Origin of the sequence: Stenotrophomonas sp. A3_2 (assembly GCF_036624925.1) — a bacterium.
In the GTDB taxonomy this organism is placed as follows: domain Bacteria; phylum Pseudomonadota; class Gammaproteobacteria; order Xanthomonadales; family Xanthomonadaceae; genus Stenotrophomonas; species Stenotrophomonas hibiscicola.
This window is the reverse complement of record NZ_JAZKVY010000370.1, coordinates 1-48,057: the sequence shown is the minus strand read 5'-3', so window position 1 is coordinate 48,057 and position 48,057 is coordinate 1. Positions and strand designations below refer to the sequence as shown.

45 protein-coding genes and 1 pseudogene are annotated in these 48,057 nt (G+C 64.7%); 27 read left to right on the top strand and 19 right to left on the bottom strand.

Annotation, left to right across the window (positions count from 1 at the left end):
- Positions 1-253: 253 nt before the first annotated feature.
- Together R5H29_RS22140 and R5H29_RS22135 are read right to left on the bottom strand one after the other, a co-directional pair.
- The gene (locus R5H29_RS22140; protein ID WP_332329863.1) at positions 254-1,051 is read right to left on the bottom strand and encodes a siderophore-interacting protein; all 798 of its coding nucleotides are present in this window, start codon (positions 1,049-1,051) and stop codon (positions 254-256) included.
- Between the two features lie 60 nt (positions 1,052-1,111).
- Positions 1,112-1,672, bottom strand: a complete 561-nt coding sequence (locus R5H29_RS22135; RefSeq protein WP_155028864.1) for a PadR family transcriptional regulator — start codon at positions 1,670-1,672, stop codon at positions 1,112-1,114.
- A 566-nt stretch (positions 1,673-2,238) separates the two neighbouring features.
- Between R5H29_RS22135 and aceE the strand changes: the two genes are divergently transcribed.
- From aceE to R5H29_RS22115, 4 genes are all read left to right on the top strand, one after another.
- Positions 2,239-4,926 (top strand): pyruvate dehydrogenase (acetyl-transferring), homodimeric type, encoded by a 2,688-nt coding sequence (gene aceE, locus R5H29_RS22130; RefSeq protein WP_012478970.1) that lies wholly within the window; start codon positions 2,239-2,241, stop codon positions 4,924-4,926.
- A 122-nt stretch (positions 4,927-5,048) separates the two neighbouring features.
- Positions 5,049-5,891 (top strand): AAA family ATPase, encoded by an 843-nt coding sequence (locus R5H29_RS22125; protein WP_332329862.1) that lies wholly within the window; start codon positions 5,049-5,051, stop codon positions 5,889-5,891.
- Positions 5,878-6,396, top strand: coding sequence for a hypothetical protein (locus R5H29_RS22120; protein ID WP_332329861.1), 519 nt, complete (start codon positions 5,878-5,880; stop codon positions 6,394-6,396). The genes R5H29_RS22125 and R5H29_RS22120 overlap by 14 nt, the downstream gene beginning before the upstream one ends.
- Complete coding sequence (locus tag R5H29_RS22115; RefSeq protein WP_332329860.1) at positions 6,393-7,121, top strand: hypothetical protein; 729 nt, start codon at positions 6,393-6,395, stop codon at positions 7,119-7,121. Before R5H29_RS22120 ends, R5H29_RS22115 begins: the two co-directional genes overlap by 4 nt.
- A gap of 172 nt (positions 7,122-7,293) precedes the next feature.
- On the opposite strand, the gene R5H29_RS22110 is transcribed toward R5H29_RS22115, so the two are convergent.
- Positions 7,294-8,613 (bottom strand): DNA cytosine methyltransferase, encoded by a 1,320-nt coding sequence (locus R5H29_RS22110; protein ID WP_332329859.1) that lies wholly within the window; start codon positions 8,611-8,613, stop codon positions 7,294-7,296.
- A 168-nt stretch (positions 8,614-8,781) separates the two neighbouring features.
- On the opposite strand from R5H29_RS22110, the gene R5H29_RS22105 reads away from it, so the two are divergent.
- Entirely contained in the window at positions 8,782-9,681 is a 900-nt protein-coding gene (locus R5H29_RS22105; RefSeq protein WP_332329858.1) for an endonuclease, read from the top strand.
- A 152-nt stretch (positions 9,682-9,833) separates the two neighbouring features.
- Here R5H29_RS22105 and R5H29_RS22100 read toward each other — a convergent pair whose 3' ends face one another.
- The 3 genes from R5H29_RS22100 to R5H29_RS22090 all read right to left on the bottom strand — a co-directional run bounded on the left by R5H29_RS22100 (position 9,834) and on the right by R5H29_RS22090 (position 11,485).
- Positions 9,834-10,316 (bottom strand): hypothetical protein, encoded by a 483-nt coding sequence (locus tag R5H29_RS22100; protein WP_332329857.1) that lies wholly within the window; start codon positions 10,314-10,316, stop codon positions 9,834-9,836.
- Positions 10,317-10,416: 100 nt separating this feature from the next.
- The gene (locus R5H29_RS22095) at positions 10,417-10,782 is read right to left on the bottom strand and encodes a hypothetical protein (RefSeq protein ID WP_332329856.1); all 366 of its coding nucleotides are present in this window, start codon (positions 10,780-10,782) and stop codon (positions 10,417-10,419) included.
- A gap of 487 nt (positions 10,783-11,269) precedes the next feature.
- Positions 11,270-11,485 (bottom strand): hypothetical protein, encoded by a 216-nt coding sequence (locus tag R5H29_RS22090; RefSeq protein WP_186008963.1) that lies wholly within the window; start codon positions 11,483-11,485, stop codon positions 11,270-11,272.
- A 167-nt stretch (positions 11,486-11,652) separates the two neighbouring features.
- On the opposite strand from R5H29_RS22090, the gene R5H29_RS22085 reads away from it, so the two are divergent.
- The 10 genes from R5H29_RS22085 to R5H29_RS22040 all read left to right on the top strand — a co-directional run bounded on the left by R5H29_RS22085 (position 11,653) and on the right by R5H29_RS22040 (position 22,803).
- A complete protein-coding gene (locus R5H29_RS22085; protein WP_111177640.1) occupies positions 11,653-12,030 on the top strand; it encodes a hypothetical protein in 378 nt (125 codons plus the stop codon).
- A 188-nt stretch (positions 12,031-12,218) separates the two neighbouring features.
- The gene (locus R5H29_RS22080) at positions 12,219-12,863 is read left to right on the top strand and encodes a DUF1629 domain-containing protein (RefSeq protein WP_081284160.1); all 645 of its coding nucleotides are present in this window, start codon (positions 12,219-12,221) and stop codon (positions 12,861-12,863) included.
- 34 nt (positions 12,864-12,897) lie between these two features.
- A complete protein-coding gene (locus R5H29_RS22075) occupies positions 12,898-16,245 on the top strand; it encodes an XVIPCD domain-containing protein (protein WP_332329855.1) in 3,348 nt (1,115 codons plus the stop codon).
- 44 nt (positions 16,246-16,289) lie between these two features.
- Positions 16,290-16,928 carry a hypothetical protein gene (locus R5H29_RS22070; RefSeq protein ID WP_332329854.1) on the top strand — a complete coding sequence of 213 codons (639 nt, stop codon included), beginning with the start codon at positions 16,290-16,292 and terminating at the stop codon, positions 16,926-16,928.
- 144 nt (positions 16,929-17,072) lie between these two features.
- Entirely contained in the window at positions 17,073-17,999 is a 927-nt protein-coding gene (locus tag R5H29_RS22065) for an XVIPCD domain-containing protein (protein ID WP_332329853.1), read from the top strand.
- The gene (locus R5H29_RS22060; protein WP_332329852.1) at positions 17,996-18,631 is read left to right on the top strand and encodes a hypothetical protein; all 636 of its coding nucleotides are present in this window, start codon (positions 17,996-17,998) and stop codon (positions 18,629-18,631) included. The genes R5H29_RS22065 and R5H29_RS22060 overlap by 4 nt, the downstream gene beginning before the upstream one ends.
- 180 nt (positions 18,632-18,811) lie before the next feature.
- Complete coding sequence (locus tag R5H29_RS22055) at positions 18,812-19,645, top strand: XVIPCD domain-containing protein (RefSeq protein WP_332329851.1); 834 nt, start codon at positions 18,812-18,814, stop codon at positions 19,643-19,645.
- A gap of 185 nt (positions 19,646-19,830) precedes the next feature.
- Positions 19,831-20,979 (top strand): YncE family protein, encoded by a 1,149-nt coding sequence (locus tag R5H29_RS22050; protein ID WP_332329850.1) that lies wholly within the window; start codon positions 19,831-19,833, stop codon positions 20,977-20,979.
- Positions 20,980-21,122: 143 nt separating this feature from the next.
- Positions 21,123-21,698, top strand: coding sequence for a hypothetical protein (locus R5H29_RS22045; protein WP_332329849.1), 576 nt, complete (start codon positions 21,123-21,125; stop codon positions 21,696-21,698).
- Between the two features lie 40 nt (positions 21,699-21,738).
- The gene (locus R5H29_RS22040) at positions 21,739-22,803 is read left to right on the top strand and encodes an XVIPCD domain-containing protein (RefSeq protein WP_332329848.1); all 1,065 of its coding nucleotides are present in this window, start codon (positions 21,739-21,741) and stop codon (positions 22,801-22,803) included.
- Between the two features lie 63 nt (positions 22,804-22,866).
- Here the strand turns inward: R5H29_RS22040 and R5H29_RS22035 are convergent, their stop codons facing one another.
- Positions 22,867-23,283, bottom strand: a complete 417-nt coding sequence (locus tag R5H29_RS22035; protein ID WP_332329847.1) for an XVIPCD domain-containing protein — start codon at positions 23,281-23,283, stop codon at positions 22,867-22,869.
- A 75-nt stretch (positions 23,284-23,358) separates the two neighbouring features.
- The gene (locus tag R5H29_RS22030) at positions 23,359-23,838 is read right to left on the bottom strand and encodes a nuclear transport factor 2 family protein (protein WP_019660875.1); all 480 of its coding nucleotides are present in this window, start codon (positions 23,836-23,838) and stop codon (positions 23,359-23,361) included.
- A 226-nt stretch (positions 23,839-24,064) separates the two neighbouring features.
- On the opposite strand from R5H29_RS22030, the gene R5H29_RS22025 reads away from it, so the two are divergent.
- Positions 24,065-24,877 carry an alpha/beta hydrolase gene (locus R5H29_RS22025; protein ID WP_308305878.1) on the top strand — a complete coding sequence of 271 codons (813 nt, stop codon included), beginning with the start codon at positions 24,065-24,067 and terminating at the stop codon, positions 24,875-24,877.
- 9 nt (positions 24,878-24,886) lie between these two features.
- The gene (locus R5H29_RS22020) at positions 24,887-25,060 is read left to right on the top strand and encodes a hypothetical protein (protein WP_332329846.1); all 174 of its coding nucleotides are present in this window, start codon (positions 24,887-24,889) and stop codon (positions 25,058-25,060) included.
- A 90-nt stretch (positions 25,061-25,150) separates the two neighbouring features.
- On the opposite strand, the pseudogene R5H29_RS22015 reads toward R5H29_RS22020, so the two are convergent.
- Positions 25,151-25,830, bottom strand: a pseudogene (locus R5H29_RS22015) (hypothetical protein).
- 133 nt (positions 25,831-25,963) lie between these two features.
- Here R5H29_RS22015 and R5H29_RS22010 point away from each other — a divergent pair.
- Together R5H29_RS22010 and R5H29_RS22005 are read left to right on the top strand one after the other, a co-directional pair.
- Positions 25,964-26,623, top strand: coding sequence for a hypothetical protein (locus R5H29_RS22010; protein ID WP_180832595.1), 660 nt, complete (start codon positions 25,964-25,966; stop codon positions 26,621-26,623).
- A 70-nt stretch (positions 26,624-26,693) separates the two neighbouring features.
- Positions 26,694-27,662: a polysaccharide deacetylase family protein gene (locus R5H29_RS22005; protein WP_332329845.1), complete on the top strand. Its 969-nt coding sequence runs from the start codon at positions 26,694-26,696 to the stop codon at positions 27,660-27,662.
- A gap of 3 nt (positions 27,663-27,665) precedes the next feature.
- On the opposite strand, the gene R5H29_RS22000 is transcribed toward R5H29_RS22005, so the two are convergent.
- The 3 genes from R5H29_RS22000 to R5H29_RS21990 form a co-directional block, all read right to left on the bottom strand.
- Positions 27,666-28,508: a class I SAM-dependent methyltransferase gene (locus R5H29_RS22000; protein WP_407073567.1), complete on the bottom strand. Its 843-nt coding sequence runs from the start codon at positions 28,506-28,508 to the stop codon at positions 27,666-27,668.
- Between the two features lie 185 nt (positions 28,509-28,693).
- The gene (locus tag R5H29_RS21995) at positions 28,694-29,368 is read right to left on the bottom strand and encodes a hypothetical protein (RefSeq protein WP_143994735.1); all 675 of its coding nucleotides are present in this window, start codon (positions 29,366-29,368) and stop codon (positions 28,694-28,696) included.
- A 127-nt stretch (positions 29,369-29,495) separates the two neighbouring features.
- A complete protein-coding gene (locus tag R5H29_RS21990) occupies positions 29,496-29,912 on the bottom strand; it encodes a hypothetical protein (RefSeq protein WP_188239856.1) in 417 nt (138 codons plus the stop codon).
- A 90-nt stretch (positions 29,913-30,002) separates the two neighbouring features.
- Here R5H29_RS21990 and R5H29_RS21985 point away from each other — a divergent pair, with 90 nt between their 5' ends.
- Positions 30,003-30,287 (top strand): hypothetical protein, encoded by a 285-nt coding sequence (locus tag R5H29_RS21985; RefSeq protein WP_332329843.1) that lies wholly within the window; start codon positions 30,003-30,005, stop codon positions 30,285-30,287.
- A gap of 87 nt (positions 30,288-30,374) precedes the next feature.
- On the opposite strand, the gene dmeF is transcribed toward R5H29_RS21985, so the two are convergent.
- Complete coding sequence (gene dmeF / locus R5H29_RS21980) at positions 30,375-31,349, bottom strand: CDF family Co(II)/Ni(II) efflux transporter DmeF (protein ID WP_188250002.1); 975 nt, start codon at positions 31,347-31,349, stop codon at positions 30,375-30,377.
- Positions 31,350-31,397: 48 nt separating this feature from the next.
- Between dmeF and R5H29_RS21975 the strand changes: the two genes are divergently transcribed.
- On the top strand, positions 31,398-31,682 hold the full coding sequence (locus tag R5H29_RS21975; RefSeq protein ID WP_111098371.1) for a metal/formaldehyde-sensitive transcriptional repressor: 285 nt from the start codon (positions 31,398-31,400) through the stop codon (positions 31,680-31,682).
- 95 nt (positions 31,683-31,777) lie between these two features.
- On the opposite strand, the gene R5H29_RS21970 is transcribed toward R5H29_RS21975, so the two are convergent.
- Positions 31,778-32,152 (bottom strand): MerC domain-containing protein, encoded by a 375-nt coding sequence (locus R5H29_RS21970; protein WP_021204442.1) that lies wholly within the window; start codon positions 32,150-32,152, stop codon positions 31,778-31,780.
- 69 nt (positions 32,153-32,221) lie between these two features.
- On the opposite strand from R5H29_RS21970, the gene R5H29_RS21965 reads away from it, so the two are divergent.
- Positions 32,222-33,547, top strand: coding sequence for a GTP-binding protein (locus R5H29_RS21965; protein ID WP_332329842.1), 1,326 nt, complete (start codon positions 32,222-32,224; stop codon positions 33,545-33,547).
- 175 nt (positions 33,548-33,722) lie between these two features.
- On the opposite strand, the gene R5H29_RS21960 is transcribed toward R5H29_RS21965, so the two are convergent.
- The gene (locus R5H29_RS21960) at positions 33,723-35,330 is read right to left on the bottom strand and encodes an ATP-binding cassette domain-containing protein (protein ID WP_332329841.1); all 1,608 of its coding nucleotides are present in this window, start codon (positions 35,328-35,330) and stop codon (positions 33,723-33,725) included.
- Between the two features lie 264 nt (positions 35,331-35,594).
- The gene (locus tag R5H29_RS21955) at positions 35,595-36,494 is read right to left on the bottom strand and encodes a LysR family transcriptional regulator (RefSeq protein ID WP_111098368.1); all 900 of its coding nucleotides are present in this window, start codon (positions 36,492-36,494) and stop codon (positions 35,595-35,597) included.
- A 227-nt stretch (positions 36,495-36,721) separates the two neighbouring features.
- On the opposite strand from R5H29_RS21955, the gene R5H29_RS21950 reads away from it, so the two are divergent.
- Positions 36,722-37,900 (top strand): serine hydrolase domain-containing protein, encoded by a 1,179-nt coding sequence (locus tag R5H29_RS21950; RefSeq protein ID WP_332329840.1) that lies wholly within the window; start codon positions 36,722-36,724, stop codon positions 37,898-37,900.
- Positions 37,897-39,081 carry an MFS transporter gene (locus R5H29_RS21945; protein ID WP_332329839.1) on the top strand — a complete coding sequence of 395 codons (1,185 nt, stop codon included), beginning with the start codon at positions 37,897-37,899 and terminating at the stop codon, positions 39,079-39,081. The genes R5H29_RS21950 and R5H29_RS21945 overlap by 4 nt, the downstream gene beginning before the upstream one ends.
- Positions 39,082-39,254: 173 nt before the next feature.
- Here the strand turns inward: R5H29_RS21945 and R5H29_RS21940 are convergent, their stop codons facing one another.
- Positions 39,255-40,871 carry an EAL domain-containing protein gene (locus R5H29_RS21940; RefSeq protein WP_019660889.1) on the bottom strand — a complete coding sequence of 539 codons (1,617 nt, stop codon included), beginning with the start codon at positions 40,869-40,871 and terminating at the stop codon, positions 39,255-39,257.
- 229 nt (positions 40,872-41,100) lie between these two features.
- Here R5H29_RS21940 and cycA point away from each other — a divergent pair, with 229 nt between their 5' ends.
- A complete protein-coding gene (cycA, locus tag R5H29_RS21935; protein WP_332329838.1) occupies positions 41,101-42,474 on the top strand; it encodes a D-serine/D-alanine/glycine transporter in 1,374 nt (457 codons plus the stop codon).
- Between the two features lie 229 nt (positions 42,475-42,703).
- Positions 42,704-43,480, top strand: a complete 777-nt coding sequence (locus R5H29_RS21930) for a lytic transglycosylase domain-containing protein (RefSeq protein WP_332329837.1) — start codon at positions 42,704-42,706, stop codon at positions 43,478-43,480.
- 48 nt (positions 43,481-43,528) lie between these two features.
- On the opposite strand, the gene R5H29_RS21925 is transcribed toward R5H29_RS21930, so the two are convergent.
- Positions 43,529-45,049: a hypothetical protein gene (locus tag R5H29_RS21925; protein WP_332329836.1), complete on the bottom strand. Its 1,521-nt coding sequence runs from the start codon at positions 45,047-45,049 to the stop codon at positions 43,529-43,531.
- Positions 45,050-45,214: 165 nt separating this feature from the next.
- Between R5H29_RS21925 and R5H29_RS21920 the strand changes: the two genes are divergently transcribed.
- On the top strand, positions 45,215-47,296 hold the full coding sequence (locus tag R5H29_RS21920) for a gluconolaconase (protein WP_332329835.1): 2,082 nt from the start codon (positions 45,215-45,217) through the stop codon (positions 47,294-47,296).
- Here R5H29_RS21920 and R5H29_RS21915 read toward each other — a convergent pair.
- The gene (locus R5H29_RS21915) at positions 47,274-47,687 is read right to left on the bottom strand and encodes a YciI family protein (protein ID WP_049403440.1); all 414 of its coding nucleotides are present in this window, start codon (positions 47,685-47,687) and stop codon (positions 47,274-47,276) included. The genes R5H29_RS21920 and R5H29_RS21915 overlap by 23 nt on opposite strands.
- Positions 47,688-48,057 lie beyond the last annotated feature (370 nt).

The window sequence follows — 48,057 nt, the reverse complement described above, 5'->3', positions numbered from 1 at the left end:
GGAACGAAGAGCAGCTGAGCATGGGCTCGGCTCTACACAGTCAAAGGCGTGCGGACCAACGGTCCACACCCACCAGGGAATGTGCATGGCCGCCGATGACCCCTGTAGAGCCGCGCCCATGCTCGGCTCATCGCGCGTAACGCGAGGGTGGAGCGAAAAGCAGCCGAGCGTGGGCTCGGCTCTACATGGTCAAGGGCGTGCGGGCCAACGGTCCGCACCCACCAAGCAGGGCCCGCACCCACCGGCCGCCCGGTCAATCGCCGTCGGTTTCGTCCGGGTGCGCCTTCCAGTAGCCGGTGGAACGAATCCAGTCGCGCGGCACGCCCAGGTGGCCTTCGATGAACTTGCGCATCATCCGTGCGCGGCGCGATTCGGTGGCGATCCAGTAGAAGACATCGCCGTCCGGGGCCTCGAAGTCGGTCAGCATGTCTTCCAGCAGCGTACTGCTGGCCGCCGGGAAGCCGTTGCGCTCCAGCCAGTGGATGCGCACGTTCTCGTACTGCGGCAGGTCCTGGCGCTCGGCCTCGTCGTGCACTTCGATGAAGGCCTGCACCTCGGCGCCGTTCGGCAGCACGTCCAGCCAACGGGCGATGGCCGGCAGTGCGGTCTCGTCGCCGATCAGCACGTAGGCGTCGTAGGTGTCGGCCACCACGAACGAGCCGCGCGGACCGCCGATCACCAGCGTGTCGCCCGGCTGTGCGCGTTCGGCCCATGGTCCGGCCACGCCCTGGTCGTGCAGCACGAAGTCGATGGCCAGCTCGCCGGCTTCATGGTCCCACCAGCGCGGGGTGTAGTCACGCGACGGCGAAGGCACCTTGCCGTCCGGGTAGCTGCGGCCTTCGGCGGTCAGCACCGGCAGCACCATCTCGCCCGCAGCGTTGGGGAAGAACAGCTTGATGTGGTCGTCGGCGCCGGGCGAATCGAAACCGGCCAGCTCTGCGCCACCCAGCACGATGCGGCGCATGCGCGGGGTGACCTCTTCAGTGCGCAGCACGGTCAATTCACGGAAGCGCACATCCAGGCGCAGGCGCGTGTTGTTGTGTTCGGTCATGGGGGTTACCTGTAAAGGTGTCGCGCGGGGGCGCGCGGCATGGGGAAGACCTGGCTGGAGTCAGTCTGGCTGGGTCATTGAAATCGGTGATTGCTCGCTACCGGCGGCACCGTTGAGCAGGGCCGAGGCCCGCGTCAGCAGCGCCGCCACTTCGTCCGCCTCGCCCTCGGCCCAGCGGCCGTGGTGATGCACCAGCGCCCGCTTGAACTCGCGCAGGGCAGTGGCCAGCGGCGGCGGCAGCGAAGCCTTGGTGATCTCGCGGGCACGGTCGAAGGCACGCCGCTGCGCCAGGCGTACCTGGGTGCGCTGCACCTTCAGCTCGAACTCGCCAGCAGCGGTGATGCGGAAGATCCGCTTGCCGTCCACTTCCTCGGCCTCGATCCAGCCGGCCTGCTCGAAGCTGGCCAGCAGCGGGTACATGGTGCCGGCGCTGGGCGTATAGGCCTGCATGAACTGGTTGCTGATCAGCTGCATCAGCTCGTAGCCATGGCGCGGCTGCTCGCCGATCAGGGCCAGCACCAGCAGGCGCAGGTCGCCGCGGCTGAGGACGCGCGGCTGGCCGTTGCGGCGTGGCACATCCGGATCGGTGGAACGGGCTCTGGCAGAAGCGGTACGGCTCATTTCGATATATCGGTAAACGAGTGTGCAAACGATATATCGATATGTCGAAAGCGACAACACTCGATCCGGCCACAAGCGGGTCTGTTTTGGGCCACGGCGGGCGGCGCGCGCAGAAACGGGGCGCCCTTTGCAGGGCGCCCCGGCAGCAACTGTGGAAGGGAGCGGGGCCTTGGGGCCAGCACTCGGTCTCTACCCTGCGGCCGCCAGCGGCGCACTTCCAGTGCCGGATGCGGCATGTTTCCGCCGGTTCAGTGCCCGGCGCCGGAAGCGGCCGACCCCGACACCAAACCTGCCCCACAACCGTCATCGGCCGCAGTAACACTGCGTCCTGCACATGGACGCAGCGGTCCTGATGCGACAGCGGGGCACCGGCCGCAGGAGGCCGTAGCGGCCGGAAACAGGGGCCTGTCCTGCTGCTGGACAGGGCGGGACATGCCTTGCGGACACTGGCCGCATGCATCCATACGCCTGCGTAGCCAAGTGACGAAAGCCCTTGGTGCGCTACACTTTGCGGTCTAGAAATCTATACAACAGTCGCGCGCGTGCGTGCGGTTATGGGAGCGCTAATGAACTGGTTGAACGAGGTGCTGAACAACGACCCGAATCCTGTGGAAACCCAGGAGTGGATCGAGTCGTTGAAGGCCGTTATTGATGTCGAGGGCTCCGAGCGCGCGCATCAGCTGCTGGAAGGCATGGTGGAACTGACCCGTCGTTCGGGCGCCTACCTGCCGTTCTCTCCCACCACCGAATACGTCAATACCATCGAGCCGCAGTTCGAGGCCAAGAGCCCGGGCAACGCCGAGCTGGAATGGCGCATCCGTTCGATCATCCGCTGGAACGCGATGGCCACCGTGGTCCGCGCCAACCGCAAGCCGGGTGACCTGGGCGGCCACATCGCCTCGTTCGCCTCCGGCGCCACCCTGTACGACGTGGGCTTCAACCACTTCTGGCGCGCCCCGAGCGAGAACCACCCGGGCGACCTGCTGTTCATCCAGGGCCACAGCGCCCCGGGCATCTACGCGCGTTCCTTCCTGGAAGGCCGCATCAGCGAGGAGCAGCTGGACAAGTTCCGCATGGAAGTGGACGGCGGTGGCCTGTCCTCGTACCCGCACCCGTGGCTGATGCCGGACTATTGGCAGACCCCGACCGTGTCGATGGGCCTGGGCCCGCTGGCCGCCATCTACCAGGCGCAGTTCATGCGCTACCTGGAAAACCGTGGCCTGATCGAGAAGTCCGACCGCAAGGTCTGGTGCTTCATCGGCGACGGCGAGAGCGACGAGCCGGAAACCCTGGGTGCCATCGCCCTGGCCGGCCGTGAAGGCCTGGACAACCTGATCTTCGTGGTGAACTGCAACCTGCAGCGCCTGGACGGACCGGTGCGCGGCAACGGCAAGATCATCCAGGAACTGGAAGGCGTGTTCCGTGGCGGCGGCTGGAACGTGATCAAGCTGCTGTGGGGCGGTTACTGGGATGCCCTGCTGGCCAAGGACACCAATGGCGTCCTGAAGAAGCTGATGATGGAAACCGTCGACGGCGAATACCAGAACTGCAAGGCCTTCGGCGGCGCGTATACCCGCGAGCATTTCTTCGGCAAGTACCCGGAAACCGCTGCGATGGTCGCCGGCCTGAGCGACGACGACATCTGGCGCCTGAACCGTGGTGGCCACGACCCGCACAAGGTGTACGCCGCCTACCACCAGGCCGTGAACACCAAGGGCATGCCGACCGTCATCCTGGCCAAGACCGTGAAGGGTTACGGCATGGGCAGCGCCGGTGAGGCACTGAACCCGACCCACCAGACCAAGAAGCTGGACGACGAAGCGGTGCGCCACTTCCGCGACCGCTTCAACATTCCGGTGACCGACGCGCAGCTGGCCGACGGCCAGGTGCCGTTCTACCACCCGGGCCCGGATTCGCCGGAAGTGCAGTACCTGCAGGAACGCCGTGCCGCGCTGGGCGGTTACCTGCCGCAGCGCCGCCGCAAGGCTGACAAGACCTTCGTGGCACCGAAGCTGGAAGCCTACGAGCGCCTGCTGAAGAGCAGCGGCGAGCGCAGCTACTCCACCACCATGGCCTTCGTGCAGAGCCTGAACATCACCCTGCGTGACAAGGAACTGGGCCCGCACATCGTGCCGATCGTGGCCGACGAAGCCCGTACCTTCGGTATGGAAGGCCTGTTCCGCCAGATCGGCATCTACGCGCCGTTCGGCCAGAAGTACAAGCCGGTGGACGCGGACCAGCTGATGTTCTACCGCGAAGACCAGAGCGGCCAGGTGCTGCAGCAGGGCATCAGCGAGCCGGGCGCGATCAGCTCGTGGATGGCCGCCGGTACCAGCTACTCGGTCAGCAACGTGCCGATGCTGCCGTTCTACATCTACTACTCGATGTTCGGCTTCCAGCGCGTGGGCGACATCGCCTGGCAGGCCGCCGACATGCGTACCCGCGGCTTCCTGCTGGGTGGCACCGCCGGCCGCACCACGCTGAACGGTGAAGGCCTGCAGCACGAGGATGGCTTCAGCCATCTGGTGGCCGGTGGCATCCCGAACGTGCGCAGCTACGACCCGACCTTCGGCTTCGAAGTGACGGTGATCCTGCAGCACGGCACCAAGCGCATGATGGAAGACCAGGTGGACGAGTACTACTACGTCACCCTGATGAACGAGAACTACACCCACCCGGAAATGCCGGAAGGCGCGGCCGAAGGCATCGTCAAGGGCATGTACCTGCTGACCGACGCCGGCAAGCCGAAGAAGGGCGAGCTGCGCGTGCAGCTGCTGGGTTCGGGCACCATCCTGCGCGAAGCCATTGCCGCGGCCGAGCTGCTGGACAAGGACTTCGGCGTGACCGCCGATATCTGGAGCTGCCCGAGCTTCAACGAACTGCGTCGCGATGGTTTCGACGTGGAACGTGCCAACCGCCTGCATCCGGAAGGTGAGCAGCGCAAGGCGTACGTGACCGAGCTGCTGGAAGGCCGCCAGGGCCCGGCGATTGCCGCCACCGACTACGTGCGTGCGTATGCGGACCAGATCCGTGCGTTCGTGCCGATGTCTTATACGGTGCTGGGTACGGATGGGTTTGGTCGCTCGGATACGCGTGCGAACCTGCGCCGGTTCTTTGAGGTTGACCGCTACTACATCGCGCATGCCGCGATTGCGGCGCTGGCGAAGGAAGGGAAGATGACCGCGAAGGATGTGGCCCGGGCGATCAAGCAGTACAAGATTGATCCGGAGAAGGCTAATCCTGTTGGGGTTTGATTAAATTAGTGTGAGAGACTAGCAGCGGGGGGTGATCTAAGTGATCGCCCCCTTTTGCTATAAGTGGAATCCAGTTCGTTGATCGGCTAGTTCAATAATGGAATGTAGATTAAGGTGAATGGATGAAAGTCATAAGTTTTGTAAATATGAAAGGCGGAGTCGGAAAGACCACTGTCGCGCTGAACGTTGCGGACTGCCTGGCTAGGATTCACGATAAGAAGGTGGCGGTGCTTGACGTTGACCCCCAGTTCAATATGACCCAGTGCTTGTTCTCGGGTCCGGACTACGTGGAAATTATTAGGGACGGGCGAGACACAGTTCTCGATGTATTCGATTCTGAAGTGAAGACAGTCGCAAGTGTGGTCACTGGAGCCGCGGACAGCGTCCCAAAAGAGCTGAAAGATCTTGACTTGATTAAGCGAGATCTGCTTTGGACTCTCCCGGGCAATATTGAGCTTTACAGGCTTGAGATGGTTGCAGGGGAGGGGCGTGAATTTTCTTTGAAGAGATTCATCGATAAGAATCTTCGTCCAAAAGAGTTTGATTATGTGATTGTGGATACACCTCCCACACCATCAATTTGGATGACGAGCGCCCTAATTGCATCGGACTACTATGTAATACCCGTTAAGCCGGATCCTTTGTCGATGATTGGGATTGACCTTCTTCGTTCGATAATTGAGCGAAGAAAGAAGACTTACGACCTATCAATCATCTGTCTTGGTGTCGTTTTTACTGCGGTTGATCGGCCCGATAGCGTAATATTCTCAACCGCTAAGCAAAACCTCAATGGGAACGCCCTTTGGAAGGGGAAGCTTTTTAGTTCGCATATACCGAAACGTACTGAGCTGGCAAGGAATCAATTGACTCAGCCTTACATCTTGAAAATGGATGATTACGATCTTAGGCAAAAATTGCAGCAAGTGGTTAAGCAGATAATGGAGAGAATCAATGAAGAGGCTTAAGTCGCGGGGGGATTCAATTTCTCCAGAACGCCTCAAGCGCGCTGCTATGGCACTTGAGGACCTCATCTTTCTACTTAAGCACAATCGCGCCGAGAATTTCCTGGCCGTATTGGATGTTGTAAATGAACTTGTTGAGGATTCTGACTCAAGGAAAGACTCGGTAGTTGCCAGCTACAGGTCTAGTGATCCAAACAAGCATTTTTTGATCGGAGCCCTTCCTCGGCTATTTCTTGATCGCGACTTGTTTCCCTCAAACGACGACATCGTGGATTTCTCGAATGTTGCGTTGAAGATCGAGATAAAAGCTGAAAAGCGAGCTCGATTTGAGATAATTGGCAAAATAGTATGTGAGACGGATCTTCTTGATGAAAAGCAGTTAACGGATCTTGTTCGGGCGCTGGAAAAGCTGGTCGGCAATAAGGAAACGCGGAACTCTATGCTGGAGAAGCGCAAGGCGGGCTCCTTCTCTTGGAATGAAACAATTCAGGAGCTTCTCCGGGGATGAGTCGATTTGCTCAGGCTGACTATGCGAGACTCAGGGCCTATTTCGAAAAGTATCGCTTCTCAGACGGTTTGCTAACAGAAAACGAGGCTGTCGCGAAGAATGTTCATAAGAACACGCTTTGTGCGATTCAGGTATGGGCGTCCGCTAGGCGTGCTGTAGACAAGAATATGATGGTCATGGGGGACAGGCCGCTTCAGCCGGAGAGCATGCAGAGGATGCTTCTCGACGAATTTTTTTCAGACATTGTCACGTCAGCGTTTTCGGCATACCACGGCCTCTATAAGCCTGCTCACGTGACTCTTCGGAGTGCAGTGGAGGTCTTCGTGCGCGCGGGCGCTGGGAACGTCAACTCGGAAGCTTTAGAGACTACAAGCGTATTCAGGCTTTTTGAGATTGCGGCTGACTGTAACGTCTATGAAGGTGCGAGAAAGAAATACTTCGATGATCTCAAAGCTTGTTACGGTGAGCTCTGTGGGTATGCTCATACTGCCACGCCTGGCCACATGGGGAGAATATATGCGTTCGCTGACTTCCCAGTCTATAATGCGGAGAAGCTCTCATCGTTTGCAAAATATCACAAGAAGATCGTGGGATCGGCATTATCAATTTTGATTGATAATAATGCGATTATTTACAACTCGGCCCCTCCACGTGCCAGGGATCTTCTGGATGATGCTTTACCAGCAGGTCCTCGTCTTAGCGCGCTTGGTAGCATTGATTCGTAGATGGCGCCGGGCGCACTCCGTCAAGGGCATGGTCGGAGCGTGCGCTTTCAGAAAGTGGGGAGTGCTAGCGGCCTTCCATATCTCGGGCATGCTTAGGTTGCAGGCTAATCACCAGCTAGTCCGCTGATTGGTCCGCATTGAAGAAAAGATATGGGTAAGTCTTTTGTCCGGCCTAGACTTGGATGGTCAGCTGATCAGGATCGGGTACGCTCTGCTTCGTCTTTCGCGCTCCGCTCTTCCTATCACGCTGGCCAATCGGGCTGACGATACCCCAATAGGTGGCCGCTTGAGCAAGGGTCATGCGCAGCAACTCCCTACTGCCAAGCTCCACCAACTTTTTCGGCCGAATGGGGCGCAGTCCAGCAGCCTTCATAATTTCCGAAGCCACGGCACGCGCCAACGGCGGCGGGACTGAGTTGCCAATCTGGCGAGCGCCATGCCACTTAGTCTCATGGAAACGGAACCAGTCCGGGAAGCCGTGCAGACGCGCCATCTCACGGACGGTGACGCACCGGTTCCACTTGTAGTGGATAGGCCGTGGGCTCGTGAATGCGCCACGTGCCGAGTCCGTGCCCGCGCGTAACGTATTACTGACCCCTTTTGGCGGCAGCTTGAGAAAACGAGAGATTGGCTCAACCTGGCCTGGAACGGTTTCTGCAAAGCGCCCGCGAGAAATATCGCTGTGGTTGGAGCGCATGCTGGACGTCATCACGGCCGGATCCCAGGCTCGGCGATATCCGAACGCCCAGCCATCCATCCCGTCGCATCGCATCAGCGACGCATACGCACTGGGTTTGCCTGTCTTCCTGATCCGAACTTCGTCAGTGACATTCAACTCCTGGAACCGCTCGGCATCCGGAAGATCGTCCAGGGCGTCCTTGCAGGTGGGGCCTGAAGGAAGGCTCGAATCCTTCAGCCCGGGTTTCGCCGTGAGTGCGACTGGATAGCTGGGCACCGTCAGCCCGCGCTTGGCACCCATCAAGAACAGTCGCTGCCTATCTTGCGGAACACCGTAGGAATAGGCGTTCAGCACTTTCCACTCAGTGACCACGTCATAGCCCGCAGCCTCAAATTCCTCAATGAGCTCCTCTAGGAAGCGGCGGTGCTTGCCCAGCGTCAGCCCCTTCACGTTCTCAAAGACGAAGTAGTCCGAATCGAGCTCGCGGACGATGCGAACGAAGTCCTTCACCAGGGAGTTGCGCGGATCGTCGAGCGCACGCTGGCCCATCAGGGAGAACCCTTGGCAGGGCGCGCCGCCGAACACGACGTCGATCTTGCGGTCCCCAACCTTAGCTGCGGCACGAATCTGATCACCTGTCAGATCCGTCACCGAGCGGGGAATCACCGCACAATTCGGGAAATTGAACGCGTGGATCGCAGCATGGACGGGGTCAATCTCCACAGCAGCCACCACATCGAAGCCGGCTTGCTCGAAGCCAAGGCTGAGGCCGCCGGCTCCGGCGAAGAGATCAATTCCGATGGGTCTAGTCATGGTGCCAATTATAGAGCGGACGCGGTCCGATGTCGATCGGAAAAGCGTCAACCCAGTAGTAGGGGCTGAGGGACGCAGAGCGATCCTAGGTTTGCGCCGTCTCATAGCCTGAGAACGACAAGATGAACAGTTGGCCTCAGGGCAAGTGCTTGGGCTAGAGTAGCTAGCATGGCCAGGTCGGCGGTTGCTACTGCCGCAAACTGCCTGAGCCACCTGAGCCCGACGCTGAACGGATCTACAAAGGAAGAGACTGTGAGTCCACCCAGGAAAGCCTCAAAGCCAAATCTCTACGCTGAGCTCATTGAAGAGATCTTCTTGAGAAGGTACAAGGCGGGTGTTACGCGAGTACCCTTCGAGCGGGAAGACCTCGACAAGGCGGCGATCAAGCGAGGAGTGCGCCTCCCGAAGAACCTTGGCGACACCATCTACTCGTTCAAGTACCGGAACAGTCTTCCGGATCTCATTCTGCAAACGGCACCCGCTGGACTGCAGTGGGCAATCTACAGCGTGGGTCGTGCAAAGTACGAGTTCCGTCTAGAGCGCCCGCTTTCCATCGAGCCAAGGGTGAATCAGCTTGTTGTGAAGATTCCTGACGCAACGCCAGAGATCATTCAGGCGCACGCGCTTGGCGATGAACAGGCCCTGCTTGCAAAGGTTCGCTACAACCGGTTGGTGGATGTCTTCCTGGGAATCACAGCATCATCGCTTCAGAATCACCTCCGTACGACGGTAAAGGACATCGGCCAGATTGAAATTGATGAGCTTTATGTAGGACTGGATCGCCATGGTTGCCAGTATGTAATCCCGGTTCAAGCAAAGGGTGGCAAAGATAAGCATGGGAGGCAGCAGACAGAGCAGGATATCGCGTGCTGTCGTGAGAAGTTCCCTGGTCTTGTCTGTAGGCCTGTCTCTGCACAGTTCATCAATGCAAACAAGATTGCGATGTTTGAGCTTGCCGTGCAGGATGAAGAAATCAAGGTGGTATCCGAGGAGCACTATGAGCTGGTTTCCTCGGCAAGTATCACGGCAGATGATTTGGCAATCTACGCGGGCAGGCGAAAGATCTGAACAGTGGATGGTTTGACCGATGTTCTCCCTCTACTCTGTGTTGCCAGCTACCACACACAATACGGTCGGATCCCAATTCGATGATGGCTGACCTCGACATCCGGCGTCGCCGGGGTTGAATATCGGTCGCCGCAGCAGAATGCTGCCCTGGCCTAGTCATTGTGTAGCGCCATCGCCCTTGGCGCGCTGACGAGCAATGTAGCCCGGAAAGCAGGCGGGCCGGATCGGTCCGCTTGCGAAGTCCCGGGCACGTCAGAGGCTTTGTAGAGCCTTGGCGCCAGTACCTTGGCCTCGATCCCAGGCACGATCCGCTCACTCCAATGCGGAGTTATCGGAATATCGCAAGGGGCATCAATCTCCCCACCTGCATACAGCACAATCACAAGCTTCTCCAACGAATTATCCACCAGGAGAGCAGGTTCGCCACGACAGCTAAGCTCAAAGTAGCTATTCCCAAAGCGTCCGACACCCAGCGCCGTATCTTCAGCGACCAGACGCAAAGCGTCCTCGCGCATCACTGCGAACTCAGCGGCAGAGACCTTGGGGTAGGTCCTCAGCTTCAGCTCATCATTGGGCAGATGGAGGTGGGCAAGCGCAGTACCTAAAAGCACTGCCAAGTACACAGCGGCGTACATCAGAGACTTCATTGGAAGTCCTGCAGATCGAAGGCGAATAGAGAATGGGCCGCGACGGCAGCCCGCAGGCTAGTACATGAGGTTCAAGCCTTCGGCTCTACTACCGCACGTGCAACCGCTCAGTCACCTGCGCAGTCAACGCCACACACGCCAACTTCAACCCCTCCATTACCCGATCCCCCAGGTACTCCTCGGGCGCACCGTTCTGCCGGGTCCGCTCTGCGGCCAGCATCAGCTCCGCCACCACACGCAGGCCCGCCAGCGCGCAATCCGCGTCCGCCAACTGAAGGCACCTCCCAGGCAGTTGATGCCGTTCCGGCCAAGGCTGGCCATCCGCAGCTGCACCGGTTCCGATGCGGTGCAGCGTGGCGACGAAGGCGTTGGGATCGACGGACGGTCCGCGCTCGGGTTCGGCGTTGTCCGGATCGTACTGCGCGTGCAGGGAACGGAAGTCCGATGTGTTCATGGCAATGCTCCGTACAGGACAGATAGCAACGCCGCCGATAAAGGCGGCGGACGGTGCGTGTCTCGAAAACCGGTGAATACCCAATCCGGCGGGTCCGAGGACCCCCACGCACCGCCCGCCATGGATCGCGAACGGATTGCCAGTCGGCGCCATCCGAGGATGACGCCGACTGGCAAGCGCAAAGCACTGGGTATTCAGACGGGTTTTCGAGTCCCGCGCCACCTAGTGCGAGGTGGCACGCCAAGGTGTACTCGCATGACTGCGAGATGCCAAGAAACCGTAGGCCGCAGAGGCCGCAAATGCTGACGCTTACGGCATTGTTGCATGGCGAGCGTGTGGCAGAACCCTTGCGGTGCAGTGGTTTCGGCCGGTGTTAAGTTATCGCCCGGATGCGCTTCAAAAAGTACGGTTTGTAGCCGTATAGGATCCCAAAAGCGACACCTAGCCCGCTGGGCTGATACGCGCAGCGTGCCGATTGCGACACAACTTAACTTTGCAGCGCCACGCCCGGCCGTGGCCAGAGCGCATCGTCGCGCTCCAGGTCGTAGTCGCTGCCGAACGCCAGTGCTGCTTCGCGAGGCGGAAGGTCTGCGTAGCAGCCCAGCAGGAACTCATCCATGCCGGCATCGCGATGGTCGATGGCGAACAGGTGGAGGAGCTCCTTGTCGAAGGCTTCAAGCCAGGTGGGGTCGATTCTGATCATGGGCATCCTCCAGTGAGAAGAGGAGCGTGGCTGCGATGTGTCTCACACGGCAGGACGCGCCGTCGGCCGTCCCCACAATTTCATTGTGGTCCGATTGCGTACCAATGCATGCCAGAGTAAAAGAGTACCGTAGTTACCCATCGCAACATCCATAGGAAAGGAGACCCATGGCTGCCATCGAAGACAATGACGCGCTGTTCGATTCTCAGTTGATCATCGGTCCCACAATCGTTGCGGGAAGCAACCTGCTTCGCCATCTGCAGGCGGCGGGCGAGTTCGACATCAACTCTGCACCCAATTGGCTGTACCTGCCCATTGAGCAGGCGTTCGCAGATGAGCTGGGATGCGCGCGCTATGTGCAGGAGCCGATTGATGCCTACACACAGGGCATGTTGCAGCAGTTGGCTGCCATCGAGGCATCGCCAGACGGGCAGGGGGCGCTTGAAGGCGATCTAGGCTCTACCGTTCGGGCAGTGGAGGCCGTGAGGATGCTGCAGGACACGGTGAAGGTGGCGCTGATCAATGGGGATCTGGTGTTGGCCTAGCGGAGCTGAAGTTGGGGAGTGCCAGCTCTTGGAGCTTCGGTGCGTTGGGAATGTACGACCGCCAGGTTACACCGGGGTAAAGTGCGGTAGGCGTGGTGCCAGCTTTCACGTAAATGAAAGGAGGTCGCCTCCCTCTCTTTCAGGTTGGCCTTAGGCTAGCAATTAGGACTTTGTAAGGGATGAATATCATGGAGCAAATGGAGTCAACTCAGCCCAGACGCGGAGAATTCTTCCTCTTGATGCCGGACACCACTCGAGGGGGAAAGGGTCACGGGGTAGTGTTCGAGAATGTGAAGAAACTTCGCACGCCTCCACGGCTTATCCTACGTCCTGAAGGGGGTGGATTTCCACCTTTGGCAGAGAAACCACTGTTGGTTCACTCACCCAAGAAGGGGGGGCTTCCTGAAGATCTTGAAGGAGGGATGAGCGGTTACTGGCTCGTCTCGGAGCGCTTGCGCAACGCGTTCGTCTCTGTCGATCCCAACGGATTCGAGTTTGCGGAGAGCGAATACCGCCTCGCCAATGGATCTGAAGGGCCGCGCTACTTCCTCTGCGATGTGACCCGAGTGATCGATGCGGTCGATGAAGCTGCGTCAAAGCTCCGCGTTGTCCGCGACGAGGGCTATCCCGGAGGCAAGTTTTACGACCTCAGGGGTGGAAGTTCCCTGGCGTTCCGAAAGGATGTCATCAACCAGGCGCACATATTCCGAACGCCGTACTCAGGGAACCTGGTTTTCTGTGACAGCGCTTTGCGCGATGCGGTTCTGGCCGCCGGCATCGGTGGTAGGGGCGAGTCGCGAGGACTATCGTTTACGGACGCAGCTGATATCTGAGTCCGCTGATTGAACTCAAGGAAGAGGTCGCTCTATGCCGCGTAACAGTCCAATTCTTCAGAAGCACCATGTGCTTGAGCAACAAACCTTCAATAACAACGACTTTCTGCAGGCATTGGTGGATGCAGAGCTCGTTGAGAAGGATGTGTTCGAGAACCTGCTCTACATGCCGGCAGACAAGAGGCTCGCTGCTGCCATGGGTGTTTCCCCTCATGGCGGGGGGCCGATCAAGGACTATCAAAACGGAATCACCTTTTCTCTGGAGATGATCGAGGCATCACCAGACGGCCAAGCTGCGCTTCGCGGTGACGTGGCTGCGATGCAGCGCGTGGCAGCTCAGGTCAACGGCCTTCGCGACACGATGACGATTGGCCTAGTCAACGGTGATCTTTACACGAACGCCCCTCTTGGCATGGATTCAGATGCCATCAGGCCGCGAACGCAGGCATTCTTCGGGAATGTCGATCGCTACGCGCAGGTCCACTCTTCGCAGTACGGCGCGTTGACTGGCATGCGTCCAGACGAGCGAATGCATCTTCTAGTCACCAGAACTGAATCGCGCATTGTGGCCTTGCTGGATGTCCATGATCAGTTCGGCACCAAGCTGACTAAAGGAAGTGATCTTGAGCTTCAGAGGAACAGCTTGTCGGCGGCAATCTCCGATGCGCAACAATCTGGTCGGATTGTCATGTCGGAGCCGGGCATCCTGAAAGTGGAGCGAGTGCTAGGTGAGGAGGCTGCCTATCGCATTCGTGCGCCTCGCTTGCAGCAAGGCGGCATCACTATGGATCTCCTCCTCGGCGAGGCCTCCACGAGCCAACTGATCCGCTCCGGCGGCCTGCTCGCCTCCGGCGCCGACGCCGTCATCACCGCCCGCCGAACCTCGCAGCTGCTGGAAGAAGGCAATGGCACCGCCGCCCAGTCCGAGCTCACCCATGCCTTGGCGCGCAACGGCGGTGGCTGGGTCGGTGGCATGGCCACGGCATCGGTGATCGGCACGTCCAGCTTCGTCCCTGCGGCCATCGTCGCGGGTGATGCGCTGCTGATGAGCAAGGCGTTCGACAAGGGCGCCGATCTGCTCGACAACCGCGCCATCTACCAGCAGACCGACAAGGCCGATGTCACATGGCAGTTCGATGGCCGCAACTGGCAGCGTCAGGCGGTCATGGACAGCGCGGGCGACGGCTTGGGCAATCCGGCTGAGCGTAGTGTGGGCGCCAGTTACGAGAAGGCCCGCGAGCTGGGCGCATATGCCCATGTAAAAGCGGTAGAGCTGGCGCTGGGCAAGGCGCCGCCGCCGCAGGATCCTTTCAGCATCCCGGCGAAGGACGGCGAGGGCCGTCTGGACAATCCCAACTGGCACCGCGATGCGCAGACCGAACAGTGGACGCGGCAGGTCAAGATCGGCGTGTCCGGTGCCAACGACCGGGGTGTGTATGAGACGCAGACCGCCAGCCCCGAACGCGCCAACGAGTTGAATCGTGAGGCGGTGCAACGCATCGAGAACAACATCGCCAACGGCAAGGCCGCGATTGCCGCCAGCTACCTGGAGACCTACGCCGCTACCCGCGCCAGCGACTTCGTGCCGCTGGTGCCGGAAGCGGTGGAGCAGGCGCGTGCCAGGCCCGACGCCATCCAGGGCTCGGACAACCAGCTCTACCAGCGCGATGAAGCAGGGCAGTGGAGCCATGCTGGCCAGAACGCACAGGGGAACATGGCGCTGGAGCTGGAGCTGACCCGCACCATCCAGCAGCCGTCGCTCGATCAGTTCAACCAGACCATTGCCGCATTGGACGCGCGACCGTTGCCATCTGCGGCGGAGGTGAACCAGAACGAGCTGCGCCACAGCTACTACGCTGCGGGCGTCGCGCTGTCACCGGCATGGGAGCAGGCCATTGCCCTGGCCACGGCACGCACGCGCGAGCAGCACGGCATTACGGGTCCCACGCTGCAGGAACTGGGGCCTGTCGCCGAGGGCAACGCGGGCGCGTCCCGGCCCATCACCCATTACCAAGTGGGTCAGGATGGCGTGGCGCGCGCCGTCGCGACCACCAGCACGCAGGAGCTGCAGGCCGCATGGAATGAGGTGCGCGCGCGTGCCAATGAGCAGGCGCCGTTGCCCGACTCGCCCGAGCTGCGCATTGCTGCGCTGTCGGCGGGTGAGCAGGAGGCGTACCGGCAGGCACTGCAGGAGGCCAATCGGCTGGGTGCTGCGCAGGTGGATGCAGGGCAGGCTGCACGAGCAGCCGCGCAGGTGGCACATGGCGACAAGCCATCCGAGCAGGATGGTAACGTGGAAGTGCGGCCTGAAGAGCCGGCGACTGCGCAACCCATCGCGCCTGCGACGGTTGTGGCGGCGCCGCCCGCGGTAGCGGTCACGCCACCGCCTACGCCTGCGGCACAGGACAAGCCCGCGCCTCAGCGGCACGCCGAGCAGCGCGATCCGCCGCGGCGTGAGGCGGAGCCCCAACCTCAGCCCCATCCAAACAGCGAGGCGCCCACCGAAAACCGTACCGCCTCACAGACGCCGGAGCCCGCTGGGCCGATGCAGGCGCACCCGGTCGAATCCGAGCGTGCGACGCCACACTCTGCCGCGCCTCTGGCAGCGGCAACGCAGACGGTGCCCACGCAGCGCACAGAGCAGGCAGCGGAACCGGAGAAGATGGCCCCGATGCCTGCGGTTGCGCCCACTCCAAAGCAGGACATGGCAGGGCAGGAGGTCGAGCCGGTGCCGTTCAAGGAGCCGCTGCCTGCTGAGCCTGCGCGCGATCCATGGCCTTTGGAGCAGGAAGCGGCACAACACGTGCCAGAGCCCGAACCGGCTCCATCGGATGACTTCCGGCCCGTCACTGCGGCTGTCACGGTTCCTGCCGCGCCCACGATAGTGCCAAGCCCCGAGCCAGCCGCGCCCGCACCGGATGAGGCATCGGGCTCGAACCGGGCGCTGCAGGACCCCACGCAGCCCGGCCACCCCGATCACGCGCTGTATCAGCAGATCCGCGAGGGCGTGGAAGCGCTGGACGCCAAGCACGGCCGCAGCTTCGATGAAGTCAGCGAACGCATGACGGCCAGCCTTCTGGTACTGGCCAAGGACAACGACCTGGAGCGGGTGGACCATGTGCTGGTGAGCAACGCTACGTGCGAACACCCGGCTGGGCACACGCTGTTCGTGGTGCAGGGCGAGCCAAGCAATCCGGCGCATCAGCGCGCTGCGATGCCGACGGAGCTGGCGGCGCAGACATCAGTTGAAGAGTCACTGCAACAGTTCGACTCTGTCAGCCGTGAAGCGCATCAGCGTGCGCTTGCGAATCAGATGGATCAGCAGCTGGAAGATCAGCGGGTGCAGCACGACATCCAGATTCGTGCGGCCAGCGGGGGATGATCAACGTGTGAGCTGCACTGGGCGAACTGCGAAAAGGACCGAAGATGAAGCCACAAGGAAAGCGCCGGATCTGCATGCTCGCTGGACTGCTCGTTCTTCTGGCTACGGGGTGCCGACCCGAGGCGGCTCGCGACGCAGGCTCGATAGCAGCGGCCCATCGTCCGGATCTGGTGCCGCTTGTGCGAGCCATGCCCACCTCGTCAATGGATGCACCATTGACGGTCGAGTTCGATGTGGCTGCTCCCAGCAAAAATTCCTCTCCAACGCTCATGATCGGCATTCGCGTTGACCGCACGGATAACACCGCGGCGTTTTGGGCACTGGCCGATGTTCGGGCGTCCGAGTTACAGGCGAAGGTTTCCATGCAGCGCCTGGAATCGAGTGGATGGAAGGACGTGCCCTTGCACCGGCTGGAATGGGTCATTGGGGAACCTGCCAGAACAATTCCCATCCCCGCCGATGGTCGAGTGACAAATGCGTGGCTGGACGATGTTGACGTGCTGGCGCTGCAGAATGCTGGGCTGGAACGACCCGATGATAACTATGCACAGCTGGCCTTCGCATGGGCACGCAATCCATCGCCGGGCCGATACCGGGTTGAAGTGCAACTGCACGCCCCTCTGCCACAGCTTGAGCCGTACCAGCCGGAACTGCTGGTTGCTTACCTGCGCAGGCCCAAGTAGCGAAGCAGTCAGCTTCTTGGATTGCTGGCTGGTTCACACATTCAGCATGCCAGTCGTGGCCTCAACTTTGTCCTCCACCTGCCCCCCATCCCACCTATGCCATCATCCGCCCAGGACCGCAGCACCCATCAAGGCTGAACAGGCATGGAGCAGGCAACACGCTACACCGCAACGCTGTACCTGGCCGCGCCCGGCACCCCGCTGAAAAGTGGGGGCATCTCGCCGCGCGGCCATATGTACCTGCAGGTGGCCGCGGGCGACGAGGCCCACACCTACGGCTTCGCCCCGCCGTGCCACGCGCCGGGCGAAGCCCGCTCCGGCGTGCAGTACGCGCAGGTGCGCCACGATGATGCCGACGAGCATCTGGACCCGTACTACAGCCGCACCCTGGAAATCACCGAGGAGCATTACGGCTGCCTGCGCGACTTCGCAGAGGAACCGGCCGAGTTCGAATTCGATGTCGATCGCCCGGCCACCATCAACCGCTGCAGCGATTTTGTCTGGGCTGCGCTGCACTATGCGGGCCTGCATCCGCTGCCGGCGCCGCTGGATGGCGGCAGCAACCTCGGCGAGTTCGCGGTGCTGTTCAACCTGCCGGAAATCCAGTGCATTGCTGCGCCGTTCCCGGGCAGCGATCTGAATGCCGAAACCCACCACGCGATGCCCGAGCGCGAGGCCGAACATCATCGCCAGGGCGACCGCGCCAGCGATGAGCCGCCGCCGACGCCGATTGAAGTGGCCGGCACGCTGTTGGACCCTTCGCATCCCGACCATCGCCTGTTCTCGCAGCTGATCCAGAAAGTGGCCGAGCTGGATGCCGCGCATGGCCGCCCGTTCGATGCGGCCAGCCAGCGCATCAGTGCCAGCCTGCTGGTGCTGGCCAAGCAGAACAATCTCTCGCGCGTGGACCACGTGCTGCTCAGCCGACCGACCCAGAACAGCCATGCCGCCGAAAGCATCTTCATCGTGCAGGGCGACCGCAACGATCCAGGGCACCGCCGCGCCAGCATCGCCACTGAGGTGGCGGCCAAGACCGATGTGGCCGATTCGCTGCGGTTGAAGGAGCAATGACGCGGCCACTGCGGCGGGGGCTGGTGGTACTGGCGGTGCTGGGCGCGCTGGCGGCATGCCGTGCGTCAACAGCGCCGGAGGTTGCGCCGCCCCTGCTGACGCGCGCACAGGCCGAGGCCCGCACGGTTGTGCCGCTCACGCGGGCCGTGCAGTTGCAGAAGGCCGGTCGGATTGCCGAGGTCACGTTTGATTTGCCGGCGCCCCAGAAGCCGGCCATTCCGATCCTGAACATCGGGTTGCGGCTGCAGGATACCGATGGGCGCTCGTTGCTGGACGCGTGGGAGAAGATCAGACTGGGAAAGCCACCCACGCGATTGCGCCTGGAGCGGATTGATGGCGGCGCACTTGGTCCTGTACAGCTATGGCAGAGCACTCCTGACGGGCGCGACTCACAGAGAATTCCAGAAGATGAGGTTGTGCGATATCTGGCTGATACAAGCTTGGATGACAACGCACTGATCGAGGCCGGTTTGCACTCGGATGAGATGCTGTATCAGGTGCTTCAGTTCGCGCAGGTCGGTTGGCTGGAGCCGGGCCGGTATCGGTTGACTGTCGACCTGATGGAGGACCGCCCGCAGCTGGAAGGGCTCCAAGCCGAACTTATTGTTGGATATCAATCGCTAGGGAAGTAAGACATGAGCAAGGAAGCAGAGCGCTATACGGTCACGATTCATCTCGCCGCACCCGGCACGCCGAGAGTCGATGTGGGCGACGCGGGCCAGAAGAGATTGTTGGATCCGTCATTTGCTGGGCACATGTTTCTTTCGCTGACGCGATCAAGTGACCCGGTACCCGTGAGCAGGGGATTCACGATGGGGAGCGACCGTGCGAATCCCTCGCTGGGCAAAGTCGATGACACGGATCTGCGGGTCTACGACAAGCCCCGCTTCGAGCGCACGATCGAGATCAGCAAGGAGCAGTACGACCGCATCCTCGAGTTCTCGGCAGACCCGAAGAAGCACGGCTTCGACATGGATTACGACTTCTTCTCCAACGCCTGCACCGATTTCGCATGGGGTGCCCTGAACCACGCTGGGCTGCGCCCGGTCGGGCTGGCCGGGGAGCTCACCAACTACGAGGGCGCCACCAGGGTCCTGGACAACATCCGCGCCGTCAATGCCATTCCGCAGCAGGTGAAGGGCAGCGAGCTGGACAAGGTGCAGTGGAACCCGATGCCGAAGCAGACGTTCCGCGAGTGGATGTTCACCGAGAACGGCGAGCAGTGGCGCGGCAACAGCGTGCTCGCGGCAAGCGGCACGCCCGCAGACCCGGCGCACGACGATCATGCCCGCCTCAACCAGATCCACCAGCAGGTGGCCGACCTCGGCGCTTTCGGTGCGCGCAACGGCAATGTCAGTGCCAGCCTGCTCGCGCTGTCGAAGGAGCAGCAATTCTCGCGCGTGGACGAAGTGGTGCTGGGCGAGCAGCGCGGCGATACCGCACCGAAGCTGTTCATCGTGCAGGGTGACCGCAGTGACCCGGCACACCAGCGCGCCAGCATGCCGGCGGAGTTGGCTGCGCAGGCACCGGTGGAGGCCTCGTTCGATCGGGTCGCGCAGTTGCAGCAGAATCAGCGGCAGGGGGACGCGCAGCGCCTGCAGGAGGAGCAGCAGCTTCAGCAGAGCCACGGTCCACGGATGGCATAGCCGCGGGCGCAGCATCGAGGTCGAGCGTCGGCCATGCCCGCGCCGGCGCACGCCACGCCCCCCACCTGCTACCATTCCCCCCGCAACCCCAGCCAGCCCACCCGCGCAGACAGATGCGGGGCGGGCCGTCGCAGTACGGCCCAGCGAGCCAGGACACCCTCCCGTGCCCATTCAAGGACGCTCGCATGTTCCGTACTCCTCTCTTCCGCTCGGCCGCCCTGGCCGTTGCCGTTTCGCTCAGCCTCGGCGCGCCCTCCGCGTTCGCCGACAACGCACCCGCTGCCAGTGCTACCACCGCCGCTGTGCAGCGCCAGGCCGTGGCCAAGGGCCTGTACGAGCTGGCCTACAGCCCGAAGCAGAACGCCGTGTTCGTGGCCTCCTCCGGCGGCTTCGGCGATGACGCCGGCCCGGCCCAGGTGCTGCGCCTGAACCCGGCCACGCTGGCCGTGGAAACCCGCATTCCGCTGGAGCGCAAGGCGTTCGGCGTGGTGCTGGACGACGCCCACAACCGCCTGTACGTGGGCAACACCGTGGACCTGTCGGTGACCGTGGTCGACACCGCGCAGAACAAGGCCGTGGGCACCATCCAGTTGATGGAGAAGAAGACCGGCAAGGACGGCAAGGCCGCCTACACCCACGACCTGCGCGAGCTGGTGGTCGACAGCGCGGCCAACCGCCTGTACGTGACCGGCCACAGCAGCCAGCCGGACGTGAGCAGCGTGCTGTTCGTGATCGATACCACCACGCTGAAGGTGATCAACACCATCGACGGCCTGGGCAATGCCAAGGCGCCGGGCCTGGCGCTGGATGCGGCCAACAAGCGCGTCTACACCAGCAACCTGCTGGCCGACCTGGTGGTGGTGGGCACCGATTCGAACAAGGTGGTGGCGCAGCACAGGATCGCCGCCGAGCAGCCGATGAACATCGCGCTGGATCCGGCCGGCAAGCGCCTGTTCGTGACCGACCAGGGCTCGGAATTCCTGCGGGGCTACCAGGCCAAGAGCAGTGGCCTGGTCAGCAAGCATCCGGGCCAGCGCGTGCTGGTGCTGGACCGCAGCACCGGCAAGGAGCTGGCCAGCATCCCGACCGATGCCGGCCCGCTGGGCATTCTGCTGGATGCACCGCGCAAGCGCCTGTACGTGACCAACCGCGAAGCCGGTACGGTGACCGCCTACAACAGTGACAGCTACCAGAAGGTGGCCACCTACACCGTGCCGACCCACCCGAACAGCCTGGCGCTGGATGCGAAGAACAACGTGCTGTTCGTGAGCATCAAGAACGGCGAGAAGGATGACAAGGGCGCTGACGAGAGCGTGGCGCGCATCCAGCTGTGATGCGCTGACGCTGGGCTCGCCCGGCAGCGTGCCGCATGAAGAAGGCAGGGTGCAGGCCCTGCCTTCTTCTTTGCCGGGTTGCAGTGCCGAGCGCCAACCCGCTAGGGTTGAACCCTAGGGCAGGGAGCCAAAGGATCTGAATCATGCTGGGTATCCACCGCTGGCTGCGCGCCGGCCTGATCTTCACGCTGGCGGGCGCACTCGGCGCCTGTAGCAGCCGCGTACCGGATGCGCCGGAGCCGCTGGATCTGGTCAAGCCGATCGACGTGGCCGGGTCCGGCCAAGCGGTGCGGTTCGAGTTCGAGACGAATGCCCGCAACTTCTATCCGGGTCGTCCCTATGTTCTGGATCTTGAAGTGCCGCGACATGGACCCGGGCCTGACAGTGAGCCTGACATGGACAATGTTCATGTTCCCTTTCAGCTGTCCCTGCAGCGCTGGGTCGCAGGTGCCTGGCAGGACGTTGCAACGTCTGATGTCTATCAGGCACGGGCGCGCAATCTGGGTGAGCCGCTCCCCGAATGGCATGAGTCGGCAGACTGGCGTTACGCGCAGCAGGTATCGATGGACGCCAGCCGATACAGGTTGAGCATCGTCACGCTGCCGATAGAAATGGGTGCCCGCTACCGCCTGGATGTGCGCACGGTGCAGCCCACCGCTGCGCTCCAGCATTACCCGGCGCAGCTGCGGGTTCATGCCGACCCACTCTCTGGAAAATAGACGTCATCCCACTGCTGGAAGGAACTGAAGGATTTTTCTTATGGATAAGCCGCGCTACACCGTAGAAATCGTCATTGCCGCACCTGGTACGCCGTTGGTGGACGAGAGAGGTGTACAGAAAGTTGTGGACGGGGTTCCGCAGACATCCGGGCCCGGACACATGTTCTACGTGCTCCATGGGCCGGACAAGACCACGCGGAGTTTCGGCTTCGCGCCTACGGAGCATGGAAGCATGAACGGGCCGGGCGAGGTCATGAAGACCGATGCGGTCGAGTACAGGAACCCGCATTACAGCCGCACGCTCGAGATCAGCGAGCAACAGTACAGAAAGCTTGAGGCCTTCGGTGCGCACCCGGATAAGTACGGCTTCGATCTTCAATACAAGGACGTGCGCAACAACTGCGTGGACTTCACCTGGGAAGCCTTGAACCACGCAGGCATCCAGCGGAAAAGCAGCATCGACGTGAACGCGTTGGGAGGTCCCGCTGGCCAGCTTCTTCCGGATGTTCGCATTCCTCTTGACATCAAGGGGGCGGGCAAGGACGCATTCCGACCGCTGCGCAACATCCACGGTGTGGATAGCATTGATCCGCCGTTTCCGGACAGCGAGCTCAACCAGAGGAAAACCAATCCCCTGCCGGAGCGCAGTCTCAAGCAACACATGCTGAGTGATGCCGAGGGCATGGGCGAACGAAGCGGTGATCTTCTGGCCCGGCACAGCAACGACCCGCTGCTCTCGCAGATCCACCAGGGCGTGGCCCGGCTCGATGCAGAGCGGGGCCGCGACTTCGATGCCACCAGCGAGAACATCAGTGCCAGCCTGTACGCGCTGGCCAAAGCCAATGGCCTGACCCAGGTTGACCATGTGCTGTTGAGCGATCGCACCGCGCAGCCCGACGCTGCGCAGAACATCTTCATCGTGCAGGGCGAGCGCAACGATCCGGCACAGCTGCGCGCCAGCATGCCAACAGCGGTGGCTGCGCAGACACCGGCAGAAACTTCGTTCGAGCGTGCCGAGCAGCTGTCGCAGTCTGCACAGGTGCGCACGCAGGCTGAGCTGCAGCAGCGCCAGGTGCAGGAGCAGTCCGGTCCGCGCATGGCCTAGCGCAGCAAGCGCCACGGCGAGCCGCCGTACTCGCGGTGGGCCGCCAGTAACGCTGGAGGCGGCTCAGCCCAGGCGGTGTGCCGGGTTCTGCTGCTGCTCCTGCTCACGGGCCTGCTGTTCGGGCACTAACCCCACGGCCGGCTGCTGCGGGGCCAACCCCAGCTTCTGCATCGACTGCTCCACCGGCGTCTGCGCCGCCACCGCGGTCGGCATCATCGCGCGCAGGTGTGCCGGATTGGCCGGGTCGCCCTGCACCACGAAGACGTTGTGCCCGGCCGGGTGCTGGGCCGTGGCGTTGCTGACCAGCACATGGTCGACCTGCTGCAGGCCCTGCTCGCGGGCCAGCACGGTCAGGCTGGCGGTCAGGCGCTCGCTGGTCTGGTCGAACGCACGGCCATGCTGGGCGTCCAGTGCGGCCACGCCCTGACGGATCTGCTGGTTGAGGCCGTAGTCGGGGTGGTTGGGGGTGAGTTCTGCCATGGCGATCGAACGGTAGCGGTGGGTCGGGGTGAACCCCGCCAGTATAGATCCGGCCGGTGAAGGGCGCCGGAAAGGTCAGTCCGCCGGCCGATGGTCGTAGCTGATCACCCGTTCGGCCAACCAGCGCCCGTCCACGCGGCGCCAGACCTGGATGAAGCGGGCCTGGCCGGTCCAGCGTTCCACGCCATCCTTGCCGCGTTCATGGAAGCGGTGGTTGCCGATTTCGAGCGCCCGCTCATCGTGCAGCGGGAAGACCTGCAGCGAAGATTCCACCAGCTCGCGGCGCAGCTGCCAGCCACCCTTGCGCGCGCTGCTGCACAGGGTGGCCACGCTGCGACGGAAGTCCTCGCGGCTGCTGGCCGACTTGCCGTCCTTGTCATGGAAGAACTCCATGTCGTCGGTCGTCATCGCGGCGGCCCTGTCGGCATTGCAGGCCTCGAAGGCGGCGGCGAACAGCTGGGTGTCGGCCTGGCGGATCTGCTCGCGCAGGGAGTCGGCGGGCGCTGGCGCGGCAACGAGGCCGGCGGCCAGCAAGGGCAGGGTGGGCAGCAGCATGGTGAGGCTCCAGGGAGGGTTCACGCAGGCTCGCATGGCGTTTGGGCCACTGCAGCCGGCGTCCGACGAAACGGCCGTTCCACGGAGTGAACGCCCGCATTGGCGGCCCGGCGCCAGCGTCGGGGCCGTGGCTGTGCAGGCGATGTCATGAGCGGCCGGGATTCCCTCACGGCCGCCACAGGGCACGGCCACTAGCCTGAACGCCTCCCTTTCCACAGGAGCGCCCATGCCTGCTTCCCGCATCCGCCTGCACGTTGAAGACACAGGGGGCCACGGCCGCCCGGTCATCCTGATCCACGGCTGGCCGCTGTCCGCCGATGCCTGGAGGACGCAGGTGACGATTCTGCGCGACGCTCAACACCGGGTGATCAGCTACGACCGGCGCGGCTTCGGCCGCTCCGACAAGCCGGCCGAAGGTTATGACTACGACACGCTGGCGGCGGACCTGGCGGGGTTGATCGAGGAACGTGACCTGCGCGACGTCACCCTGGTCGGCTTCTCGATGGGCGGCGGTGAGGTGGCGCGCTATGTGGCCAACCACGGGCAGGAGCGCCTGCACAGCGTGGTGTTTGCTGCCGCCGTGCCGCCGTACCTGCTGCGCAGTGATGACAACCCGGACGGCCCGCTGACCCAGGACAAGGCTGATGAAATGCACAGTGGTCTGGAGAAGGATCGCGAAGCGTTCTTCGACGGCTTCACCCGCGATTTCTTCAGCGCCAACGGCAAGCTGATGGTCACCGAGGAAGCGCGCCAGGCGGCGATCGCGCTGTGTCATCAGTCCGACCAGACGGCAGCGCTGGGCTGCATGAAAGCGTTTGCCACCACGGATTTCCGCGATGATCTGAAGAAGATCACAGTGCCCACCCTGATCCTGCACGGTGACAGCGATGCCATCGTTCCGTTTGAAGGCTCTGGCCAGCGCACGCACCGGGCCATTGCGGGCAGCGAAGTGGTGATCCTTGAAGGCGCGCCGCACGGCTGCAATACCAGCCATGCCGACCACTTCAATCTTGCCCTGCTGAACTTCCTGAAGCGGTAAGCTGCGGCCATGCGCGAACCGAAGATGCCACCGTGGAAGAAGCCCAACCCCAAGGGCCAGACCTCGCAGCCGCTGTCGCCTGCACAGAAGGAGGCGGCGCGGCAGCGGGCGGAAGAGAATGGGCGGCGCTATCCGAATCTGGTGGACAACATGTGGGCCGCCAAGCTGCCGCGCAGACTGTGATCTGTAGAATTGAGCCATGCTCGACTCCGCTCTGCATCCATCCACGCATGCGTGGATCTACTGCAAGAGCAGCCGAGCGTGGGCTCGGCTCTACAGCTTGGCCAGCGGCTTCCAGCCGGGTTCCAGCCAAGGCGCGATCTTGTTCTGTCGAACCGTGACGGCCTCAGCCGGCAGCCCCGCCAAGCGCGCAAGCTCTGCACGCAGCAGCTCGGCATCCACCGACATGGCCGTAGCCACCTGCAGCCGATCACCCTGATGTCTCACCTGTACCGGTAGCGTGGCACGCGCGTCCTGCTGGCCGCCGGTGCGCCCGATCGGGTAGCGCATTGTTACCGGCCGTGACAGCTGCGCCAGTGCGGGCTGCCACGCCTGCAGCACGAGGGCTGCCCGGCAGCGGGAACATGTATTTCAGCAATCGTGGCTGGGTAGCCGGTGAGGCTCTCGACCATGACCTGGAAGCGCGCGCCATCTGGTACGGCCAGCACGGCGGCGATCAATACGCACAGCGAAACGAATACCGCCGCCAGGATCCAGCTGCGCGGCGCGGTGGCCGGTCGAGTCGCGTTGCGCAGCCCCGGTTTGCGCCGCAGCTTGCGCGCGTAAATGCGCCGGTCCTTCCTGCGCGGGCTGCTGCTGTGCTCAGGCAGGTTCAAGGGAACGCGCGGAAGGCGCGCCACGCGGGCCTGGATCAGGCGCGAGAGCAGCATCCACGCGATCACGAACGCCAGCAGCGGGAGCAGGGTTCGCACCCACAGATACAGCGTGACCATCCACAACACCTCTACATACGACCATCCATGCTCGTCTACATCCTACCGGGACCACGCGGTGGTTGTCGTATACGCCAGCCGACAGGCACAGGATGCTTGGTTAGGATGTTTCTTTGTTGTCATGGATGAACCGATGGTCTCTGCCGCTGCCCGCTTCTGTCGCATCTGTGGTCCCGGCCCGATCCTGCTGGCCCTGCAGGTGGTGGCGTTGCTGGCGGTAGGCCTTGCAGCCGGCTTCTTCCACTACCGTGTGGGACTGCTGCTGGAGCCGGTGGATGACGCATGCGGTGGGCCCGACGCGGCCGCACGCATACAGGTGGCCGAACAGCTGCTGGCGCGATCCACTGCGCTTGCACCGTGGCAACCGTTGCAGTGGATTCCGATGGCGGGCGTGGTGCTGGCGCTGCTGGGCGCGATGTCGATCAGCGTCTATCGGCTGGGGCGGTTGTCCGGACGGCTGCGGCGGGCCAACCGGGTCTTGATGATGCTGCATGGCGCGGTACTGGTGCTGGCGGTGCGGGCATTGCATCTGTACGACATGGCATGGACCAGTGTGGCCAAGCTGGCGCCGACAACCTGCCTGATGGAACTGGGGGAACAGGGCAGTTTGCCGCTGGCACAGGCGCAGGAGGTGGTGTTCGAGATCCTCACCCACGAGCATGCCCCGCTGCTGCGCAATCCCGATGATCTGGCCCTGGTGCTGGTCGCAGTGATGCTGATGGCGATGGCTGCAGGATTCATGTTGTGGCGGGCGATCGTGCGCGAGCGGGAGGTGCAGTCGCCCAGCCCATAGCAGCTGCATGCCCGACCAGGCGTTCTCAATCACGCTAAAGTCCGTACTTCGCCCCTGCAAGGAAGTGCTGATGCGTTGGTTGCTTCGCGCTGTACCGCTACTGCTCTGTTCGTTGGCGGTACACGCCGCTGAAGTAGATCGCCGGATTGCGGTGACCATCGACGACCTGCCCTGGGCGCGGGTGGATGAGATCGTTCCGCCGGACCTGCAGGCGCGGCATGAAGCGCTGATGGACCAGCTGCGCGAGGCAGGCGTGCCGGTGGTCGGCTTCGTCAACGAGAACAAGCTTGAGATCGACGGGCAGGTGCAGCCGGCGCGGGTGCAGATGCTGCGTGACTGGCTGGACGCCGGCTACATGCTGGGCAACCACACCTACTCGCACATGGACCTGAACGCCAAGGGCGTGCCTGCGTTCCAGCGGGATTTCCTGCGTGGCGAGACGGTGCTGCGGCCGTTGCTGGCCGAGCGCGGGCTGAAGCCGCAGTGGATGCGTCACCCCTATCTGCGTGCGGGGCGCACGCCGGAAGACCGCGCGGAAATGGACGTGTTCTTCAAGCAGCTTGGGTACCGCGTGGCGCCGGTGACGGTGGACAACGGCGAGTGGGTGTGGGCGTTCGCCTATGCCAACGTGATGAACGAGCAGGCGGATTCGCCCGCGCGCGCGGCGACGCTGGCGCAGCTGCGCAAGGGCTACGTGCCGTACATGCTGAACAAGCTGGACTATTACGAGAAGCAGTCGCAGGCGCTACTTGGGTACGCGCTGCCGCAGGTGTGGCTGATGCACGCCAATGAGCTCAACGCGGCGACCTTTGCCGAACTGGTCGCGGCCACGAAGCGTCGCGGCTATCGCTTCATTTCATTGGACGAGGCGATGCGTGACCCGGCCTACGCGCGGGGTGCCGAGGGCTACAACGGCCGCTATGGCCCGAGCTGGCTGCACCGCTGGGCGATGGCGCAGAACAAGCCGAAGGACTTCTACGCCGGCGAACCCGAGGTGCCGGCGTGGGTGATGAAGCTGGCCAAGGTCGACTCGGAGTGACGCTCAGCGCTTGACGGCCAGCACGCCGTCCAGCGCCAGTTCGGCCTTGAAACCCGCCTTTTCCAGGCGCTTGGCCACTTCACGCGGCACGTCGCGGCCGCTGGTCAGCTTGTTCGGCGCGCCGGTGTAATGGAACAGGCGGCCGCCCTTGCGGATGACGCGGGCGAGGTGGTCATAGAACACCTGGGAGTACAGCTCGCCGGCGATGCCGAAGCGCGGTGGGTCGTGCAGGATCGCATCGACACTGTTGCTGGCCACCTGTTCGATCTGCTGCGAGACGTCACCGTGGCTGAACTGCAGGCGGCCACCGGCGGCAGCCGAGTCTGGATCCGGTGACCACGGGTTGAGCGTGCGCAGCCACATCACGTCGGCATTCTTCTCGAACGAGCGGATCTGGCCGACACCGGCCTCCAGCGCGCAGGCGGCGAAATAGCCCAGGCCACCACAGGTATCGAGGATGACCTTGCCGGCCGGGGCGACCAGCTCGACCTTGCGGCGCGCGTCCTCGAACGGTGACAGCTTGGAGGTCGGCAGCATCTTGATGCCGTCGATCTCGAAGGTTGGTGCGCCCCATTCGGTCGGCACCAGCTTGATCAGCGAGCCGCTGTAGCGCGAGATCGGCGCGAAGTCCTCGCCATCCCAGTAGTACAGCGTGCGGTCCTTCAGCTTGCCCGGCCACGGGTAGGGCTGGCCCCGGAAGTGGAAGCCGTCGGCATCCAGCACCACGCTGTCCTGGCTGCGGCCGAGGTCGAGCGAGCCCTGCCATTCGGCAGCGCCCTTGTCATGGGCACGGCGCAGGGTGTCAGCGCTGTCGCGGGTCAGCAGGGGGCCGGTGTAATGGGGCACGGCGGGTACCGGGGCGGTTTCGGGGGAGGGCATGGTACCGCAGGGCGCATGATGGGTTGAAAGAGTGATTTATTACCATGGTCGTTGAAAACAACGGTCTATGGGGCATGTGCAGCTAATCAGTATGACGGGGTGCCGCGACGCGGCCTTCAGTGAAAGGCTGAAGGCCGCCTAAAATCAGTTGCCTACTGGGCGAACTGAGTTCCGCGATTGGAAGCGCATTGCCTTGGTATGCACACGTCCAGCGAGGTGCTCACGAATCGCGACTCCATTACGGTGCAAATGACGCCAATTCCCTCGCTGAGATAGAAGGGGGATGAATAATGACGTGTATCGCTAAAGTAGCATCTGCCGTTGTCAATGCCGATCTTGGCTGTTCGGGCTCCCGCGACGGAGCTCTCTGCGTTCATCTGGCCTATTGAGTAATAGGAGACGCCCACAGGAACACGTCCATTCGGCGCAGTTGCCGTAACCCAGTCAATACTCTTCGAATTCAATTTTGAGGTTGGATTTCCAGGGGTGTTTTCGCGAGTGCATACCCAGCCTGCTGCCGGCCCTTCAATCGTCCCTTCCCCTTGAGATGGTTCCATATCCATGGAAAGGCAGAAAGCTTGGTGATAGAGCTTGGTCGCCTCCGACTGGTCGCTGTATCGATAGATCAGTCTTCCAAATCCATCAGGCTTCAGATGCTGATCAACTTGAATCTGTCCCCCATCGAAGTCTGGCCAAGTTGTACGGCGAACAATGATGATCTCTCCTTTGGCGCTGAGCTCCGTTCTGTCGACACTCAATGGTGTTCCTGCGAATGCAGGCGAGGCCGTGGCGATTGCCAGACACAGGATCAGTGTGCGATTACTCATCTGCGCGTCTCCGTTCTACGGTTGCGGAGACACTAGGCTCAACAATGTTCAGTTTTCAGATTGTGACCCGCACCGTAATTGACCAGATTTCAAACTTTTCTTACTAGTTTGAATGTTGATCCATCGCTCAATCGCACTTCACCGCATACACCGGCCCAGCACCGATCAGCATCAGCGCCATGTAGTCACTATCACTGGCCTTGCCCTTCAATGTCGCGTCCTTGTTGAAGTGGAAGATGCCGAAGCCACCGGCCATGCGGATCAACGCGCTGTCGATCTGCTCGGCGTCATCGCGGAAGTAGCGGCTGATCTCGCTGCGGGTGGCCTTGTGCAGGGCATTGGGCTCGCGCTGCCACTGGTCGCCGCGGCTGAAGGAGACGAAGTACTGGCCGCCTTCCTTGTCGATGCGGAAATCGGCCGGTTTGCGCGCGCCGGTGGCGAAGCAGCCCTGCAATGGGTCGGCGGAGAAGGGACGCCGCGCATCGTCGCCGCAGGCAGTGAGCAGCAGGAGGGCACCGGGCAGCAGCAGGCGGAGCGCTCGCATGGGATGTCCCTACAGTGCAGGTGCGGCTAGTGTAGGCAGCACGCGGGCGTGGCCCGTACAGAAATTCGGCAAGGACACAGGGGTTTTCGGATGGCGCAGGGCAAGGCACCGTGGTGCGGCATGGCCAGTTGGGTGGGTATTGCAGTGGATTGGGGGGCAGGCACCGTAGCGGCACAGGCGGCGGTCGCTGCGGGTGGCAATGGCATGGCCGCAGGGCTGGGCGTGGGCGTGCTGGGTGCGGCACTGGTGGGCGGCGGCCTGGCCGTAGCCTCGCGCGTGCGCGGTGAGCGCTGGCCATGGATCGGCATCAGCGGTGCGGTGCTGAGCGCGCTGCCGCTGCTGATGTACCTGCTGCGGATGATGCTGAAGCTCTAGCGGTAGTGCCGGCCGCTGGCCGGCAACACCGGATTGTTTCCGGAGCCCATGAGGTTGCCGGCCAGCGGCCGGCACTACCCGCGTGGATCATGCGCTGCGGTGGATCTCCACCGTTACGTGCACCAGCTCTTCATGGATCGCCAGCGCGTTGCGCAGGGTATCGGCATCCAGCGTGGCGTCGCTGGTGACCACGCTGGCGCTGACCGCGTACTTGCCGCGACCCACCTGCCAGACGTGCAGGTCGGCCAGGCGCGCCGGCCACGGGCCCTGTTCGATCACTTCGCGTACTTCGGCCACCACCGGAGCGTCCATCTGCGCGTCGAGCAGGATGCGGCCGCTGTCGCGCAGCAGGCCCACCGCCCACACCGTGACCAGCACGGCGCCGACCAGGCCCATCACCGGGTCCAGCCAGGTCAGGCCCAGCAGCTTGCCGCCGAGCAGGGCGATGATGGCCAGCACCGAGGTGGCGGCGTCGGCCAGCACGTGCACATAGGCCGAGCGCAGGTTGAGGTCGTGACTGTGCGCATGGCCGTGATCGTGGTGTTCGTGGTCATGCCCGTGATGATGGCCATGGTCATGCCCGTGGTGGTGATGCGCGTGGCCCGGGCTGTCGTGCAGCCACCATGCACAGAGCAGGTTCACGCCCAGGCCTACCGCAGCGATGGCGATGGCTTCGTTGTAGTGGATCGGCGCCGGTACCCACAGCCGCTCCAGCGACTGCACGGCCATCAGCGCGGCCACGCCGAGCAGAGCGATGGCGCTGGTATAGCCGGCCAGAATCTCGATCTTCCAGGTGCCGAAGGCGAAGCGCGGGTCATGCGCGTAGCGGCGTGCGCAGCGGTACGCAAACACCGAGAGCCCGAGCGCCAGCGCATGCGAACTCATGTGCCAGCCGTCGGCGAGCACGGCCATGGAGTTGAACCACCAGCCGCCGACGATCTCCACGACCATCATGCTGACGGTGAGCCACAGGGCGCGGCGGGTATTGCGTTCGGCCAGCGGGTTGCCGTCGTCGAAGCGGTGTTCGTGGCGACGGGCGGCGGCGAGGGCGTCCAAGTGCATGGGGGCGGGAGCTGGAGTGGATACCCCCATAGGGTATATGATCCCGCCATGGCGCACGTACACAAAAATCGTAAGCAGCTGCTGACCCGGGTGCGCCGCATCGCGGGCCAGGTGGCGGCGTTGGAGCAGGCGCTGGACCAGCCCGAGGGTAAAGCCGGCGACTGCGCGGACGTGCTGGTGCAGGTCGCCGCCGTGCGCGGTGCCGCCCACAGCCTGCTGATGGAGCTGCTGCACGAGCACCTGCAGGAGCACGTGGTGGGCGCCGAAGACCCGCAGCAGCGGGCGGCCGAGGCCGAGGTGCTGGTCGAGCTGCTGCGCCGCTACGGCAAATAGGCCGAGGGGCGGTAGAGTCGACTGTCAGTCGACTGCTCTTCGTACAACCAACGAAAGACCCCGCGCTTCGCGCGATAGTCGACTAACAGTCGACTCTACCCCCCGTGGCGGTGCCGCGCGTTCCAGATGTGCGTGGCGGCCAGCAGCAGGCTGCCGGTGACCGTCATCGGTGTTTCCCAGTCGTGCGAGGGCAGCGCAAGCGCGCCGGCCAGCAGCAGGCCGAGCCCGGCGCCGGCGGTGGCCCAGGCCAGCACGGGGAGGCGACGGCGACGCTCGGCCCGCCACAGCGCGTAGCCGGTCAGCGGCAGGGCGATGGCCACGAACAGCAAGTGCACCCATTCCGCCTCGGCCCACGCGCCGAACAGCGGCAACGCGGCGGCCAGCAGCGGCAGCGCCAGGCAGTGCAGCAGGCACAGGCTGGACAGGGCGACAGCGCCGGCATCGAGCAGGGCGGCAGACGGCGACTTCATCGGGGGAGGCTCCTTGCGCGACAGATGTTATACAGTAACATTTCCGTTCCGCAGCCAACCCGCTCCGACATGAACACTGTTTCCCGCGCCGACCGTCGCCTTCCGGTCACCGTGCTGTCCGGCTTCCTGGGGGCCGGCAAGACCACCCTGCTCAACCAGATCCTGCGCAACCGCGCGGGCCTGCGTGTGGCGGTCATCGTCAACGACATGAGCGAGGTCAACATCGACGCGCAGCTGGTGCGCGAGGGTGGGGCCGAACTGCGCCGCACCGAGGAGACGCTGGTGGAATTCAGCAATGGCTGCATCTGCTGCACGCTGCGCGATGACCTGCTGCAGGAAGTGCGGCGCCTGGCCGACGCCGGCCGCTACGACTACCTGCTGATCGAGTCGACCGGCATCGGCGAGCCGATGCCGGTGGCAGCCACCTTCGCCGTACGCGACGAGCATGGCTTCAGCCTGAGTGACGTCGCGCGACTGGACACGATGGTGACGGTGGTGGATGGCAGCGCGTTCCTCGCCGACTTCGGCTCGACGCTGCGCCTGGCCGAGCGTGGCCAGCAGGCCGGGCCGGACGACGATCGCGGCGTGGTCGACCTGTTGTGCGAGCAGGTCGAATTCGCCGATGTGATCGTGGTCAGCAAGGTCGATCAGACGGAAGATGACTTGCTGCAGGACACGCTGGCCGTGCTGCGCGGCCTGAACCGCGACGCGAAGCTGCTGCTGTCCCGCTTCGGTGACGTGCCACTGGCCGAGCTGCTGGACACTGGCCGCTTCGACTACGAGCGTGCGCAACGTGCGCCGGGCTGGGTGAAGGAACTGCGTGGCGAGCATACGCCGGAGACCGAAGAGTACGGCATCGGCAGCTTTGTCTATCGCTCGCGACGTCCGTTCCACCCCGTGCGATTCGCCCGCGCGCTGCAGTCGGGCATGCCTGGCGCGATCCGCAGCAAGGGCTGGTTCTGGCTGGCCAACCGCATGGACTGGGTGGGCGAACTGAACACCGTGGGCGCAGCGACGCGCACGCAGGCGGCGGGGTTCTGGTACGCCGCGCGTGATCGCGTGCGCGCTGGGCTGGAGGACACCGCGCCATTGCTGCCGCCCACGCCGCTGCCGTACAGCGACCTCGGCTGGGCACGGCAGCAGGCCGATTGCTGGAGCGCACCGTTGCCGGGGCCGGAGGACTTCCCGGATGCGGCCGCGCATTCGGCGATGCAGCGCCTGTGGCATCCGTTGTGGGGGGATCGCCGCCAGGAGCTGGTGGTGATCGGCGTGCACATGGATGAGCGCGCGGTGCGAGCGGAGCTGGACGCGTGCCTGCTCAACGATCAGGAACTGCGTGCGGGGCCGTTGCTGTGGCAGCAGTTACCGCAGGCGTTCCCGGTGTGGAAGCGGTGAGCGAACGGCTCCAGTAGATTCACGCCATGCGTGGATGGCGGTTCAACCGGTCTTTGCCCGCCTTGTAGAGCCGAGCCCACGCTCGGCTGCAATTGCAGTGGTTCCACGCCATGCGTGATGCGTCAGCCGAGCGTGGGCTCGGCTCTACAGAATCGAACCCACGCATGGCGTGGATCTACAAGGCATCGCGCCATTGCCAGGCGTCGGAGGTGACTCGCAGTACCCGCGTCGGTCGCAATGCCTGCAGCAGGTACCGGTCGTGGCTGACCATCACCAGTGCGCCCGGCCACGCCGCAAGCAATTCTTCCAACGCCTGCAATGCGCTCAGATCCAGCGCATTACCGGGTTCGTCCAGCAGCAACAGTTGGGGCGCGGGATCGGCATACAGCACGCTGGCCAGCGCACCCTTCACCCGCTCGCCATCACTGAGGCTGTGGGCCGCCCGCTGGATGCGCTGTGCATCCAGCCCGAGCAGGGCCAGCCGTGTGCGCAGTTCGCCGGGGGCCGCGCGCGGGTTGGCGGCCTGCACGGTGTCGAGGATGCTGCGCTCGCCGGACAGCCCCAGCAGCTGCTGGTCGAGCAGGGCCAGGGGCGCATGCCGTTGCACGATGCCGCTGCGCGCAGGCAACTGGCCGGCCAGCACGCGCAGCAGGGTGGATTTTCCAGCACCGTTGTCGCCGACCACGGCGATGCGTTGCCCGCGGCGGATCTCCAGCTGCAGCGGCGCACTGCAGCCATGCGGCAGCACCAGGGATTCGGCCTGCAGCAGACGCGTGCTGCCACGTTCGCCTGCGACGGCAAACAGCGCCAGCTCCGGCGCCACATGCACCGCCGATGCCGCTGCGCGCAGCTGCTCTGCGCTGGCCTGCAGGCGTTCGGCCTGTACCAGCTGCGCGCGGCCGTGGCTGGCCTCGGCGCGCTGCTTCTGCCGGCCGAGCAGGATGGGGGCCTGGTTGGCCTGCTTCGCATCGCGATTGCCACGCGCCTGGCGTTGTTGTTGCCGTTCGTGCTGTTCGCGCGCGCTGCGTTGCTGCTGCCGGTGCTGGGCGCGCGCATGGTCGAGCTGGGCGGCGGCAGCTTCGCGCTCGGCGGCGCGCGCATCGGCGTAGTGCTGCCACGGTCCGCCGTAACGATGCAGCCCGCGCCCATCGAGCTCGACGATCTGCTGCATGTGCCCAAGCAGCTCGCGATCATGACTGACCGCCAGCAGGCCACCGCGCCACTGCTGCAACTGCTCGTACAGCTGTTGGCGATGGCGTGCATCGAGGTGGTTGCTGGGTTCGTCCAGGATCAGCCAATCGGCACCGCTGGCCCAGGCACCGGACAGCGCCACCTGCATCGCCTGGCCACCGCTGAGACGCGCGGCAGGCTGGGCGGGGTCGAGGTCATCGGGCAGCCCGAGCATCTGCCATTGCTGCTGCAGGCATTCGCGCAGATCCCAGCGGTCGCCGATGCAGGCGAAGTCGGCCTCATCCACGCTGCCGGCCTCGATGCGTTGCAGTGCGGCCAGTTCCGCGCCGACGCCGGCCAGTTCACCAACCGTGCCGGCGGGTGGATAACCGGGCGTCGGCAACAGGAACACCCGGCCACTGCCGCGTACCTGGCCGCTGTCGGGCAGCAGCCGCCCGGCCAGCAGGCGTGCGAGCACGCTCTTGCCGGCGCCATTGGCACCGACCAGGCCGGTAGCAACCGGTTCGAAGGAAAACGTCAGATCGGAAAACAGCAGGCGGCCGTCGGCCAATCGATACGACACGCGATCGAGCGTGAGGGAATGCGGGGTCATGCGACCTCCATGGATGCCGGGTTCTCCCCTGCGCGCAGGGGGCGGGAAGAGTCAGGCCGTCTGGTGGGAAGACGGCGGCATCAATGGCGCATTGGTCGCGAGCCTCTTGGAGGAATGAGCGGCCAGTATAGCGGCAGTGGCTGAATGGTCAGGTGTGCGGCCGCCGGGCATGGCCCGGCGCTACCGATGGTCGGGCGGTTCTGTAGAGCCGAGCCGATGCTCGGCTTCCTTTCGCCGCGAGACGCATCCACGCATGGCGTGGATCTACGGCACGGTACCCAGGCGGTCGTTGACGAAGTCGATGAACACCCGCAGCTTCGGCAGTACGTGTCGGCCCGACGGCCACAGCAGATGGAAGGTGCCGCAGGAATGCACGTGTTCGTCCAGCACCGTGACCAGGCGGCCGTCGGCCAGGGCATCGCGCACCGAGTGCACCGGCACGAAGGCCAGGCCGATATCGCGCAGTGCGAGCGCTACCCGCGCTTCGATGGTGTTGGCCACCATGTGCACCGGAAGCTCCTGCGGCGTTTCATCGTCGGGCCAGTGGATCGGCCACGGTTCCAGCTTGCCGGTGGTGGGGAAGCGATAGTGCAGCAGCGTGTGCTGCATCAAGCCTGCCGGCGTGCGCGGAACGCCGCAGCGCTGCAGGTAGCCCGGCGAGGCAACGACGCGGCGCGGGAACACACCCAGGCGCCGTGCGTTCATGCGTGAGTCGCTGGGTTCGCCGACGCGCAGCACCGCATCGAAGCCCTCCTCGATGACATCAACCAGGCGGTCACTGAAGTCCAGGTCCAGGCGGATATCCGGGTACGCCGCCATGAACTCGGCCATCAACGGCAGGGTGAGGTCGCCAACCAGGGGCAGGCTGATGCGCAGGGTGCCACGGGGCGAGGCGTGCGGTTGTGCCAGCTCGGTGCGCGCGGCATCGCGTTCGTCCAGGATGCGCCGGCAGCGCGCCAGGAACAGCTGGCCCTCGGCGGTGAGGGTGATGCTGCGCGTGCTGCGATGGAACAGCCGTACGCCCAGCGCGTGCTCCAGCCGTGCCACGCACTTGCCCGCTGCCGAGGCGGAAATACCCTGCAGGCGTCCGGTCTCGACGAAGCTGCGGGTGTCGGCCGCGTGCACGAAGGTCTGCAGGTTGGCGAGGTTGTCCAGGACTGACATGGGCGTGCGGGCAATGAAAGCGGCAGGGTAGGTTGCGTGAACGTAGCGGGCGGCACCGCCATCGCAACACTGTGATGCGCGGTGGCGTGGGGACGGTTGCGGCCATGCAGTTCCGGCAATCATGCCGATTGCGGACTGGACGGTCCATGATGCCCGGAGCGGCAACCGGCTTTTTGCGCGGCCACCCGCTGCCTAACGTGGCGGGCCTCTCCCCACGGACCATCGCGATGAATGCTGTTCCTTCCCTTGCCCCTGCGCCGACGCTGCCTTCAGTGGAGCGGCTGCTGCAGCAGGTCCACCCGCAGCGCCTGGTCGGCGCGGTGGCGCTGGTGCGCGAGCACGGCGTACTGCGCCATGCCAGCGCGACCGGGCTGGCCGATCGTGAATCGGTCACGCCGATGCAGCGCGACCAGCTGTTCCGGCTGGCGTCGGTGAGCAAGCCGCTGCTGAGCACGGTGATCCTGCGCCTGGTGGCCGAGGGTGTGCTCGACCTGGACACATCGGTACAGCGCTGGCTGCCGGATTTCCGCCCGGCGTTGGCCGATGGCACTGCGCCGCCGATCAGCCTGCGCCAGCTGCTCAGCCACAGCAGCGGGCTGGGCTACCGCTTCCTCGAAGCCGATGTGGACGGCCCCTATGCGCGCGCCGGGGTCAGCGATGGCCTGGACGCGAACCCGCTCTCGCTGGCCGAGAACGTGCGCCGCATCGCGCAGGCACCGCTGCTGTTCGCGCCGGGCAGCCACTGGCTGTACTCGCTGGGCGTGGACGTTGCCGGTGCCGTGGCTGAAGCAGCGACCGGTGAATCCCTGCAGGCACTGTTCGAGCGCTTGCTGGCCGCACCCCTGGGCCTGCGTGACACCGCCTTCGCTGCGCGCAACGCGGCACGGCTGGCCACGCCCTATGTGAGCGACACACCGCAGCCGCACCGCCTGCGCGAAGGCGAGGTGGTCGCTCCGTTCGAGGGTACTGTCGGTATCGAGTACAGCCTCGCGCGCGCCACCGATGCCAGCCGTTTCCCTTCGGCCGGGGCAGGCCTGGTCGGCAGCGCCGATGAAGTGATGGCGGTGCTGGAGGCCTTGCGTGATGTGCAGCGTTCAGGCCTGTTGCCGCCGGCACTGGCAGCGGAGATGGCCAGCCCGCAGGTGGGCGAACAGGGGCCGCCGGAACCGGCCGGCTGGGGCTTCGGCCTTGGCTTTGCGGTGCTGCGCGATGCGGCCGCCAGCGGTACGCCGCAGAGCGCAGGCACATGGCGTTGGGGCGGCGCCTACGGGCACAGCTGGTTTGTCGATCCTGCGCGTGGGCTCAGCGTGGTGGCGCTGACCAACACCCTGTACGAAGGCATGGATGGCGCCTTCGTCGATGAGCTGCGTGATGCGGTCTACGCCGATCTGGAGGCCGCCCGATGAGCGGCCATGCCATCGATGCGGCTGGCCCGGCCGGTGAAGCCACGCGCCTGCCGTGGGCGGGGCTGCTGGCGCTGGCCGGCGGCGGTTTCATCACCCTGCTGACCGAGACCCTGCCGGCGGGCGTCCTGCGGCCGATGGGCGAAGGCCTGGGCGTGAGCGATGCGGCGGTGGGCCAGCTCGTCAGCGTGTACGCACTGGGCTCGGTGATGGCCGCATTGCCGATGACTGCGTTGACCCAGCGCCTGCCGCGACGCGCCTTGTTGCTGGCCGCCATTGCCGGCTTCGTGGTGGTCAATACGCTGACCGCAGTGAGCAGCAGCTATCCACTGATCCTGGCCGCACGTTTCCTGGCCGGGGTGAGTGGTGGCCTGTTGTGGTCGCTGGTGGCCGGCTATGCGGCGCGCATGGTGGTGCCCTCGCTGCAGGGCCGGGCAATTGCGGTGGCGATGGTCGGATCGCCGTTGGCGCTGTCGCTGGGCGTACCGGCGGGCACGTTGCTGGGGCAGCAGCTCGGCTGGCGCTGGGCATTCGCCCTGATGAGCGTGCTGGCCGTGGTGCTGCTTGCCTACGCACGCTGGGCGCTGCCCGCGCTGCCGGCGGCGGCAGCCGGCCGGCGCACCTCGCTGGCGACGGTGTGGCGCATGCCCGGCGTGCGCAGCGCGCTGGCGGTAATGGTGCTGTACGTGCTGGCGCACAACGTGCTCTACACCTACATCGAACCGCTGGCGGTGGAGGCGGGGGCCGGCCCGTGGCTGGACCGCCTGCTGCTGGCCTTCGGGCTGGCGGCCACTGCCGGTATCGGTATCGCTGGCTGGGGTGTGGATCGCCACCTGCGCACGCTGGTGTGGGCGGCCGTGATCGGCTTCATCGTGCCGGTGCTCGCGCTGCTGCTGTGGCCGGGCGAAGCGACCGCGCTGCTGCTGGCGACCATGCTGTGGGGCGTGGCCTTCGGCGCGGTGCCTACGTTGTTCCAGACCGCATTGGCACGGCGTGCCGGTGCCGCCGCAGATCTGGCGCAGTCGATGCTGGTGACCGGCTGGAACCTGGCCATTGCTGCCGGTGGCGTTGCAGGGGGTGTGCTGCTGCAGGCGGGCGGCCCGAACCAGTTGGGATGGCTGCCGTTGCTGCTGCTGGCGGTGAGCGTGGCGTGGTTGCTGGCACGGCCGAAAGCCTGGGCGTAGGCGGCGAGTCAGTGATGGCGCGGTGCCGGCCAGCGGCCCGCACTACCGTGGTCCCCGCCATCCACGCATGGCGTGGATCTACCGAGCGCAGCGCCTCCTGCGCGCCCCATCCACCCGGCCCCAACTGATGGATTCACCGGGCGCGACCACGAGGGGCTCCGCCGTTCGCCGCCTTACTCCACGCCCTCACGCTCGATCGGCACACTGCGCGGATTCTGCATGTGCTCCCGCGCCGCGCCATAGCGCTGCTGCCGCTTGTGGTGGAACACCACGAACTCGTCCCGTGGCAGCGGCCGCGAGAACAGCCAGCCCTGCGCGAACTCGACCTTGCGCGCATGCAGATATGCCAACTGCGCCTCGGTCTCCACGCCCTCGGCCACCACCCACAGGCCCAGCTCCTTGGCCATGTCGATGATGTGCGGCGTCACCGGGCTCGTCGCGCTCTCGGTGTCGATCGCATCGATGAACGACTTGTCGATCTTCAGCGCGTCCAGCGGCAGCTGCTCCAGGTACTGCAGGCTGGAGAAGCCGACTCCGAAATCATCGATGGCCACGCTGTGGCCGGCGCGACGTGCCTGCGCCAGCATCGTGCGGGCGCGGTCCAGATCGAGGAAGCCGCGCTCGGTGGCTTCCATCCAGATCTGCTGCGGCAGGATGCCGCTGCCGGTCATGTGCTTGGAGATCATCTTCAGCGCACGGCCGCTGCTGATGTCTTCGGCGGCCAGGTTGATCGCGATGTGTGCGCTGCGGTCGGCGACCAACAGATCGCGCATGTCGCGCACGACGTTCTCAATCACCAGATCGGTGATCGCGCCGATCATGCCGGCCTCTTCGGCCAGCGGAATGAACAGGTCCGGCCGTACCTGCGTGCCATCCGGGCGCTGCCAGCGCACCAGGGCCTCGGCGCCGACGCAGATGCCGGTATCCAGCTCGATGATCGGCTGGTAGTGCAGGTACAGCTCGCGGCGGCGGATCGCCGTGGCCAGTTCGCCGCGCAGGGACAGGCGGCGACGCGACAGCCACACCACCAGGCCGGCACCGGCAGCGGCCAGCAGAACACCGATCGGCACGAACAGCCACGCCTGCTGGCGGAAGGTTGCAGCCAGCGCGGTACGCGGCGTGGTTGCGATCGCCAGCCACTCTTCATTGCGGGCGGTGGCGTACAGGGTGTTGTGGTCCAGGCCTTCCTCGGGCGCACGCAGCAGGGTCTCCAGCAACGCGGGATCCATGCCGCTCTGCCTGGCCAGGAGGCGGCCATCCGGGCTGGCCAGGGCAAGGCGCACGTTCGGGTCGGCGATGACATCGACAAACCGGCGCGGATCGACCAGGACGTCGTAGTTGCCATACAGGATCGACAGCACCTGGCGCCGTCCGCTTGCCTCGGGGCGCACATCCACGGCAATGCCGGCGCCATCACTGGTGACGTGGTCGGCCCTGGGCTGGTTCACGTCGGACAGAAACGGCCCCCACGACGTGCAGCGCAGCTTGCCACCCTCGAAGTAGCCCATCTGATCAACCGACGGCGAGGTCATCACCAGCGTCTGCATGCGCCGGATATGGTCCGGCCCGCAGGCGTCCTGGGCGCCGGCCTCGGCCGACTGCAGCGCCGCCAGTGCTTCCCGGTAGGACTGGTCGGCGCGGCGCAGGGTACGACCGGCGATATCGCGCAGGCGCTGCTGCTCGACACTGACGGCCCGGTCCCAGGTGGCATAGGCCATCACCGCGATCGGCACGGCCGCGGCCAGAATCGCCAGCGCGGTGCCACCGATGATCACGCGCAGCCGGCTCATGGCCGGGGCTCCAGCGGGGTGGGCAGGGCAGGGCACATGGGCGGGCCGATCCTTGGGCAGGAACGGCTATCTGAGCATGGCGCAGGGCCGGGCGGAATGGGATCAATCCGGTATTCGGTCACATTGTGATGAAAGCGGCCAAGTTTGACGTGATTGACCCCTCCGATGCTGGCGCTCCGGGCGCTGGAGGACTACCGTCGAACGCTTCGCCGCCCTCTTGCCCGCGCCCATGACCGAGCCCGCAACGCCCCCCGAGCACCTGCGCCGCAGCCTGTCCAACCGCCACCTGCAACTGATCGCCATCGGCGGTGCCATCGGCACCGGCCTGTTCATGGGCTCGGGCAAGACCATCAGCCTGGCCGGACCCTCCATCGTCTTCGTCTACCTGATCATCGGCGCGATGCTGTTCTTCGTGATGCGCGCGATGGGCGAGCTGCTGCTGTCGAATCTGCAGTACAAGTCCTTCATCGATTTCTCCACGGATCTGCTCGGCCCATGGGCCGGGTTCTTCTGTGGATGGACATACTGGTTCTGCTGGATCGTGACCGCCATCGCCGATGTGATCGCCATTGCCGCCTATGCGCAGTTCTGGTTCCCCGGGCTGGATGCGTGGATACCGGCGCTGGCCTGCGTGCTGCTGTTGCTGGCACTGAACCTGGTGACCGTGAAGCTGTTCGGCGAGATGGAGTTCTGGTTTGCGCTGATCAAGATCGTGGCGATCTGCGCGCTGATCATCACCGGCGCCGGGCTGGTGGCCTGGGGCTTCACCTCGCCCAGTGGCCACACCGCGTCGCTGTCGAACCTGTGGAATGACGGCGGCCTGTTCCCGATGGGCCTGGTCGGCTTCTTCGCCGGTTTCCAGATTGCGGTGTTCGCCTTCGTCGGCATCGAGCTGGTCGGCACCACCGCCGCCGAGACCGCCGACCCCGAGCGCAACCTGCCCAAGGCGATCAACTCGATTCCGGTACGCATCATCATCTTCTACGTGCTGGCGCTGATTGCGATCATGGCCGTCACCCCGTGGCGCCAGGTGGTGCCGGACAAGAGCCCGTTCGTGCAGCTGTTCGTGCTGGCCGGCATTCCTGCCGCCGCCAGCCTGATCAACTTCGTGGTGCTGACTTCGGCCACGTCCTCGGCCAACAGCGGCATCTTCTCCACCAGTCGCATGCTGTACGGCCTTGCCGAGGAAGGCCACGCACCGCGGGGGCTGTCGAAGTTGTCGCGCGCTGCCGTGCCTGCCCGTGGCCTGCTGTTCTCGTGCCTGTGCCTGCTGGGTGGCACGCTGCTGATCTACCTGATTCCGAACCTGGTGACTGCTTTCACCCTGGTGACCACGCTGGCGACGGTGCTGTTCATCTTCGTGTGGTCGCTGATCCTGGTGGCCTACATGGCCTATCGCCGCCGCTACCCGGAACGCCACGCTGCGTCGATCTTCAAGATGCCCGGCGGCGTCGCCATGTGCTGGGCCTGCCTGGTGTTCTTCGCCGTGGTGCTGGTGCTGCTGAGCCTGCAGGCTGACACCCGCCAGGCGCTGATCGCCAGCCCGGTGTGGTTCGTGCTGCTGGGCGTGGGGTACCGGGTGCGTCTCAGAACGGTGAAATGACCGGGAATGCGGGGTTTCGGCAACGCCGGAAATCGAGAACGTCGGAAATCGGTAGAGTCGACTGTTAGTCGACTGCTCTTCCATGGGCTTCCGGAAAACCCCGCGCTGCGCGCGATAGTCGACTGACAGTCGACTCTACCGCTGCGGGCGCCGGCGCAGGTGCGGGGCGCAGCCCTGCCGACCCCCATTCACCCAACATTCGCGGGCGCGGCCGGATGATCCGGCCGCCATGTCCCGTCGCCCTCTCCTGCTTGTGCTGTTGCTGCTGCCCAGCCTGTGGCCCGGGCTGGCCGCCGCACGCACCGTCTACCGCTGTGTGCAGGGCAACACCGTCAGCCTGGCCACCGCGCCGGAACCGGGTTCGCGCTGTAGCCCGAAGGAAATCGACGACAACGCCATCCAGACCCCGAACCTGTGGGGCAACATGGGCGTGTTCAGCGGCGTACTGTACGAGCGCGAGCAGGATGGCGTGCTGGTCTACTCCACCCGCAACCTGCCCGGCTCGCGGGTATTCGTGAAGTTCACCGTGGCCACGCCGCCGGGCGAGCCTGCCCACGAAGGCCTGGGCAAGGTGGGCAAGCCGCAGCTGGCGCAGCACGCCAGGCAGTTCAAGGCCGCGGCCAAGGCCACGGGCGTCGACGATGCCTGGCTGCGCGCAATCGCCCATGCCGAAAGCAATTTCGATCCGCTGGCGGTGTCCAGCAAGGGCGCACAGGGCGTGATGCAGTTGATGCCGGAGACCGCACAGGAATATGGCGTGCGCGATCCGTTTTCGCCGCAGCAGTCGATCGAGGGCGGCGCGCGCTACATGCGCGCGCTGCTGCGCCGTTACAACGGCGATCGCCCGTTGGCGGCGGCTGCCTACAACGCGGGCATCGGTGCAGTCACCCGCTACAAGGGCGTGCCGCCCTACGCCGAAACCCTGGCCTATGTGGACAAGGTGATGGCGCTGTACGCGCGCTACCGCGAAGCGATGGGCATCCGCACCGAAGTGCCAGCCCGCTAGGCGGGAGGTGTAGTGCCGAGCCCACGCTCGGCTCCACAGGAAATCGGCTCAGCGCGAGGTGGACGTGCTGACCAGGTCGTAGCGCTCGATGCGGCCGACGCGTGCCACCTCGGCCTGCACGTCGGCACGCTGCTTCAGCACACGCCAGGCGGCATCGATCTTCACGTCGCCGGGCAGCGACGGATAGGTGCGCATGTCCTGCAGGGAGGCCAGTGCCTCGCCGCGCTCAACCGGTGAGCGCAGCTGTTCGATCAGCACCGCAGCGGCCGCGTCCAGATTGCCTTCCTCCAGCAGCATCTCGCGCTGGAACAGGCGCGCGTCATCGCCCTGGGCCAGGATGGCTGCGCGCGCGGCCTGTTCGGTCTTGGCATCGCCACGTTCACGGGCGGCAACGAACTGCAGCAGTGCCTGGGCCGCCTTGCCGTAACCGGCCAGGCCCGGCATGTCATTCACCGCGACAGCAGCGTCCTGCATGCGGCCCAGCGAACTGAGCAAGAAGCCGACGTTGAACTGGTGCTCGGCACCATCCGGGCCCAGCGCACCGATGCGTGCGGCCAGCCTGGCTGTGGCCAGCGCATCATCGTTACGGCCCAACCGGCGCAGCGCCATAAGCCGGCTGTTGAGCAGCCACGCCACCCATTCGGCTTCCGTCGCCGAGGGCGACTCACCTTCGGCCGCCACACCGGCCATGCCATCGGTCAGCGCAAGCACTTCCTCGTTGCGGTCCAGCATCAGCAGCGTGCTGCTGAACTCGGCCATGCGTGCGTCCAGCGCCCGGTCGAGCAGGCCGGAAACCCGCAGTTCGTCGAGGTGCTTCTGTGCAGCCTGCACTGGGTCGAAGCGGGCATCGTCGCGGTCGACATAGCGATCAAACCGCTTGTCACTGCGCAGGCGGATGATCTCGGCCGGGCCGGTGATGCGCGCCAACGTGGCCGGGATGTCGTCGCCCCGGCCATTGTCGGCCTGCAGTGTTGCCAGTGCCAGCCACAGTCCGGTGGGTTCCAGGCCGCCGCTCTTCCAGCCGTTGTCGAACAGCGCCTGCAGCAGTTCCATGCGCTGCTGGGGCTGGTCCCGCAGGAGGAACTGCAGGTAGTTGATCGCGTGGCGGTCCACCGGCAACGGCGCGTCGGCATGCTTCAGTGCCTGCACCAGGTGCTTCGTGGCGGGCGCTGGTTGGTTCTCGGACAGTTCCACCGAGACCAGGGTCAGCAGGATCTGCGCGTCGTCCGGCAGTGCTTCCTGTGCGCGCTGCAGGTAGCGGCGGGCCTGGTCCGGCTTCTTCTGCACCATCGCGGTCCAGCCGGCCACCTGCGCGGCGCGGCCGCGATGTTCGGCATCGAAGTCATCCAGCATCGGATCTTCCATCAGCCGTTCCATCGCGATCAGCGCGCCCAGCGTGTTGCCACTGCGTGACTGCTGGATGGCCTCATCCCAGCGCGTGGCATAGGCCATGTGCATCACATCGGCGGTGATTGACGGCTTCTGCGGCGCCACCGTGATCGAAGCGGTGGCGGATGTGCTGGCCAATGCGGCGGCCAGCAGGGCAGCAAGGGGGAGGATGCGGGGCATGGAGGATCTCCATCCGTGGGAACCGCATTGAACCTGCTGCAGCCAGCGAGAACAAGCGCGATGGATGGAACTCTGGCGTTTGGCCGTACGATTGGCCATGGCGGATCGTGCGTTCAGCGTCTATTGTCGGTGCCTCTTCAGGCAGCAGGCAGGCAGCGCAGCACGATGGCACGGTGGCAATGGATGGCGGCAGGCGTAGCGTTGGCGACGGTAGTGGCATTGGCTGCGACCTGGTGGGAGACACCGCTGCATACGCTGGCTGAACCGGCGGGCCCGGCTCCAACGCCGTTGGCGTGGACCGCGCAGATCGAACCGCTGGCCGGCGATGGCCACCCCGGTGACCGCGACGGCGCGTCCGCGCAGGCACGCTTCGCCGATCCCTATGCGTTGCTGCGCAGTGCCGATGGCAGTGTCTATTTCACTGATGCCGGTGATAACAACCGGATCCGTCGCCGCCTGCCCGATGGCCGCGTCGAAACGGTGGCCGGGCAGGGCGAGGGGCGCGTTGATGGCCCGGCACTGCAGGCCAGTTTCAACACGCCTTCGGGCATTGCCGCCGACGCGCAGGGCAACCTGTATGTGGCCGACACCGGCAACCATGCCATCCGCCGCATCGGCACCGACGGCCAGGTGACCACGCTGGCCGGTGGTGAACAGGGCCACGTTGATGGACCTGCCGCGCAGGCGCGCTTCGATGCGCCGATGGGCATCGCAGTGGATGCGCAGGGCCAGGTCTACGTGGCCGATACCTTCAATGACCGCATCCGGGTGATCGGTAACGATGGCAACGTGCGCACACTGGCCGGTGGCGATCGGCCGGGCCTGGCCGATGGCACGGGCGCCGCTGCGCGCTTCGATACGCCGGTGGCACTGGCCTTCGACGCGCAGGGCGCGTTGCTGGTGGCCGACCTGTTCAACAACGCGGTGCGCCGCGTCGGTGCCGATGGCACGGTAAGCACCGTGGTGGGTGGTGGTGGCGTGATCAATGGGCCGCTGTCGTTGGCCACCACCCACGATGGCGTGCTGTACGTGGGCGACATGGATGGCCGCATCGTGCAGGTGACGCCGCAGGGCCATCAGATCGCGCTGGTCGGCAACGGTCGACTGCCACGCCTGGCCCGCCCCAGTGGCCTGGCGATGGACGCCGACGGCAGCGTGCTGGTGGCCGACGCGACGGCCTATCGCCTGCACCGCCTGCGCCCGCTACCGGTGGGGGAACTGCCCGCACCGGCGCTGGTCGGCCCGGCCGCCGATGCCGCGCTGCCCGATACCGGCGGCCGTTGGCCGCTGGCGCCGCAGCAGGGCTGGCACGAAGTCGTCGGCACGCTCGGCGAAGTGCGCGGCAACTTCAAGGGCGAGAGTCGCCATCACCTGCACGGGGGCTTCGACGTGCGCGGTGATGTGGGCCAGACCGTGCTGGCGATTGCCGATGGCAAGATCAGCAGCCCGATGGCGGCCTGGAGCTTGGGCGAGCAGGCTGAGGGCCTGGCCGTGGATCGCCTCAAGTACATCCACATGCGGGTGGGCCGCACCCCACGCAATGAACCGTTCGATGCGCGCTGGCAGGCGCTGTACGACGAGCAGGGCAAGCTGGAGCGGATGCGCGTGCGGCGCGGCATGCGCATTCACGTCGGCGATCGCCTGGGTAGCATCAACAACCAGGCGCATGTGCACCTGGCGGTCGGCACCGGTGGTTTCGAGACCAACGCCGTGGCACTGGGCTTCCAGAACTACGCCGACCACTTCGCACCGCGCATCACCGATGTGGCGTTGCTGGACGACAACGACCAGCCGATGGCCGCAGGCAGCGATGGCGTGGTGATGGTGGCGCGCCAGGGACGCGGTGTGCAGATCGTGGTCGAAGCCTGGGACCAGGTCGACAACAACCTGCCGCGGCGGCGCCTGGGCATGTACCAGGTGGGTTACCAGATTCTCGATGCGGGCGGCCAACCGCTGCAGGGCTACGAGCAGCCACGCTGGAACATCGTGTTCAACCGCATGCCGCCGCAGCGGGAAGCGGTGCGCGTGGCCTACGCACCGGACAGCGGCATCACCGTGCATGGCAGCGCGGTGACCCGCTTCCGCTACCTGGCCACCAACACCGTGCGCGATGGCCTGATGGAAACCGGGCGCTGGCAGCCGGCGGCGCTGCCGCCGGGCGAGTACATCGTGCGCGCCAGCGTGCGCGACTACAGCGGCAATGAAGGCATCGGCCCGCGCGAGATCAGGGTACGGCTGCTGCCGTAGCCGCAGCCGCAGCCGGCGCGCCGCAGCGTTCGCGCTCGGCGTCCATGTCTTCCAGCGGCCGCACTTCGATGCTGCCGAAGCGTGCCCAAGGGAAGTCGCGGGCGATGCGCATGGCTTCGTCGCGGTCGCGGGCGACGATCAGGTTGAAGCCGGCCAGCAGTTCGCGGGTTTCGGCGAAGGGGCCATCCAGTACGCGGCTGTGGCCATCACGCACGCGCAGGGTCTGCGCGGTGTCGACCGGCTGCAGCTTCTGCGCGGCCAGCAGCGTGCCTTCGGCCTGCAGCTTGTCGGCGTGGGCCAGGCAGTCGCGCATCAGCGCGTTGAATTCTTCGATGGGCAGGGCCTGCAGCAGGGCAGGCTCGATGTAGATCAGGAGCAGGTACTGCTGCATGGCGCGGTCCTGGCGGGGGCGGGTGCCCATGATGGCGCAGGTCTGCGCGTGGGCATGTTGCAGCGCGGGAGGCGCGCCTTCGGCGAGGGTCGGCGAACGGCGGAGCCCCTCCGTGGTGGGTTGGGTTGGTCGCTGAAAGCTGGCTTCCTGCGGGTGGGGCGGGGGGGGGGGGGTTGGGGGGGCGGCCCGCCGACCACCCACCGGGGGTTTGCCCGGCTCCGCCCCCGGTTTTGGTTGTGTTTTTTTTTGCCCGGGGGGGCCGGGCAACGCTCTCTGTGTGGGGGCCGGGGGGGGGGGCGTTGGCGGGGTATCCGCGCCATGGATGGCGCGGCTAATCCTCCAGGGATGGATTCACGGCGTCCCCGCCAAT

Excerpts from the sequence above, each read along its gene's own strand:
- R5H29_RS22140 (WP_332329863.1), bottom strand. The coding sequence starts at position 1,051 with ATGACCGAACACAACAACACGCGCCTGCGCCTGGATGTGCGCTTCCGT.
- R5H29_RS22135 (WP_155028864.1), bottom strand. The coding sequence starts at position 1,672 with ATGAGCCGTACCGCTTCTGCCAGAGCCCGTTCCACCGATCCGGATGTG.
- aceE (WP_012478970.1), top strand. The coding sequence starts at position 2,239 with ATGAACTGGTTGAACGAGGTGCTGAACAACGACCCGAATCCTGTGGAA.
- R5H29_RS22125 (WP_332329862.1), top strand. The coding sequence starts at position 5,049 with ATGAAAGTCATAAGTTTTGTAAATATGAAAGGCGGAGTCGGAAAGACC.
- R5H29_RS22120 (WP_332329861.1), top strand. The coding sequence starts at position 5,878 with ATGAAGAGGCTTAAGTCGCGGGGGGATTCAATTTCTCCAGAACGCCTC.
- R5H29_RS22115 (WP_332329860.1), top strand. The coding sequence starts at position 6,393 with ATGAGTCGATTTGCTCAGGCTGACTATGCGAGACTCAGGGCCTATTTC.
- R5H29_RS22110 (WP_332329859.1), bottom strand. The coding sequence starts at position 8,613 with ATGACTAGACCCATCGGAATTGATCTCTTCGCCGGAGCCGGCGGCCTC.
- R5H29_RS22105 (WP_332329858.1), top strand. The coding sequence starts at position 8,782 with ATGGCCAGGTCGGCGGTTGCTACTGCCGCAAACTGCCTGAGCCACCTG.
- R5H29_RS22100 (WP_332329857.1), bottom strand. The coding sequence starts at position 10,316 with ATGTACGCCGCTGTGTACTTGGCAGTGCTTTTAGGTACTGCGCTTGCC.
- R5H29_RS22095 (WP_332329856.1), bottom strand. The coding sequence starts at position 10,782 with ATGAACACATCGGACTTCCGTTCCCTGCACGCGCAGTACGATCCGGAC.
- R5H29_RS22090 (WP_186008963.1), bottom strand. The coding sequence starts at position 11,485 with ATGATCAGAATCGACCCCACCTGGCTTGAAGCCTTCGACAAGGAGCTC.
- R5H29_RS22085 (WP_111177640.1), top strand. The coding sequence starts at position 11,653 with ATGGCTGCCATCGAAGACAATGACGCGCTGTTCGATTCTCAGTTGATC.
- R5H29_RS22080 (WP_081284160.1), top strand. The coding sequence starts at position 12,219 with ATGGAGCAAATGGAGTCAACTCAGCCCAGACGCGGAGAATTCTTCCTC.
- R5H29_RS22075 (WP_332329855.1), top strand. The coding sequence starts at position 12,898 with ATGCCGCGTAACAGTCCAATTCTTCAGAAGCACCATGTGCTTGAGCAA.
- R5H29_RS22070 (WP_332329854.1), top strand. The coding sequence starts at position 16,290 with ATGAAGCCACAAGGAAAGCGCCGGATCTGCATGCTCGCTGGACTGCTC.
- R5H29_RS22065 (WP_332329853.1), top strand. The coding sequence starts at position 17,073 with ATGGAGCAGGCAACACGCTACACCGCAACGCTGTACCTGGCCGCGCCC.
- R5H29_RS22060 (WP_332329852.1), top strand. The coding sequence starts at position 17,996 with ATGACGCGGCCACTGCGGCGGGGGCTGGTGGTACTGGCGGTGCTGGGC.
- R5H29_RS22055 (WP_332329851.1), top strand. The coding sequence starts at position 18,812 with ATGGGGAGCGACCGTGCGAATCCCTCGCTGGGCAAAGTCGATGACACG.
- R5H29_RS22050 (WP_332329850.1), top strand. The coding sequence starts at position 19,831 with ATGTTCCGTACTCCTCTCTTCCGCTCGGCCGCCCTGGCCGTTGCCGTT.
- R5H29_RS22045 (WP_332329849.1), top strand. The coding sequence starts at position 21,123 with ATGCTGGGTATCCACCGCTGGCTGCGCGCCGGCCTGATCTTCACGCTG.
- R5H29_RS22040 (WP_332329848.1), top strand. The coding sequence starts at position 21,739 with ATGGATAAGCCGCGCTACACCGTAGAAATCGTCATTGCCGCACCTGGT.
- R5H29_RS22035 (WP_332329847.1), bottom strand. The coding sequence starts at position 23,283 with ATGGCAGAACTCACCCCCAACCACCCCGACTACGGCCTCAACCAGCAG.
- R5H29_RS22030 (WP_019660875.1), bottom strand. The coding sequence starts at position 23,838 with ATGCTGCTGCCCACCCTGCCCTTGCTGGCCGCCGGCCTCGTTGCCGCG.
- R5H29_RS22025 (WP_308305878.1), top strand. The coding sequence starts at position 24,065 with ATGCCTGCTTCCCGCATCCGCCTGCACGTTGAAGACACAGGGGGCCAC.
- R5H29_RS22020 (WP_332329846.1), top strand. The coding sequence starts at position 24,887 with ATGCGCGAACCGAAGATGCCACCGTGGAAGAAGCCCAACCCCAAGGGC.
- R5H29_RS22010 (WP_180832595.1), top strand. The coding sequence starts at position 25,964 with ATGGTCTCTGCCGCTGCCCGCTTCTGTCGCATCTGTGGTCCCGGCCCG.
- R5H29_RS22005 (WP_332329845.1), top strand. The coding sequence starts at position 26,694 with ATGCGTTGGTTGCTTCGCGCTGTACCGCTACTGCTCTGTTCGTTGGCG.
- R5H29_RS21995 (WP_143994735.1), bottom strand. The coding sequence starts at position 29,368 with ATGAGTAATCGCACACTGATCCTGTGTCTGGCAATCGCCACGGCCTCG.
- R5H29_RS21990 (WP_188239856.1), bottom strand. The coding sequence starts at position 29,912 with ATGCGAGCGCTCCGCCTGCTGCTGCCCGGTGCCCTCCTGCTGCTCACT.
- R5H29_RS21985 (WP_332329843.1), top strand. The coding sequence starts at position 30,003 with ATGGCGCAGGGCAAGGCACCGTGGTGCGGCATGGCCAGTTGGGTGGGT.
- dmeF (WP_188250002.1), bottom strand. The coding sequence starts at position 31,349 with ATGCACTTGGACGCCCTCGCCGCCGCCCGTCGCCACGAACACCGCTTC.
- R5H29_RS21975 (WP_111098371.1), top strand. The coding sequence starts at position 31,398 with ATGGCGCACGTACACAAAAATCGTAAGCAGCTGCTGACCCGGGTGCGC.
- R5H29_RS21970 (WP_021204442.1), bottom strand. The coding sequence starts at position 32,152 with ATGAAGTCGCCGTCTGCCGCCCTGCTCGATGCCGGCGCTGTCGCCCTG.
- R5H29_RS21965 (WP_332329842.1), top strand. The coding sequence starts at position 32,222 with ATGAACACTGTTTCCCGCGCCGACCGTCGCCTTCCGGTCACCGTGCTG.
- R5H29_RS21960 (WP_332329841.1), bottom strand. The coding sequence starts at position 35,330 with ATGACCCCGCATTCCCTCACGCTCGATCGCGTGTCGTATCGATTGGCC.
- R5H29_RS21955 (WP_111098368.1), bottom strand. The coding sequence starts at position 36,494 with ATGTCAGTCCTGGACAACCTCGCCAACCTGCAGACCTTCGTGCACGCG.
- R5H29_RS21950 (WP_332329840.1), top strand. The coding sequence starts at position 36,722 with ATGAATGCTGTTCCTTCCCTTGCCCCTGCGCCGACGCTGCCTTCAGTG.
- R5H29_RS21945 (WP_332329839.1), top strand. The coding sequence starts at position 37,897 with ATGAGCGGCCATGCCATCGATGCGGCTGGCCCGGCCGGTGAAGCCACG.
- R5H29_RS21940 (WP_019660889.1), bottom strand. The coding sequence starts at position 40,871 with ATGAGCCGGCTGCGCGTGATCATCGGTGGCACCGCGCTGGCGATTCTG.
- cycA (WP_332329838.1), top strand. The coding sequence starts at position 41,101 with ATGACCGAGCCCGCAACGCCCCCCGAGCACCTGCGCCGCAGCCTGTCC.
- R5H29_RS21930 (WP_332329837.1), top strand. The coding sequence starts at position 42,704 with ATGTCCCGTCGCCCTCTCCTGCTTGTGCTGTTGCTGCTGCCCAGCCTG.
- R5H29_RS21925 (WP_332329836.1), bottom strand. The coding sequence starts at position 45,049 with ATGCCCCGCATCCTCCCCCTTGCTGCCCTGCTGGCCGCCGCATTGGCC.
- R5H29_RS21920 (WP_332329835.1), top strand. The coding sequence starts at position 45,215 with ATGGCACGGTGGCAATGGATGGCGGCAGGCGTAGCGTTGGCGACGGTA.
- R5H29_RS21915 (WP_049403440.1), bottom strand. The coding sequence starts at position 47,687 with ATGCAGCAGTACCTGCTCCTGATCTACATCGAGCCTGCCCTGCTGCAG.